The 57,671-nt window shown below is 58.5% G+C and carries 55 protein-coding genes (1 of these 55 running past the window's edge); 50 read left to right on the top strand and 5 right to left on the bottom strand.

Going from position 1 to position 57,671, the window contains the following annotated elements:
- The first annotated feature begins 29 nt into the window (after window positions 1-29).
- Window positions 30-956 carry a site-specific integrase gene (locus AC5RE1_RS03485; RefSeq protein ID WP_493938353.1) on the top strand — a complete coding sequence of 309 codons (927 nt, stop codon included), beginning with the start codon at window positions 30-32 and terminating at the stop codon, window positions 954-956.
- On the opposite strand, the gene AC5RE1_RS03490 is transcribed toward AC5RE1_RS03485, so the two are convergent.
- Window positions 953-1,456, bottom strand: a complete 504-nt coding sequence (locus AC5RE1_RS03490) for a restriction endonuclease subunit S (RefSeq protein WP_493938354.1) — start codon at window positions 1,454-1,456, stop codon at window positions 953-955. The genes AC5RE1_RS03485 and AC5RE1_RS03490 overlap by 4 nt on opposite strands.
- 367 nt (window positions 1,457-1,823) lie before the next feature.
- Between AC5RE1_RS03490 and AC5RE1_RS03495 the strand changes: the two genes are divergently transcribed.
- From AC5RE1_RS03495 to AC5RE1_RS03510, 4 genes are all read left to right on the top strand, one after another.
- Complete coding sequence (locus AC5RE1_RS03495) at window positions 1,824-9,059, top strand: hypothetical protein (protein ID WP_493938355.1); 7,236 nt, start codon at window positions 1,824-1,826, stop codon at window positions 9,057-9,059.
- 217 nt (window positions 9,060-9,276) lie between these two features.
- A complete protein-coding gene (locus AC5RE1_RS03500; RefSeq protein ID WP_006681512.1) occupies window positions 9,277-10,866 on the top strand; it encodes a SpaH/EbpB family LPXTG-anchored major pilin in 1,590 nt (529 codons plus the stop codon).
- A gap of 113 nt (window positions 10,867-10,979) precedes the next feature.
- The gene (locus AC5RE1_RS03505) at window positions 10,980-11,996 is read left to right on the top strand and encodes a class C sortase (RefSeq protein ID WP_006681511.1); all 1,017 of its coding nucleotides are present in this window, start codon (window positions 10,980-10,982) and stop codon (window positions 11,994-11,996) included.
- 729 nt (window positions 11,997-12,725) lie between these two features.
- Complete coding sequence (locus tag AC5RE1_RS03510) at window positions 12,726-13,976, top strand: InlB B-repeat-containing protein (RefSeq protein WP_493938356.1); 1,251 nt, start codon at window positions 12,726-12,728, stop codon at window positions 13,974-13,976.
- Window positions 13,977-14,236: 260 nt separating this feature from the next.
- Here the strand turns inward: AC5RE1_RS03510 and AC5RE1_RS03515 are convergent, their stop codons facing one another.
- Window positions 14,237-14,512: a transposase gene (locus tag AC5RE1_RS03515; RefSeq protein ID WP_006681509.1), complete on the bottom strand. Its 276-nt coding sequence runs from the start codon at window positions 14,510-14,512 to the stop codon at window positions 14,237-14,239.
- 132 nt (window positions 14,513-14,644) lie between these two features.
- Between AC5RE1_RS03515 and rpoB the strand changes: the two genes are divergently transcribed.
- Together rpoB and AC5RE1_RS03525 are read left to right on the top strand one after the other, a co-directional pair.
- On the top strand, window positions 14,645-18,124 hold the full coding sequence (gene rpoB, locus AC5RE1_RS03520; protein ID WP_006681508.1) for a DNA-directed RNA polymerase subunit beta: 3,480 nt from the start codon (window positions 14,645-14,647) through the stop codon (window positions 18,122-18,124).
- A gap of 15 nt (window positions 18,125-18,139) precedes the next feature.
- Window positions 18,140-22,036 (top strand): DNA-directed RNA polymerase subunit beta', encoded by a 3,897-nt coding sequence (locus AC5RE1_RS03525; protein ID WP_493938367.1) that lies wholly within the window; start codon window positions 18,140-18,142, stop codon window positions 22,034-22,036.
- Window positions 22,037-22,408: 372 nt separating this feature from the next.
- Here the strand turns inward: AC5RE1_RS03525 and AC5RE1_RS03530 are convergent, their stop codons facing one another.
- A complete protein-coding gene (locus tag AC5RE1_RS03530; protein WP_493938357.1) occupies window positions 22,409-23,455 on the bottom strand; it encodes a putative endonuclease domain-containing protein in 1,047 nt (348 codons plus the stop codon).
- A gap of 632 nt (window positions 23,456-24,087) precedes the next feature.
- Here AC5RE1_RS03530 and rpsL point away from each other — a divergent pair.
- The 29 genes from rpsL to AC5RE1_RS03675 all read left to right on the top strand — a co-directional run bounded on the left by rpsL (window position 24,088) and on the right by AC5RE1_RS03675 (window position 42,541).
- Window positions 24,088-24,462: a 30S ribosomal protein S12 gene (rpsL, locus tag AC5RE1_RS03535; protein ID WP_006681505.1), complete on the top strand. Its 375-nt coding sequence runs from the start codon at window positions 24,088-24,090 to the stop codon at window positions 24,460-24,462.
- Window positions 24,462-24,932, top strand: a complete 471-nt coding sequence (rpsG, locus tag AC5RE1_RS03540; RefSeq protein WP_006681504.1) for a 30S ribosomal protein S7 — start codon at window positions 24,462-24,464, stop codon at window positions 24,930-24,932. Before rpsL ends, rpsG begins: the two co-directional genes overlap by 1 nt.
- A gap of 89 nt (window positions 24,933-25,021) precedes the next feature.
- On the top strand, window positions 25,022-27,145 hold the full coding sequence (fusA, locus tag AC5RE1_RS03545; RefSeq protein ID WP_006681503.1) for an elongation factor G: 2,124 nt from the start codon (window positions 25,022-25,024) through the stop codon (window positions 27,143-27,145).
- A gap of 162 nt (window positions 27,146-27,307) precedes the next feature.
- Window positions 27,308-28,495: an elongation factor Tu gene (gene tuf / locus AC5RE1_RS03550; RefSeq protein ID WP_006681502.1), complete on the top strand. Its 1,188-nt coding sequence runs from the start codon at window positions 27,308-27,310 to the stop codon at window positions 28,493-28,495.
- A gap of 201 nt (window positions 28,496-28,696) precedes the next feature.
- A complete protein-coding gene (locus tag AC5RE1_RS03555; RefSeq protein WP_040318578.1) occupies window positions 28,697-29,014 on the top strand; it encodes a hypothetical protein in 318 nt (105 codons plus the stop codon).
- Between the two features lie 474 nt (window positions 29,015-29,488).
- The gene (gene rpsJ, locus AC5RE1_RS03560) at window positions 29,489-29,797 is read left to right on the top strand and encodes a 30S ribosomal protein S10 (RefSeq protein ID WP_006681500.1); all 309 of its coding nucleotides are present in this window, start codon (window positions 29,489-29,491) and stop codon (window positions 29,795-29,797) included.
- Between the two features lie 11 nt (window positions 29,798-29,808).
- On the top strand, window positions 29,809-30,477 hold the full coding sequence (rplC, locus tag AC5RE1_RS03565) for a 50S ribosomal protein L3 (RefSeq protein ID WP_006681499.1): 669 nt from the start codon (window positions 29,809-29,811) through the stop codon (window positions 30,475-30,477).
- Between the two features lies 1 nt (window position 30,478).
- On the top strand, window positions 30,479-31,123 hold the full coding sequence (gene rplD, locus AC5RE1_RS03570; RefSeq protein ID WP_006681498.1) for a 50S ribosomal protein L4: 645 nt from the start codon (window positions 30,479-30,481) through the stop codon (window positions 31,121-31,123).
- Window positions 31,120-31,425 (top strand): 50S ribosomal protein L23, encoded by a 306-nt coding sequence (rplW, locus tag AC5RE1_RS03575; protein WP_006681497.1) that lies wholly within the window; start codon window positions 31,120-31,122, stop codon window positions 31,423-31,425. The genes rplD and rplW overlap by 4 nt, the downstream gene beginning before the upstream one ends.
- 24 nt (window positions 31,426-31,449) lie before the next feature.
- Complete coding sequence (gene rplB / locus AC5RE1_RS03580) at window positions 31,450-32,286, top strand: 50S ribosomal protein L2 (RefSeq protein ID WP_006681496.1); 837 nt, start codon at window positions 31,450-31,452, stop codon at window positions 32,284-32,286.
- Window positions 32,287-32,302: 16 nt separating this feature from the next.
- The gene (gene rpsS, locus AC5RE1_RS03585) at window positions 32,303-32,584 is read left to right on the top strand and encodes a 30S ribosomal protein S19 (protein WP_006681495.1); all 282 of its coding nucleotides are present in this window, start codon (window positions 32,303-32,305) and stop codon (window positions 32,582-32,584) included.
- 30 nt (window positions 32,585-32,614) lie between these two features.
- Window positions 32,615-32,986: a 50S ribosomal protein L22 gene (gene rplV, locus AC5RE1_RS03590; RefSeq protein ID WP_493938358.1), complete on the top strand. Its 372-nt coding sequence runs from the start codon at window positions 32,615-32,617 to the stop codon at window positions 32,984-32,986.
- Between the two features lies 1 nt (window position 32,987).
- The gene (rpsC, locus tag AC5RE1_RS03595; protein WP_006681493.1) at window positions 32,988-33,788 is read left to right on the top strand and encodes a 30S ribosomal protein S3; all 801 of its coding nucleotides are present in this window, start codon (window positions 32,988-32,990) and stop codon (window positions 33,786-33,788) included.
- Window positions 33,789-33,793: 5 nt separating this feature from the next.
- Window positions 33,794-34,213 carry a 50S ribosomal protein L16 gene (rplP, locus tag AC5RE1_RS03600; RefSeq protein ID WP_006681492.1) on the top strand — a complete coding sequence of 140 codons (420 nt, stop codon included), beginning with the start codon at window positions 33,794-33,796 and terminating at the stop codon, window positions 34,211-34,213.
- Window positions 34,213-34,446, top strand: a complete 234-nt coding sequence (rpmC, locus tag AC5RE1_RS03605; RefSeq protein WP_006681491.1) for a 50S ribosomal protein L29 — start codon at window positions 34,213-34,215, stop codon at window positions 34,444-34,446. The genes rplP and rpmC overlap by 1 nt, the downstream gene beginning before the upstream one ends.
- A gap of 5 nt (window positions 34,447-34,451) precedes the next feature.
- Window positions 34,452-34,718, top strand: coding sequence for a 30S ribosomal protein S17 (gene rpsQ, locus AC5RE1_RS03610; RefSeq protein WP_006681490.1), 267 nt, complete (start codon window positions 34,452-34,454; stop codon window positions 34,716-34,718).
- A gap of 553 nt (window positions 34,719-35,271) precedes the next feature.
- Window positions 35,272-35,640, top strand: a complete 369-nt coding sequence (gene rplN / locus AC5RE1_RS03615) for a 50S ribosomal protein L14 (RefSeq protein WP_006681489.1) — start codon at window positions 35,272-35,274, stop codon at window positions 35,638-35,640.
- Window positions 35,640-36,074, top strand: a complete 435-nt coding sequence (rplX, locus tag AC5RE1_RS03620) for a 50S ribosomal protein L24 (RefSeq protein WP_006681488.1) — start codon at window positions 35,640-35,642, stop codon at window positions 36,072-36,074. The genes rplN and rplX overlap by 1 nt, the downstream gene beginning before the upstream one ends.
- 2 nt (window positions 36,075-36,076) lie before the next feature.
- Window positions 36,077-36,622, top strand: a complete 546-nt coding sequence (rplE, locus tag AC5RE1_RS03625) for a 50S ribosomal protein L5 (RefSeq protein ID WP_101627638.1) — start codon at window positions 36,077-36,079, stop codon at window positions 36,620-36,622.
- 3 nt (window positions 36,623-36,625) lie between these two features.
- On the top strand, window positions 36,626-36,811 hold the full coding sequence (locus AC5RE1_RS03630) for a type Z 30S ribosomal protein S14 (RefSeq protein WP_006681486.1): 186 nt from the start codon (window positions 36,626-36,628) through the stop codon (window positions 36,809-36,811).
- A 59-nt stretch (window positions 36,812-36,870) separates the two neighbouring features.
- Window positions 36,871-37,269, top strand: coding sequence for a 30S ribosomal protein S8 (rpsH, locus tag AC5RE1_RS03635; protein WP_006681485.1), 399 nt, complete (start codon window positions 36,871-36,873; stop codon window positions 37,267-37,269).
- Window positions 37,270-37,284: 15 nt separating this feature from the next.
- On the top strand, window positions 37,285-37,821 hold the full coding sequence (rplF, locus tag AC5RE1_RS03640; RefSeq protein ID WP_006681484.1) for a 50S ribosomal protein L6: 537 nt from the start codon (window positions 37,285-37,287) through the stop codon (window positions 37,819-37,821).
- On the top strand, window positions 37,821-38,192 hold the full coding sequence (gene rplR / locus AC5RE1_RS03645) for a 50S ribosomal protein L18 (protein ID WP_006681483.1): 372 nt from the start codon (window positions 37,821-37,823) through the stop codon (window positions 38,190-38,192). The genes rplF and rplR overlap by 1 nt, the downstream gene beginning before the upstream one ends.
- 28 nt (window positions 38,193-38,220) lie before the next feature.
- On the top strand, window positions 38,221-38,913 hold the full coding sequence (gene rpsE / locus AC5RE1_RS03650; RefSeq protein ID WP_006681482.1) for a 30S ribosomal protein S5: 693 nt from the start codon (window positions 38,221-38,223) through the stop codon (window positions 38,911-38,913).
- The gene (gene rpmD / locus AC5RE1_RS03655) at window positions 38,910-39,095 is read left to right on the top strand and encodes a 50S ribosomal protein L30 (RefSeq protein WP_179369897.1); all 186 of its coding nucleotides are present in this window, start codon (window positions 38,910-38,912) and stop codon (window positions 39,093-39,095) included. The genes rpsE and rpmD overlap by 4 nt, the downstream gene beginning before the upstream one ends.
- Before the next feature lie 2 nt (window positions 39,096-39,097).
- On the top strand, window positions 39,098-39,574 hold the full coding sequence (rplO, locus tag AC5RE1_RS03660; RefSeq protein WP_006681480.1) for a 50S ribosomal protein L15: 477 nt from the start codon (window positions 39,098-39,100) through the stop codon (window positions 39,572-39,574).
- Window positions 39,575-39,759: 185 nt separating this feature from the next.
- Complete coding sequence (secY, locus tag AC5RE1_RS03665) at window positions 39,760-41,052, top strand: preprotein translocase subunit SecY (RefSeq protein ID WP_006681479.1); 1,293 nt, start codon at window positions 39,760-39,762, stop codon at window positions 41,050-41,052.
- Window positions 41,049-41,627 carry an adenylate kinase gene (locus AC5RE1_RS03670; protein WP_006681478.1) on the top strand — a complete coding sequence of 193 codons (579 nt, stop codon included), beginning with the start codon at window positions 41,049-41,051 and terminating at the stop codon, window positions 41,625-41,627. The genes secY and AC5RE1_RS03670 overlap by 4 nt, the downstream gene beginning before the upstream one ends.
- A gap of 5 nt (window positions 41,628-41,632) precedes the next feature.
- The gene (locus AC5RE1_RS03675; protein ID WP_493938359.1) at window positions 41,633-42,541 is read left to right on the top strand and encodes a type I methionyl aminopeptidase; all 909 of its coding nucleotides are present in this window, start codon (window positions 41,633-41,635) and stop codon (window positions 42,539-42,541) included.
- A gap of 181 nt (window positions 42,542-42,722) precedes the next feature.
- Here the strand turns inward: AC5RE1_RS03675 and AC5RE1_RS03680 are convergent, their stop codons facing one another.
- Complete coding sequence (locus tag AC5RE1_RS03680; RefSeq protein ID WP_219585415.1) at window positions 42,723-42,941, bottom strand: hypothetical protein; 219 nt, start codon at window positions 42,939-42,941, stop codon at window positions 42,723-42,725.
- 532 nt (window positions 42,942-43,473) lie between these two features.
- Here AC5RE1_RS03680 and infA point away from each other — a divergent pair.
- The 11 genes from infA (at window position 43,474) to glmM (ending at window position 51,815) form a co-directional block, all read left to right on the top strand.
- Window positions 43,474-43,695 carry a translation initiation factor IF-1 gene (gene infA, locus AC5RE1_RS03685; protein ID WP_040318576.1) on the top strand — a complete coding sequence of 74 codons (222 nt, stop codon included), beginning with the start codon at window positions 43,474-43,476 and terminating at the stop codon, window positions 43,693-43,695.
- A gap of 39 nt (window positions 43,696-43,734) precedes the next feature.
- Complete coding sequence (gene rpmJ / locus AC5RE1_RS03690) at window positions 43,735-43,848, top strand: 50S ribosomal protein L36 (protein WP_003790577.1); 114 nt, start codon at window positions 43,735-43,737, stop codon at window positions 43,846-43,848.
- Window positions 43,849-43,994: 146 nt separating this feature from the next.
- Window positions 43,995-44,369 (top strand): 30S ribosomal protein S13, encoded by a 375-nt coding sequence (rpsM, locus tag AC5RE1_RS03695; RefSeq protein ID WP_006681474.1) that lies wholly within the window; start codon window positions 43,995-43,997, stop codon window positions 44,367-44,369.
- 69 nt (window positions 44,370-44,438) lie between these two features.
- On the top strand, window positions 44,439-44,849 hold the full coding sequence (rpsK, locus tag AC5RE1_RS03700) for a 30S ribosomal protein S11 (protein ID WP_006681473.1): 411 nt from the start codon (window positions 44,439-44,441) through the stop codon (window positions 44,847-44,849).
- Between the two features lie 146 nt (window positions 44,850-44,995).
- Window positions 44,996-45,994 carry a DNA-directed RNA polymerase subunit alpha gene (locus AC5RE1_RS03705; protein ID WP_006681472.1) on the top strand — a complete coding sequence of 333 codons (999 nt, stop codon included), beginning with the start codon at window positions 44,996-44,998 and terminating at the stop codon, window positions 45,992-45,994.
- A 43-nt stretch (window positions 45,995-46,037) separates the two neighbouring features.
- Window positions 46,038-46,526: a 50S ribosomal protein L17 gene (rplQ, locus tag AC5RE1_RS03710; RefSeq protein WP_006681471.1), complete on the top strand. Its 489-nt coding sequence runs from the start codon at window positions 46,038-46,040 to the stop codon at window positions 46,524-46,526.
- A 294-nt stretch (window positions 46,527-46,820) separates the two neighbouring features.
- A complete protein-coding gene (locus AC5RE1_RS03715) occupies window positions 46,821-47,570 on the top strand; it encodes an ROK family protein (protein WP_006681470.1) in 750 nt (249 codons plus the stop codon).
- Window positions 47,558-48,619 carry a tRNA pseudouridine synthase A gene (locus tag AC5RE1_RS03720; protein WP_493938360.1) on the top strand — a complete coding sequence of 354 codons (1,062 nt, stop codon included), beginning with the start codon at window positions 47,558-47,560 and terminating at the stop codon, window positions 48,617-48,619. Before AC5RE1_RS03715 ends, AC5RE1_RS03720 begins: the two co-directional genes overlap by 13 nt.
- A gap of 344 nt (window positions 48,620-48,963) precedes the next feature.
- Window positions 48,964-49,407, top strand: a complete 444-nt coding sequence (gene rplM, locus AC5RE1_RS03725) for a 50S ribosomal protein L13 (RefSeq protein WP_103631684.1) — start codon at window positions 48,964-48,966, stop codon at window positions 49,405-49,407.
- Window positions 49,408-49,450: 43 nt separating this feature from the next.
- On the top strand, window positions 49,451-49,942 hold the full coding sequence (gene rpsI, locus AC5RE1_RS03730) for a 30S ribosomal protein S9 (RefSeq protein WP_006681467.1): 492 nt from the start codon (window positions 49,451-49,453) through the stop codon (window positions 49,940-49,942).
- Window positions 49,943-50,465: 523 nt separating this feature from the next.
- Complete coding sequence (gene glmM, locus AC5RE1_RS03735; protein WP_493938361.1) at window positions 50,466-51,815, top strand: phosphoglucosamine mutase; 1,350 nt, start codon at window positions 50,466-50,468, stop codon at window positions 51,813-51,815.
- 156 nt (window positions 51,816-51,971) lie between these two features.
- On the opposite strand, the gene coaA is transcribed toward glmM, so the two are convergent.
- Entirely contained in the window at window positions 51,972-52,934 is a 963-nt protein-coding gene (coaA, locus tag AC5RE1_RS03740) for a type I pantothenate kinase (RefSeq protein ID WP_006681465.1), read from the bottom strand.
- Window positions 52,935-53,062: 128 nt separating this feature from the next.
- Here coaA and glmS point away from each other — a divergent pair, with 128 nt between their 5' ends.
- The 3 genes from glmS to AC5RE1_RS03755 form a co-directional block, all read left to right on the top strand.
- Window positions 53,063-54,973 (top strand): glutamine--fructose-6-phosphate transaminase (isomerizing), encoded by a 1,911-nt coding sequence (gene glmS / locus AC5RE1_RS03745; protein WP_493938362.1) that lies wholly within the window; start codon window positions 53,063-53,065, stop codon window positions 54,971-54,973.
- A gap of 175 nt (window positions 54,974-55,148) precedes the next feature.
- Window positions 55,149-56,042, top strand: coding sequence for a GRP family sugar transporter (locus AC5RE1_RS03750; RefSeq protein WP_103631681.1), 894 nt, complete (start codon window positions 55,149-55,151; stop codon window positions 56,040-56,042).
- A gap of 180 nt (window positions 56,043-56,222) precedes the next feature.
- Window positions 56,223-57,671: the 5' portion of a bifunctional ADP-dependent NAD(P)H-hydrate dehydratase/NAD(P)H-hydrate epimerase gene (locus AC5RE1_RS03755; RefSeq protein ID WP_103631679.1), read on the top strand. Its footprint extends 228 nt past the window's final position; the window shows 1,449 of its 1,677 coding nt (coding positions 1-1,449); it begins with the start codon at window positions 56,223-56,225; its stop codon lies off the right edge, out of view.

Raw genomic sequence — 57,671 nt, forward strand, 5'->3', positions numbered from 1 at the left:
GCCACCCCACATGATGAAAGAGGGTAAAAATGCCAATCAGTATCAATGAAGAGTCGCTTTTCTGCGATTACTACTCGCAATGGATTAGCGTCTACAAAGAAGGGGCCATCCGTGAGGTCACCATGGGAAAGTACCGTCTCACGCAGTCTTGGCTAGCCAAACTGATTCCAGACCTGAAGATAAAAGATCTGGACCGGACCTCGTACCAGCAGCTCATTAATGGTTATGCAGAGCACCACGAACGCCAGACAACCATGGACTTCCACCATCAGCTTAAGGGGGCGATCCTTGACGCAGTTGACGAAGGATTCATTCCCCGCGACCCTACGCGCAAGGCTATTATTAAAGGAAAACAGCCGCGTGCGAAAAAGATCAAGTATCTCAATCAGTTTGAGCTTCATGCCATGCTCGGCGACCTTGATTTATCAGGCGGGCCGAGTTGGGATTGGCTTATTCTCGTAGTCGCTAAAACGGGCCTTCGCTTCTCCGAAGCCCTTGGGCTTACCCCCGAAGACTTTGACTTCGCTCATCAAACGCTTTCGGTGAACAAGACCTGGGATTACAAGAACGGCGGTGGATTCGTCCCCACGAAAAACGCCTCCTCGGTGCGGAAGGTTCAACTCGACTGGCAACTCATCATGCAACTTTCTGGGCTACTCAAAGATCTTCCGCCGACTGAGCCCATATTTGCGAAGGGAAAGGTCTATAACTCGACGGCTAACAGCATTTTAGCGCGCCACTGCAAAAATGTTGGCGTGCCTGCCATATCCGTCCACGGGTTGCGGCATACACATGCATCACTTTTGCTGTTCGCTGGCGTATCCATCGCCAGCGTATCCCGAAGGCTCGGGCATGCAAGCATGACCACCACTCAGGAAACCTATCTGCACGTCATCCAAGAGCTCGAGAACAAGGACATTGACATCGTCATGAGGGCTCTTTCGACTCTTATTTAACCTGTATCAGCAAATCGTGGCTCACGCTGATGAAGGGTGATAAGGGAGTCGAGGCGGGAGAAGAACGATCCGATTAACTCCTGTTCACTAGCTGGCGGCACAAGAATCGGCTGTTTGAAGAGGTCCTCCAGCACGAGCTCGTTCATCATGGTGCCGCTTTTCGTCGCCCTGACAAGCGTCTCCCGCATGACCTGCTCGCTGTGGATGTAGTACTTCCACAGCGAGACTGGGTAGCCGTGCTTTGGCCTGAGGCAGGTAAATCGTGGAGACATTATGCCGTCTATCAGGTCGTTTACGACGAACCTGCCGTAAGCGAATTCCTTGTTCGTGTGGCCCTCAAAGGCAACGTCGCCGACGCGAATCACCTTGTAATTTGGTAGCGACTCTTCGGCGGCACCGTTACCCTCATCATTCAGCGTCATGGTGGCGATGGAGAGCGTTCTGTCTGCCCCAAAGCCGACAGCGTTCCGCTCGTCGTTCTTCTCGTAAAGCTCCCCCAACTTACGCTGTTCCCAAGCTGGCGTCGAAGGCGATTGTCGCTGTGTGCTCTCAGCATCTCGAGTTACCGTGAATTCGCGAATTGCTAATAATCCTTCAATAATTTTGCAGGCACTAGCGACCATCGCTAGGGAAGTGAAACATCTTTCACTGAATTTGAAGTTTTGGGTATTAACCCCGGTTTTTTGGGAAGAGCCTCTGTGAAAATTTGATTTTTCACCGGCTCAATAGAGTTATCGGTGTTCGCAAATGGGGTTTGCGAACTTCTCTTTGGAAGAGTACCTTTACTATGGAACCGTTCTAAGCAACAAAGAAGGGGCGTTTGGGATGCGTTTGAGGGCAGCTCGACCTAAGGAGGGGATCTTCCGCATGAGGGGGAGCGGGCTTTTAGCAGCCCTTCTTTGCTGCCTGCTGCTGATAACACTTACACCTGCTGAGGCGATCGCGGCACCGCGATCCCTGGGCAACGATGGCTTAGAGGGCGGGCAACCCGGCACGATTAGGGGCAAGGTTTACGATGACCACCGCCACAACCCCGAGATCTACAACGCTTCCACGCGTCTCGACCCGCAGGACTGGCCGATCGCAGGCGTCAAGATGAAGGCCATGCTGATTAAGTCTGACGGCACGGTGATTATGTCTCGCGACGAGTTCAACAACCCGGTGCCGTTCGAGGCCACCACCAACGCGGATGGTGACTACACTTTCAACTTCCGTCCAGCGCTGCGCGAAGCGTATAACTTGCCTGCCGATGCAGAGAACCCGCGCGTACGTATCGAGCGCTTCGACCGGGTTCGGGTCTGGGTTGATGAGTCCAACTACAACCCTGGTGGCCCGCTTGCAGATTTCACCCCCAAGCGCCTCAACGGCGGCGGCCGCTTCAACGTCGTTGACACGCTAACCCTGTCATGGTTGGGAACCACAAACTACATTCATGGTTCGATCTCGAACTTCAACATGGCTTTCCGCCCCAAAACGAAGACCGCCGCAGACGAGAACGACGCTTGGAACAAGGATGATGTGAACGGCCACCCTGCCAGCCGTCAGTCTCCCGCCGACCCGCTGGGCGACGAGTACGACAAGAAGGGCAAGCACCTGCCGAAGAACCAGTGGGTGCCTTCGTCGCGTCACGTTGCGCCAGGTAAGCGCAACGTTGACACTAACCTTTTCCTGTGCGGCCACGTTTATGCCGACCGCACGTTCAGATTTGACCGCTGGGATAGCGCGCCGGGCAAGAGAGACCGAACTGCAGCTAAAGACCCGGCTGTGCCTGGCGTGCGAGTTGTGGTTTCTTCTTATGCCCAGGACGGCCTCGGCAAGCCGACGGACATTTTGCAGACCCGCTACGACTACACCGATATGGACGGCGCGTTCTGCATCGGCTGGGACGATGTATCCGAAGTTCATAACCGCCCGATTTCGGCGGGTGCTTCGCCTGCCAAGTTCATGGTGACCATCGAGCCGCCAGCGAACTATGAAGAGGCAGAGGCCGATATCAAGGCATTGATTAACAAGGATCGTCGCCCGCAGGCTGAGGATGCTGGCACCGAAAAAGCCAAGTCGGAAGGGCTTTATAACGAGCTGCTGAAGCCTGAAAATAAGAGCCGCATCCTGAAGGCAAGTTCTTCGGGCAGTGGTTTGCCCGAAGGTTTCGCCGCGGTTGGTGCCAATGGCTGGTATGGCACGATCCGCCCAGCTTATGGTAACGCAGGCGCCCCGTTTGGCACTGGTGTTTCTTCAGTCGATGGCGCCTGTGAGTTCCGCACAGGCTACTGTCTGCCCGACCTCCTGGTTTGGGAGGTTGCGCAGGCTGTGGGTCAGAATAACTACCAGTTGGCTGGAACTGGTCTCGATCTGGGTCTGATCCCAACCCTGCCCGAGGTGGATTATTCGCGGCACTCCACCGAGTCGGTGCTGGCAAACGAGAGCACCATTGATGAGCAGGAGAGCAAAGACGCTAAGACTATCTGGGCGAATATCAGGGTGCCGATGCCTGGCTTCAGCTACCGTTTGGTCGCCGTGCCGCGTGGTTCCTCCTGGGATTCCATTGCTTCAGAGCGAGGGTCTTGGTATTTCGCCAACGAAGAGGGTTGGGTCACCTCCGAGGATGTGGCTACCAAAAATAATGGCCTGATGAAGATGCAAGTGCCGGAGGGATTCCCGACCGGCGATTACCAGATGGCGCTGGTCTCCAAGCGCGAGCCGCAGAAGGATGCTTTGGGCAATTCAAAGGGCCAGACTGAGTACGACGTCATCAATATCGCGCCACTGCGGGTCACCGATTCCAAGGTTTTCACCTACACGGGCAATATAACTAAGGGTTCTGACGAGGCCGCCGAGAACGATAAAGCGCGGCAGGCCCGCGACGACGCTTACGGCAAGTCTCAGGAGGGCGAAGCCAGCTACACCGCACTGCCTGGCCAGAAGGTGTACACCAGCTATCTCGATTTGGGCGAGTCGCGTGACGCCGATGAGGGCACGCACCGCGTCGAGCTGTGCGATGCAGATGCCGACGGCAAACTGAAGCTGACTGAAGGCAAGCCAACCTGCCGCGAGGTCGATTCGCAGATTCGCCCCGACACCAAGAAGAATGCCAACGGCGTAGTTGAAGTCATTGAAGACCAGTTCGCCCACAAGTCAATGGGCGAGTGGAATGTGCCGGTCGACCTTGCTGCGGGCAATTATCTGATGCGGTTGGTGCACACTAAAGCTAAGCAGGATTTTGATGTTACTAAGCCGATAGACGTAGGCACTAACTACCCGCTCAAGGGCATGACCATCCCGCGCGATGAGGTCGTCGATCAGCGTCCGTTCACGGTTCTTGAGCCGTTCATCGATGCGGTCAGCAAGCCGTGTGGCGAAGACGGCAAGACCGCCGGCGATGTTTCCGTGACTCTAAAGGGCCTGCACAAGGGCACCAGTTACACGCTCACGTTTAAGCCCAACGGCGACGGCACCGAGATCTCCAAGCAGATCACGGCGTCTTGCGATGGTGACGGCATTTGCTCACAGCAGGTGACTTTCACTGAGGCAGAGCTGGACGGTATCCGCGCTAACGAGGCGAACACCGGGCGCGGCGCGTTGACGCTGGCGCGGGGTGACACGAAGCTAGACACCGACTCGATGAGGGTGCTTTCCCAGAAACAGTGTGAAACCACCGGCGGGTCGGCGCTGGGTGACGGCTGGGAGTGGGATCAGCCGGAGATTGTCCTGCCCTATACCGAGATTCACCTGGGCTACACGCCAAAGCAAAATGCCGATTACGCGACGGAGATAATACCGGATCCCGACACCTACACTCAGTTCAATCGCATTAAATACGGTGGTTTCTATAAGAACGGATACAACAAAAAAGGCACCGATGCCGAAACGGCAGATGCCGGAAAATCGCTTACCGAAGCCGACTTCGAAACAAACTGCGTGGAGAACCCGACCGTCGGCGAACTGAACACTAATGGTGAAGCGAATCGAGATCAAGACAAGAATAACAGCTCGTTTTGCCACATCCCCTGCACGGAGGGCACCGGCGAGGGTTCTTGCCAGCAGCTCTACGGGGCCCCGTATGGTACGCCGGTCTATCTGACCCCGTATCGCCGCAGCCTTAACAGTGGTGCCCTTGCTACGGAAAATGCTGTTGCGGGCACTAAAGAGGCTTACCGTAACGGCCCGATTCGCGTGGAGGTGCGCGACGGCAAAGACTACCAGCCCGGCAGCGTATTAAGTGATCGTACTAAGGGCGGTAGCCAGAGTTCCGGCCAGTTGATCGTGTGGAACAGTGACGGCAAGTTGAAGAACAGCGTCCAAACCAAGGGAGACTTTTCATCGGCTGCCGGTGGTAGCTCGAACATTGACTACGGTGCATGGCAGTTCTACAACAAAGTCACCGGCAAGCCAGTCGATGGTTTTAATGACATAGTTTGGCGCGTGCGTGGCAACGGCAAATACTACGATGCTGTCTCCGGAAACACGGGCGAGCGTTGGCCGACACTTGTCTGGGGAAACCAGCCAGGTGGCGGGTCAGACGACTCCCGCACCTGGTGGAGTAATAAGACTGTCTGGGGAGGCTTACAAGGTGATAAGAAACGTTGGGAAAACGAGGTCGGTACAAACAAGGATCCCGGCTACTTCCTGGTTCGTCCCGGTGGCGAGAAGATGCCGAACAAAGACATCGTCCTGTGCAGCCCCAAGATGCAAAGGAATGATGACGGCAGTATTCCTGTAGACCAGATCACCGGCAAACTCAATACACCTGATGGTTGTGTTACTCCTCCAAACAAGTCCGAGCTGAACGTCGGTGTTCAGGTGCTCACCTTCGACTACCAGACCCAGAAGGCCGGCGACTACCTCAGTCGCGAGTGGATGTCCGAAACGAAGGTGCTGGACAAGAACGGCAACCCCGTGCTGGATTCAAACGGCAACGAGGTGATCCACAAGGGCGTTAACTCTGAGCGTGCTTTACCCAAGGCCCAGACCAAACAGGCTGTGTTGGTTCCCTACAACGCCCGCAGGTTCTACAACGAGAACTGGTCGAACCCGCGTCCGCACCAGTTCCACTGGGGCGAGCCGGTCGGCTTTGACGGGCGTTGGATTGTCGGACAGTACAACACCAAGGACTTCAACACGAAATCCACTGACAAGACCGAAGGTGGCGACTGGGCCTCGAAGCAGTGGGACACCTCCGATTGGACGTGGGACGCCCAAAATAAGGTATTTAAGACGGATAGTCTTGTCGACTGGAATGCAAAAGGCAGCTTCTGCAAGTACATATTCCGTTACCACAACGGAACCAACTATGCTGGCACCATTTCTAATGGCTACAACAACCAGAAGTTAAAGTTCATTCCGAAATACGAGCAGGAAAAGCTCTGGCGTGAGCTTGGCCTCGACATCGTCACGGTTATGTACAACGGCGATAACAATAACCTGCCCAGCGAACGCGTCGGCTGTGTGATCTCCACAGACGCCGAGGACGGCGTGCCGATCTATTCCAAGGGCAGTTTCATGGATAAGTACCGAAACACTCGTGGTAGAGCAGGCTTCGAGGCCCAGAATTACGACAAGAATCTTGAGGAATCGCTACCTGACGAATGGAACGGCAAACCCGCCAACTTCAATCCGCATAGCGCGGCTAATAAGCCCACGGGTCGCCTGCGCTACGGCGCTCCGCTCGGCATCCACGACCTGCAGGTCGACGTCATTGACGAGCCGCAATTCGCCTTTGGCACTCCCAATAGTCGCATAACGCTTCCCGAGCCTTGGCGCATCGAGGTTCTTCCTGACGTCGACCTGAAAGATCCCGTCATTACAGCCTGGACCGGCGAAGGCGCTTTCTCACCGGCTATGGATGGGGAGCAGCCTGCTTCGGGCACCACCGTCTGGAAGCAGGGTGACACCTATCGTGTGCATCGCGGAGATAACTTCGACCTGAAGTTCTTGGCTGGGCCTAAGGCTGGCGAGGCGGCATACCAGATCAAGAAGTTCGAGCCGATGGGCGACAACCGTCCTAAAGGCGTGAACCTCGGTGAAGCTAACAACGGCAAGTGTCTCACCGATGAGGGCGATGCTTTGCTTGCCACTGGCGATCCGGCGACGTGCAATAAGCGCATTATCAAGCTGGACGGCACGGTCGCGGGTGATGCCACGCTGGGCGTCTACCAGTACAAGGTGACGGCGACCAGCACCAACTCGTCCGACCACGGCGAGCACGAAGAGATCTCGTTCATCATGAACATTGAGGTACTGGCCGAGCCCGCTGCAAAGCCGACGCTTAAACCTGCCGATTTCTACGGCACGGTAAACAACCCGGTGACGTGGGGCCCGCTTGAATACACCCTGGGCAAGAACTCCGATGGCACCGACCAGAAGCTCGACTCCATGAGAGTGGTGAACCCTGCTCAGCTACCCGAAGGCGTCAGTTTCGGCACTAGATGCGAGATCCCAGGTGGCGAAGGCGAGCCGTGTAAGAAGTACGGCTACTACTTCATCGGCACGCCGACTAAAGAACAACAAACCTGGGTTGACGTCGAGTTGACCGTCCGCAACAATGACGGCAAGACCGCAACTGTCACCGCCAGGTACAACATGACGGTCGCCAACAACGAGACCGTTCTTACCGCGCAGACAATAACCGGTGAAGCAGGCACCTTGTTGGAGACCGAGACCAACTACGTTGGCAAGCCGATCAACTCGAAAGACGGGCACAAGTCGTACTCCCTGTTTGGCATGAATGGCGTCACGGCCAACATGAAGAAGGGTAGCGGGTTCACGCTGGAATACGAGACGCCACCGGCTGATGCGGCCGAGCTGAATAAATATCCGGTGCTCTCGCTAGAGGAAGTGCGCGACGCCCGCGGCAACCTAACCGATGTCGTGTTCAAGGGTCAGCTGAATAACGTCGGCGAATACAAGATGGTTGCTCGCTGGACCTACCAGGACGGCACCGTGGTGAAGGTCGCCAAGCTACCGATAACGGTGACGGTTGAGGACGCCACGCCTCCGAATATCGACGGGATAAACGATCAAGAGGTTTACCTTGGCGAGAACGGCCAGGTTGCTGCCGACACAGTTATCAACAACGTCTATGTCAAAGACAACGACGGCAAGGGTAGCTACCCGGTTGCGATAACTGGCCATAGCGCGACGGACACTGACCTGACTAGCGCCACATTCTGCGCGCCCGTTGTGGGTGACGGCGGAACTGCCAATAAACCCAGGAAGGTTTTCCACCAAGGCATCGAATACACTGAGGACGTTGGTGGCCAGACGCTGACCTTGACCGGCCAGCAGGGCAGGCTCAACGACAGCGGCGTGTTCGAGCCAGCAACCGACGTGGTTAACGACCCGTGGCAACTGACTGTCGGCACGGAGGGTAAGTCGGCGGGGACATACATGTGCCACGTGAACTTCACCGACGCCACCGGCAACACAGATCGCAACACCACGCAGTTCAGCCCGAACAAGTCGCTGAACAAGACCACTCATGTCGACGAGAACTGGCTTGGCGAGCGCACGTTCCTGCTTAACATCAAGCAGGCGTTGGAGCTGAACGTTATGCCCGACGAGGAGACGATCGTTAAGGGTTCGCCGATGTTCAGGCCGATGAACGTTGAGGCTTTCTCTCACGGGAATCCCTCGAAGATCAACGTTCAGACGCTTTGCGCCCCGTCCCAGGCCTCTGACGGCTCCGTTGACGGCCTACCTTCCGATCAAAACGGCCAGCCTTCGGTGGGGATCAGCGACACCAAGTTCGGCGTCGAAACGCCTAACGCCGACCAGATCGGTCTGGACGGCTACAAGGCGCGTACTGTCGCGAAGATTGACGGCAACGCAAACGACGCCCAGGTTGGCACGTACAAGTGTTACGTCTACGCAGTGGGCGAGGGCTTCACACTGAATGACGACGGCACGGTGAGTGGCGACGGCACGCCCATTGAGGGTGTCAACTGGGTGCGTAAGCCGATCACGGTTCATGTTGTCGAGGCTGTACTGCCCAAGACGGGCGTGTTTAGCCTCAACTACGTCGCGGGTTACGCGGCGCTGTTGATAGTTGCTTTGGCAGGGGGTGGCTACCTGTATCGGACTAGACGTGGAGAGTCCAGGGCTTAAATGGGGTCCGCCGGTAGGACAGCTGAAACTGGCCGATCGCTGGAAAGCCAAATAACTCATCTTGTGCCTGCTGGAGAGATCCGACACGCACAAGTTGGGACGAGATAACCAGCAATTCGAATCCTGGACATAGTAGGGGCATCGGAAGATGCCTGGCCCGAAACTTCGGGCAGCAAGGACATCAACCGATGTCAAAATGACATTGAAAGGAAAGAAAATGGCTAAGAAAAAGTCATTCCGAAAGCTGCTAGCAGCAGCTTTCGCGCTGACGCTAGTCGGCGGACTGGGCGCTGGCGGAGCAGCGAACGCTGCGCCCACTGGCACTGCCCCTTGGGCAGACGGAGCACCGACCACGGGCTCGATCAAGATCATCAAGACAGATGACAAGAACGGTGGCGCCAAGGTTGAAGGCGCTGGCTTCACCGTCACTCAGGTCGCCAAAATCGGCAATGATGACGTGAATACCACTACCTACGCCGGCTGGGAGACCATCGCCAAGAACATCGATGCGATGAATAAGGGCACCGCTACCGTTACTCCCGGCACTGTGCATCCTGAGCAGAAGACTGACACCAATGGTGAGACAACCTTCTCTAACCTCCCGGTAGGCCTCTACCAGGTCGAGGAGACCACGATCCCTGCTGGCCACACCGTGGATGTCAAGAAGTTCTACATGACCATCCCGGAAATCACCGGCACCGATTCGACCAACCTGACCTACAACTACGACGTAACCGTTAACCCGAAGAACGTCAACGAGTCCGGCAACGTCACCAAGAGCAACCCGTCGGGTAGCATTGTTGGCGCGGGAGCTAATACCAGCTACACCGTTACCGCCAAGCTGAACAAGTCCAAGGGCACCGAACAGGGCGCCAAGGATCTGACCAAGGCCGATATTCAGGGCTTCGCCATCTTCGATGACGTCCAGGTTGACGCTTTCGAAACTCCCGCCGCGGCAGTTGTAGGTGATGTGAAGGTCGGTGACACCAAGCTGACTCTCACCGATGATTACACTGTTTCTGTCACACCCGACCCGGCTGGTTACACCGCTGGTACGCGTACCCGTGTCCAGGTGACCTTCACCGACGCCGGCCTCACCAAGATTGCCACTGCCGCTAACGCTGCAGCTGGCACCAACGTTCAGGTAACCGCTGTCTTCAACCTGAAGCTCAAGGACGATCTGTCTGGTGCGAAGAAAGATAATGCCGGTAACGTTGTCGTAATCAACAAGTTCGGTTTCATTCCCGGCAACGGTGAGGGCGAGAACCCCTCCGACCCGGTTGTCCCGAACCCGGGCGATCCCGATCCGAACAACCCTAACCCTACAGACCCGACCATCAAGTTCGGCGATTTCCAGATCAAGAAGACCGACGCCACCGATAATGCTGCACTTTCGGGCGCAGAGTTCATCGCCTTCGCCCAGAAGGCTGACGCCGAAAACTGCGTTAAGACCGACGATCGGTCGAACTGTGCAGGAGTTGCTGCTGAGTACAGCACCAAGACCACCGGCACTGACGGCAAGACTGAGGCTTACAAAGCCAAGGTAGGCCAGGAATTCTATGTGGTTGAGAAGAAGGCTCCGTCGGGCTACATCCTCTCCAACAAGGTGACTGCGGTCACTGTTACTGCTGGTAGCAACATCTTCGAGACCGGTATCACCAACATCCGGACCAAGGACTCTGGCAAGTGGTTCAACCTGCCTCGCACCGGCGCCATCGGTGTTGGCATCTTCGCTCTGCTGGGCGCTGGCCTGGTAGCTGGCGGTACCGCAATGCACCTGCGTTCGCGTCGTCGTGAAGACGCCTAACAACGCAGCGGTAGATAGCCGTTGAACAGTGGGGGGCTGGCCAAACGGTCAGCCCCCCACACTCTCTCAAACCACACGCAGGCTAGGTACTGCGAAAAGACACGGTAGGAAGAATGAACGAAGATCTCCAAGGCCACAACGAGGCAACCGGCAAGGCTGCGCGAACCTCTCTTGCAGACGACGCTTATACTCCCGACCCCGAATACCGAGCCATTCGCGGCTCGGACGACCAGGCCAACGACAAGAAAGATCGCCGAAAGCGCTGGACACCACTAATCTTCATTCTGCTGGGCGTGCTCTGCCTGGCATACCCGATCACCTCCACGGTCTGGAATAATCATCAGCAGAAAATCGTCAGCGAGGCTTACAAAGACCAGGTGAATAAGCAGTCGCAGGAATTGAAAGACTCCTACATCAAGCGTGCCAGGGAATACAATGACACCCACAAGGGCTTCCCGGTGCTCGACCCGTACCTGGGCAACGTGGCCCCCGACTCGCCCGAATACCAGGAATACCTGAATGTGCTCGACCAGCCGAGCGGCATCATCGGCGTCGTCAAGATCCCCAAGATCCAGGTCAAGTTGCCGATACGGCACGGCACCGACCATGACACCTTGAGTGCCGGTGCCGGCCACATGTTCGGCTCCGACCTGCCGGTCGGCGGTGTCGACCGACACACGGTCATTACAGCTCACACCGGCCTGCCGACTTCCACCATGTTCGACCGGCTGACCGACCTGAAGATCGGCGACGAGTTCTTCCTCGAGGTTCAAGACCAATCATTCGGTTATCGCGTCACCAGAATCGACGTTGTGAAACCCAATGACCCGTCCCTGCTCGGCCGCGAAAAGGACAAGGATCTGGCCACCCTGCTCACCTGCACGCCCTACGGCATCAACTCCCATCGGCTGCTGGTGACCGGCGAGCGAATCATGCCGACCCCGCAAATCCCCGCGGTCGACGGCACCCAGTGGTCGTGGTGGATGATCCTGTTCTTGATTGCGATCGTGATTTCGCTGCTGATCGCGACCCAGGTGGCCCGCTACACGGCTGCCAGGCGCAAGAAAGAGAAGGAAGAGGAATCCGCCGAGGGTGCTGAGGCTCCCGATTCACTTGCCGAACTCGCCTAGCCAGACTCGTTTTCCGTCCGGAAAACCTGGCTTATTTGAAGAATGCAGAGGCGTGGCGGCCTGGTGCTTCGCAGATTGTGGGTCAAGACTTGTTAGATGAGTGATGGTCATGCCTCACTTATCCATCATGGATGTCTTGCCTGGCGTAGTGAGCATAAGTGATTATGCAAATCGCACATTTTAGAGTTGTGTGGAGGCTAACGTAAAGCCTGGTGGGTGTTCGAGGAGGGCGCTCTTCTTGCCGCGACGCCCGTGGGGTGTGACGACGAAGTCGTTGGATTTGAGGGCGCGGGCCTTTCCTCTGCTGATCCCCGTTAGGCGGGTGAGTTCAGCGAGGTTCACGGTATCCAAGCTGAACGAATCACCTTGTTCCGCGCGCATCTTGTTGAACGCAGTGTCTAAATCTCTTGTAAGTCATTACATTCATTCATCATTCTCCTTTCCTGACGCACTAGCGCCGTCAGTGTAAGCCTGGAGGGAATGTAATGGCTGTTTTAATTGCCTCGGATTGGCTATTTTGGCCTGACCCTGAATGGCTAGAATAGCCCGACGCTAACATGGGCAAACCCAGTAGGAACTGATGAGGAATTGATATAGTTAAAATGTGTGGTAAGGACTATCCTTTTGAAGGTGGTTTTTGTGGAAACAGTTAGGCGTTCCGGCATTTGGTGCGGTCTTTTGGCTTTTGTAACCGCATTGTGTCTCGTGGTAGGGGGAGCGGGCACGGCTGTGGCCGAGCCGGCTGAAGCGGGCCCCGTTCCAACGAGAAGCGCGGACCCCGTTCCAACGACAATCTCCGCATATACTCCCGGAGGGTTCCTGCCGGGGGCGGATGGCAAGGCACCGATCTACGGTTCGGTGAGCGCAATTTGGCCTGGCGGCACCGAGGCAAAATTGCCTGGGGCTACGGTTAGCCTGTATCCCCATCCCACGTCAAAAGAGGACAGAGAGTCTGGCGCTGTCGCCCCCGTCTATCAAGCAACCACCGATCAGAACGGCATGTACCAGTTCACCGTGGATGCCTCTCCGAGTGGGGACCGGGACTTTGACATAATGATCGAGTATAAAGGCGTCAAAAGGGTGTATGGCAATGTTGATGATGAAGATTCTGACAGTGCCACATACGTCAAACGTCGACTGGTCGTTCGCCCAATTCTCACCACTGAGGCCGATCTTGACGAGGCGGGCACTATACAGGGGAAACTGGCTGAGCCCAAGGAGCTCGAGCTCAAGCGCGACCAGCTAGTTGACTGGGACACGTACCTGTTGGGACGCGGCACAAACCTCGGGGGTAAGAAGGCGCCCGGATTCGACGTAATGCCGATCGAGCGGTTGAAGGCTTATGACAAGCTATCGAGTGCCTTTGCCGCCCACGGGACCAGGATAACTGCCGTCGATGAGAACGGGAATCCGGTCGACCCGAGCCAAATCACCGCAAACCCTGGGACCTACACGGTCACCTACGAGATTGGCTTTGAGCTTCCCACGACAGGCGATGAACCCATAAGGGGTTACCTCACGCCCCGTAGCGGTAAAGAGTACCCCGGAGAGTTTCCTGCAGAGGGCAACCGCATGGTGCTGGGCAGCGCCTCCCTCACGGCAAAGGTGCCCTATAAGCTTTCCTACGATGCCAACGGCGGGGAAGGCGCAACCCCCGACGAGGCATCGTTCATGAAGGGTGCTTCGGTTACTGTTGCGGGCCATGGCGAGCTGAACAAGGGTAAAGCGGAGTTTACCGGCTGGAACACGCAGGCCGACGGGAGCGGCACGTCGTATTCCGCAGGTCAAGAAGTGACCTTCGACGCCGACACCACGCTGTATGCCCAGTGGAAAGAGGTGCCCGCCAAGACGATGAAGGCCCCCAAGCTGGCTGCTACTGGCAGCAATATCCCCTATCTGTTCGAGGCAGCTGCGTTCGCATTGCTCGTAGGCTCTGGCATTGCAGCCTTCAGCAAGCTGGCTCGGCGTCGCCGGGAATAGGCCGACAATCGTGTAGGCGTCAAAGAAACTGCCGACTGAGCGCTGGAGTGGTCGCAGGATTTCTTTCGACTGGCTCTCACCGTATCTGAGCGGCGGCGGCTCCCACAGTGGGGTCGCCGCCGCTTTTGCTTACTGGTGCGCGACTGCATGGTTGATTTAAAGGCACAGCGCCGAAGAGCCTCGTGGATAACGCTCATGAAACTGCTTGAATTCTCAGCTGTCGCGCTCTCGACACTAGGGACGCAGGTATCCCCGCCGCTCTATCGGAGACCTTTCTTCTGCTCGATAAGGTCAAGCAGCTCCTGGCGAGTGTGCGCGCCCAATTTCCCATACATCTGACGTATATGGGTCTTTGGCATGGACTCCACGCCCAGCTCGGTCACCACCTTTTCGACCTCCCGCGTGGACACACCCATGAGGTACATCTCGGCGACCGGCGCGACGAGCGCACGGTCGACGCGCCAACGTGGTAGTTGCGTGAAACTCGGCACAAACGCCAAAAGATATTGAGGTGAGGAGTCGCGAATCCCTATCATTGATACTTGCGCCTTATTATGCCCGAGGTGATCCGTATCCACCCCGCTGTATCAGGCGCTGAGCGGGATGGACGGAGTCAGATAATGGGCGAAGGCGTGTGTGCGCACCGAAAATGCAGGGAAGGATCCCCTTTGGCTGCCAGTAGCACTGCCAACCAGCCCAGGAACCGCATCTCATTCGCTAAGCTCGCCGAACCGCTTCAGGCCCCGAACCTTCTGGGCCTGCAGGTCGAGAGCTTCGATTGGCTGCTGGGCAATGACGCGTGGAAGGCTCGCGTCGAAGCCGCTAAGGCGGAAGGCCGTAACGACGTCCCCGACGTCTCCGGTCTTGAAGAAATCTTCGAAGAAGTTTCGCCGATTGAGGACTTGGGCAAGACCATGTCCCTTACGTTCAGGGAATGCCAGCTCGAACGACCGAAGTACTCGATCGAAGAAGCAAAGACCAAGGACTACACATACTCTGCACCGATGTATGTGACCGCGGAGTTCATGAACAACGAGACCCTTGAGATCAAGCGTCAGACCGTGTTCATGGGCGATTTCCCGCTCATGACCCCGCGTGGCACCTTTATCATCAATGGCACTGAGCGTGTTGTCGTCTCGCAGCTCGTCCGTTCCCCGGGCGTCTACTTCGAGCGCGTTTCCGAACGTTCCACCGACCGTGAAACGTTCAGCGCAAAGGTCATTCCTAGCCGCGGCGCATGGCTCGAATTTGAAATCGACAAGCGCGATTCTGTTGGCGTTCGTATTGACCGCAAGCGCAAGCAACCTGTCACCCACTTCCTCAAGGCAATCGGCATGACCGAATCTGAGATTCGTGAAGAGTTTGCCGAATACCCGGTGCTCCTCGAGACCCTCGAGAAGGACACCGTCAAGACCCAGGAAGAAGCCCTCGTCGACATCTACCGCAAGCTCCGTCCCGGCGAGCCCGCAAACGTCGAATCGGCACGCACCCTGCTGAACAACTTCTACTTCGATTCGAAGCGCTACGACCTGGCAAAGGTCGGTCGCTACAAGATCAACAAGAAGCTCGGCACCGACGCAGATCCGAAGGCTTCGACTCTCTCCATCGATGACGTCGTTGCAACCGTGAAGTACATGCTCGCTCTGCACAAGGGTGAGAAGACCTTCCTCGGCACCCGCAACGGTGGCGAGGTTGTCGAACTCCGTGTTGAAGCGGACGACATCGATCACTTTGGTAACCGCCGCATTCGCGCAGTTGGCGAGCTCATTCAGGCGCAGGTTCGCGCAGGTCTGTCCCGCATGGAGCGTACCGTCCGCGAACGTATGACGACCCAGGAAGCCGACTCGATTACTCCTCAGTCGCTGATCAATATCCGCCCGGTTGTTGCAGCGATCAAGGAATTCTTCGGCACCTCCCAGCTGTCGCAGTTCATGGATCAGAACAACCCGCTTGCAGGTCTGACGCACAAGCGTCGTCTGTCGGCTCTTGGCCCTGGCGGTCTGTCCCGTGAACGCGCAGGCATGGAAGTTCGTGACGTCCACCCGTCGCACTATGGCCGCATGTGCCCGATCGAATCCCCTGAAGGCCCGAACATTGGTCTGATCGGTTCGCTCGCAACCTTCGGTCGCATTAACCCCTTCGGTTTCGTTGAGACCCCGTACCGCGTTGTTCGCAACGGAAAAGTCACCGACGAGGTCGAATACCTGACCGCAGACGACGAAATCGGTCACTACATTGCACAGGCCTCGTCCCGTCTGAACGACGACGGTACTTTCGCAGAAGACCATGTCCTCTGCCGTGTCGCCGGTGAAGACCCGACGCTGATCCTGCGCGACCGAGTTGACTACATGGACGTGTCTGCACGTCAGATGGTGTCTGTTGCAGCAGCGTTCATTCCGTTCCTCGAGCACGACGACGCAAACCGCGCACTCATGGGCGCGAACATGCAGCGTCAGGCAGTGCCGTTGCTGACCACCGAAGCACCGCTGGTCGGTACCGGTATGGAACGTCGTGCAGCACAGGACTCCGGTGAAATGATCATCGCCACCCACGCTGGTGTTGTTTCCGAAGTTTCGGCAGACATGATCATCGTTTCCACGGACGAAGGCGGTCGCGACACCTACCGTCTTGAAAAGTTCGAACGTTCGAATCCGGGCAACTGCACCAACCAGCGTGTCATCGTCGACGAAGGCGACCGCGTTGAGGCCGGCTCCGTCTTGGCTGATGGTCCGGCAACCGACAATGGTGAAGTCGCACTCGGCAAGAACCTGCTCGTCGCCTACATGTCGTGGGAAGGCCTCAACTACGAAGACGCGATCATCCTGTCGCGTCGCGTCGTTGAAGAGGACGTCCTCACCTCGATCCATATCGAGGAATACGAGGTCGACGCCCGCGAAACCAAGCTCGGCGAAGAAGAAATCACCCGCGATATCCCGAACGTCTCCGAAGAGTCACTCGCTGACCTAGACGAACGTGGCATTATCCGCATTGGTGCCGAGGTTACCGCTGGCGACGTTCTCGTTGGCAAGGTCACCCCGAAGGGTGAAACTGAGCTCACCTCCGAAGAACGCCTTCTGCGCGCAATCTTCGGTGAGAAAGCCCGTGAAGTTCGTGATACCTCCCTGCGTGTTCCTCACGGCCAGGAAGGCATCGTCATCGGCGTCCGCGAATTCAACGACGAAGAAGACGAACTCAACCCTGGCGTTCGACAGACCGTTCGCGTCTACGTCGCCCAACGTCGCAAGATCACCATTGGTGACAAGATGGCAGGCCGCCACGGTAACAAGGGCGTTGTCTCCAAGATTCTGCCGGTTGAGGACATGCCGTTCCTCGAAGACGGAACCCCGGTTGACATCATCCTCAACCCGCTTGGTGTCCCCGGCCGTATGAACGTCGGCCAGGTACTCGAATACCACCTCGGCTGGCTCGCTCACCAGGGCTGGGATGCTTCCAAGGCTGTCGAGGCCGGCGAAGCATGGACCCGTCACCTCCCGGCTGACGGCATCACCACCGAACCTGAGACTCTCGTGGCAACCCCCGTGTTCGACGGTCTTGAAGCCGACGAACTCGCAGGCCTGCTGCGTAACGTGAACCCGAACCGCGACGGCAACCGTCTGACGAACGAGCAGGGCAAGGCCCGCCTGTTCGACGGTCGTTCCGGTGAACCGTTCCCGTATCCGATCGCAGTGGGCTACACCTACATGCTCAAGCTCCACCACCTGGTTGACGACAAGATTCACGCCCGTTCAACCGGCCCATACTCGATGATCACGCAGCAGCCACTGGGCGGTAAAGCCCAGTTCGGTGGCCAGCGTTTCGGTGAGATGGAAGTGTGGGCGCTCGAAGCTTACGGTGCAGCCTACGCGCTCCAGGAACTCCTCACAATCAAGTCGGATGACACGACCGGTCGTGTGAAGGTCTACGAAGCGATCGTCAAGGGCGAAGACATTCCTGAGCCCGGAATCCCCGAGTCCTTCCGAGTTCTCATCCAGGAAATGCGCTCGCTGTGCCTGAACGTCGAAGCTCTCGACGCAGCCGGCAACGCCATAGACCTGCGTGACCAGGAAGAAGACTTCAACGCGCGCGAAGACCTCGGCATCACGCTTGATGCCCGTCCGAACGCTGCGGCGACCATCGACGCGATCTGATAGGGAGAGATGACTTTGCTGGACGCCAAAACGTTCGACAGCCTGAAGATCACCCTGGCCACAAGCGATGACATCGCTTCGTGGTCACACGGTGAAGTCAAGAAGCCGGAGACCATCAACTACCGCACGCTCAAGCCCGAGCGCGACGGCCTGTTCGGTGAACAGATCTTCGGCCCCACACGCGACTGGGAATGCGCGTGTGGCAAGTACAAGCGTGTCCGTTACAAGGGCATCGTGTGTGAAAAGTGTGGCGTCGAGGTCACGCGCTCTAAGGTTCGCCGCGAGCGCATGGGCCACATCGACCTCGCCGCACCGGTCACCCACATCTGGTACTTCAAGGGCGTGCCCTCGCGCCTCGGTTACGTGCTGAACCTCGCTCCGAAGGACCTCGAAAAGGTCATTTACTTCGCCGCATACATGGTCACCGAAATCGACGAAAAGGGCCGCGACGAGGACCTCATGGATCTGCGCGCTGAACTCGAAGTTCAGAAGAAGCAGATGGAAGACCGCCGTGACGACGCCATCAACCAGGCGGCCGAGAAGCTCGAAGCTGACCTCGCTGCTCTCGAAGCTGATGGCGCCTCCGCCGCGGAACGCGAAAAGCTCCGCAAGAGCGCCGAGAAGGACATGGCGCGCCTTCGTAAGCGCTTCGACGGTGACATCGACGGTCTTGAGGTCGTGTGGGATAACTTCACGAACCTGAAGGTCGGTGCCCTGATCGGTGACGAGCGCCTCTACCGCGCGATGGTCGCCCGCTACGGCACCTACTTCAAGGGCGACATGGGCGCAGCTGCCATCCAGAAGCGCCTGGAAACCTTCGATCTTGAAGCCGAAGTCGAATCCCTCCGTCAGACCATTGCGTCCGACTCCGGGCCTCGTAAAGCACGTGCCATCAAGCGCCTGAAGGTCATCAACGCCTTCATCGCGACCGGCAACTCGCCGGCATCGATGGTCCTGACCAAGATTCCGGTTATTCCGCCGGACCTGCGCCCGATGGTTCAGCTGGACGGTGGCCGCTTCGCGACCTCCGACCTCAACGACCTGTACCGTCGAGTGATCAACCGCAACACCCGACTCAAGCGACTGCTTGAACTGGGTGCGCCGGACGTCATCGTCGCGAACGAAAAGCGCATGCTGCAGGAATCTGTGGACGCGCTCTTCGACAACGGTCGCCGTGGTCGCCCCGTTGCAGGCCCGGGCAACCGCCCGCTGAAGTCGATCTCTGACATGCTCAAGGGCAAGCAGGGTCGCTTCCGTCAGAACCTGCTCGGTAAGCGCGTCGACTACTCTGGCCGTTCGGTCATCGTCGTCGGCCCGCAGCTGAAGCTCCACCAGTGTGGTCTGCCCAAGCAGATGGCACTCGAGCTCTTCAAGCCCTTCGTCATGAAGCGCCTCGTTGAGAAGAACTACGCGCAGAACGTCAAGGCAGCGAAGCGCAAGGTCGAGCGTCAGCGCCCCGAGGTGTGGGACGTCCTCGACGACGTTATCCGCGAGCACCCCGTGCTACTGAACCGTGCACCTACCCTTCACCGTCTGGGCATCCAGGCGTTCGAGCCTCAGCTCATTGAAGGTAAAGCCATTCAGCTGCACCCGCTCGCCTGTGGCGCGTTCAACGCTGACTTCGACGGTGACCAGATGGCAGTCCACCTGCCACTGGGTGCCGAGGCTCAGGCTGAAGCGCGTATCCTCATGCTGTCGACGAACAACATTCTGAAGCCGTCCGACGGCCGCCCCGTTGCGATGCCGTCACAGGACATGATCATTGGCCTGTTCCACCTGACTTCGGAACCGGATTCGACGATCGAAGTTGCCAAGGATTCTGCCGGCAACCCCATCGTTCCGTCGTTCTCCAGTGCCGCTGAAGCGATTATGGCGTTCGACATGGGTCTGCTTGACCTCAACGCGAAGGCTCTCATTCGCTTCGACGGCATCGTTCCGCCGGCCGATTGGGAAGCACCTGAAGGTTGGGAACCGGGCGACGATGTTCTGCTCGAAACCAGCCTCGGTCGCGCGATCTTCAACGAGCAGCTACCGGTTGACTACCCGTTCGTGAACGAGGTCGTCGGCAAGAAGCAGCTCGGTCAGATCGTCAACACCCTGACCCAGCGTTACCCGAACGTTCTGGTTGCAGAATGCCTCGATGCCCTGAAGTCGGCCGGCTTCCACTGGTCGACGTGGTCGGGTATCACGATCGCGTTCTCCGACATCCAGGCATCGCCGCGCAAGGAAGAAATTCTTGCTGAATACGAGGCTCGCGCAGCCAAGATTCAGGAAGACTTCGACGCAGGCTTCATCCTCGAAGAAAACCGCTACAAGGACCTCGTTGACCTTTGGCTCGAATGCACCCAGAAGGTTGCAGACGACATGCGCGGTAACTTCGACGATCGCAACACCGTGTACCGCATGGTCAACTCGGGCGCGCGTGGTAACTGGTCACAGGTCCAGCAGATCGCAGGTATGCGTGGTCTGGTGTCCGACCCGAAGCAGAAGCTCATTGAGCGTCCGATCAAGGCGAACTACCGCGAAGGCTTGACCGTTCTCGAGTACTTCATCGCAACGCACGGTGCTCGTAAGGGTCTTGCTGATACGGCACTTCGTACCGCAGAGTCTGGCTACCTGACTCGTCGTCTGGTTGACGTCTCGCAGGACGTCATCGTTCGTGAAGAGGATTGTGGCACCCGCCAGGGCGTCAAGATCAAGATCGCGAAGAAGGTCGACGGCGTTTGGGAGGCTCTCGAAACGGTTGAGACCACCGCATATGCGCGTAACCTTGCCCGCGATGCTGTGAACGAAGCCGGCGAGGTCGTCATGCCCGCAGGCACCGATCTTGGTGACGATGAGCTCATCGCACTTGCGCAAGCAGGCGTTGAAGAGATCACCTGCCGTTCCGTCCTCACCTGTGAATCGCAGGTCGGCACCTGTGCTGCCTGCTACGGTCGCTCGTTGGCTACCGGCAAGCAGGTTGATATTGGTGAAGCAGTTGGCATTATCGCCGCTCAGTCGATTGGTGAGCCCGGTACTCAGCTCACGATGCGTACGTTCCACACCGGTGGCGCCGCATCTGCAGCTGATATTACCCAGGGTCTGCCACGAGTTCAGGAACTCTTTGAGGCTCGTAGTCCGAAGATGGAAGCAAAGATGAGCGAGGCCGCTGGTCGCGTTCACATTGATGACGAGGATCCGTCGGTCCGTCGCATCGTCATTACTCGTGATGATGCGAAGGAAGATGACGTTATTGAGGTCTCGCGTCGTCAGGAGCTTCTTGTTGCTGAAGGCGAGCATGTCGAGGCAGGCAAGCCTCTGACTGAGGGTCAGCTTGATCCGAAGGAAATCGTTCGCATCATGGGGCGCTCCGTCGCGCAGAAGCAGCTTGTTGACGAGGTCCAGAAGGTCTACCGCGATCAGGGCGTCGGTATCCACGCGAAGCACATTGAGGTCATCGTTCGCCAGATGTTGCGTCGAATTACCATCCTTGAGCCCGGTGATACGACTTTCATGCCCGGCGAGCTTGTTGACCGTATGGCTTACCTGGCGCAGAACCGCAAGGTCGCTGCCGAGGGCGGGCAACCTGCTTCCGGTCGTCAGATGCTTATGGGTATCACGAAGGCGTCGCTGGCAACCGACTCGTGGCTGTCGGCGGCATCCTTCCAGGAGACGACGAAGGTTCTCACTGAGGCAGCGATGAACGGCAAGTCTGATTCGCTCGTTGGCCTCAAGGAGAACGTCATTCTCGGTAAGCTCATCCCGGCTGGTACCGGCTTGTCGCGTTACAACCGAGTCACCGTTGAGCCCACTGCGGAAGCACTTGCTGCTTCGAACTACACGCAGATGGACTTCCAGGATGGTGGAGTTTCCGAGGACTTCCTCGATGCTCTTGGTGCGATCGACTTCGGTATGTCGTTCCGTGAGTAGTAGTTGCTCTTTAGCCAGGCAATGACCGGCTAAATACGAGGCGTGGCGCTTGATGTGATTTGTTCGCTCGGGCGCCACGCTTTGTATATGTTGTCGTCTGTCTTTCGGCGCTTGTTCACCGTCGGCGAACGGTGAACAAGCGCCTGTTCGCTCAGAGCGAACAGATTGTATTTGGTGCGCCGTCGAACGAGCGCGGGACACAGAAGTTACGAAATGTGACTGTAAATCGTGAACAAGCGCGGGGGTGAGGAAGCGGTATCAGACCCGAGACGACACCGTAGTGCCTAGGCAGTGGCAGGGGTGCCGAGTGGCAAGGGTGGAAATGTCAGTAAAAACGGTGGATTGATTCGGTCAGTAGAGACAGGCGAGGTGTCAGGCGTGGACGCGAGCGCGTCTCATAGTGGCCGGACAAGCGTCAACCTGCAGAAGTAGCATGAACACGGAATTCAATATCTTCGAACAGTCTGACAAGTCTTCCCAACGGAAACGGATGAACTGCCAACCGTCGGCCTCTAATTGTGTCTGTCGTTGAACTTGCTTGGCCGTAGCCTCGTCAATCTCTAAGTCACTGTCCCCGTACTTGAAACGCCCGTCAAACTCGATTGCGACGTGAGCCTCAGGAAAGCAGAGATCGAAGAAGAAACGGTTGCCGTTACTTGTGACTTCGTACTGCGTTTCAATGCCAGCTAGTCCGCTTGAACGCAGAATCCATAGGATGTGGCTTTCTCCAGGACTCTCGCACGCGGCATCGGCGTGAGCGAACAGCCAAGAGCCGTCCGCGCGATGGCGGTGGCCCGATTCGAGCTGTTTGAACTGAGCGATCAACGACTGCCTGAGTGTTCGAAGGCGTTTTTTGAATCCAATGCTTCTGCTTCGTGTGTTCTCAATCAACAGGCGCATCCCCGAGCAAGCCATCGAGAAAGCTAGCGCACCGCACTCCTGCACTGCGAGCGTCAACAGCGCGTCATGTAAGGTCAAACTCCGCACTCCATCAATCCTGCACGTGTGATTGGCGATAGGAAGCATCCGGTGAAACACGATTGTGGCGCGACTGGCTAGTACTTCTTCGCCGAGAGTGACCGCTGGTAACGCCTTTGCAGAACGCGTTGAATTTGACAGGGAAGCCATATGGACGTCGCCGGGGTAATCAAACGCGCGGGCACCGTGCAAGTACGCTGCTGATATCCCCGTTGGAACGCATCGCGGATGAGTGTGCTGAACAGCGATAATACGAGCAAGTTGGACGGCCTGTTCACGTTGCCAATGCTGAGGGAGTGTCGAGAGGTAGGTGACGCTCAGGAAAGCGCCTCTTCGTATTTCGACGTTGTACATGAGTTCGTCGCGCGAAGCTCGGTGCGGGCGGGTGAATGTCATTGCCTTGCGGACGTCGCGGATGCGAGGCGCCTGGAAACGGTGCATGGGGACCTCGATTGTGGGCTGAGGGGGGAGTAGGTGTCTAGCTTCCGCGATGGAGAGGGAATGTGCGAGGCTCCCTAGAGCGAAATGTTGATAAGTCGGGGTGTGTGAAAACTGTGGAAAACTACCGCGCTTGTTCACCGTTGCGGAACTCAATACGGGGAGGGAAGCGCGTAGTTTTGCGACTTTGGCGCGCTTGTTGAAGCAAAGCGCTCCTAGGCGTTCAAGTCCGTCAGGGTTTGGAAAAGGGTTCGCGGTGCCCTAAATGAGGAGTCGTTGGTGGTGAACAAGCGCGGTGGGTGGGGCGGGCGGTGGTGAACAAGCGCGGTGGGGGAAGTGGGGCGCACCTCACGAGTTGCGCCTTTGACCAAGAAACCCCAAGCCTCGTAAACTAGACGAGGTTCCCGTGTATTTACGGGTTCTCTTTCGTCAGCTTTCGCTGACAGCGGGCTCCGTCCGTCGGAGCTCCGGGCGTCATTCTCTGGCCAGCCGAACGGTGGCTATCATGGCGCACCGGCCCCTTGACGGACATGCGTGTGTCCGTAAGGGGATTCGTCAAGCCATGGATGACTAGACAAGGGCCTTTCGCGATTGCTCAATCGAAAGGCCTCCGACGGAAAGAAACTGGAGAACCAGTGCCTACCATTCAGCAGCTCGTCCGCAAGGGTCGTAGCTCGAAGCGCTCGAAGGTGAAGACCCCAGCGCTTAAGGGCTCGCCTCAGCGACGTGGTGTGTGCACCCGCGTGTACACCACCACCCCGAAGAAGCCGAACTCAGCCCTCCGTAAGGTTGCTCGTGTGCGCCTTTCGTCCGGCATTGAGGTTACGGCGTACATCCCCGGTGAAGGCCACAACCTGCAGGAGCACTCGATCGTGCTCGTTCGCGGTGGTCGTGTGAAGGACCTCCCGGGTGTCCGTTACCGTATCGTTCGTGGCTCCCTCGACACCCAGGGTGTTCGTGGTCGCCAGCAGGCTCGTTCCCGCTACGGCGCGAAGAAGGAGAAGAAGTAATGCCTCGTAAGGGCCCAGCTCCTAAGCGTCCCCTCGTCGACGATCCGGTCTACGGCTCGAAGGTCGTGACCCAGCTCGTCAACCGCGTACTCCTCGACGGTAAGAAGACCGTTGCAGAGCGCATCGTTTACGGTGCACTGGAGACCGTGCGTGAGCGCACCGAGCAGGAACCGGTTTCGGTTCTGAAGCGCGCTCTTGACAACATTCGTCCCGCCCTTGAGGTTCGCTCCCGCCGTGTTGGTGGCGCGACCTACCAGGTTCCGGTTGAGGTTCGCCCCGCGCGCGCCACGACCCTTGCCCTGCGTTGGCTGGTTGACTATTCGCGTCAGCGTCGCGAAAAGACGATGACCGAGCGCCTCGCGAACGAGATCCTGGATGCCTCCAACGGTCTCGGCGCCGCCGTGAAGCGTCGTGAGGACATGCACAAGATGGCCGAGTCGAACCGCGCGTTCGCTCACTACCGCTGGTGATTTTGGGTGACGAGGCCGGGATCTTCGGTCTTCGTCAACCTTAATTTTGCCCGCGAATTCACAATCACTTCGAGCGAAGGATCGCACTCGTGGCACTAGACGTGCTTACCGACCTTAACAAGGTTCGAAACATTGGCATCATGGCTCACATTGATGCCGGCAAGACGACCGTGACGGAACGCATCCTGTTCTACACGGGCATTAACTACAAGATCGGCGAGACCCACGACGGCGCCTCGACGACCGACTGGATGGAACAGGAAAAGGAACGCGGCATTACGATTACGTCCGCCGCTGTTACCTCTTTCTGGAACGGCAACCAGATCAACATCATCGACACCCCCGGCCACGTTGACTTCACGGTTGAGGTTGAGCGCTCCCTGCGTGTGCTCGACGGCGCTGTTGCAGTCTTCGACGGTAAGGAAGGCGTTGAGCCACAGTCTGAGACCGTGTGGCGTCAGGCTGACAAGTACGAGGTTCCGCGTATCTGCTTCATCAACAAGATGGACAAGATGGGCGCTGACTTCTACTTCTCCGTTTCGACGATTAAGGATCGCCTCCACGCGACCCCGATCGTCATGCAGCTCCCGATCGGTGCAGAGAATGACTTCGAGGGTCAGGTTGACCTGCTCTCGATGGAGTCCCTGCGCTACCCGGCAAAAGACGACAAGGGCGAGGCAACCCTCGGCTCCCTCGTTGTTCGTGGCCCGATCCCCGAGGATCTGCAGGAACGCGCGGAAGAATACCGTGAACTCATGATCGAGGCTGCTGCGGAAGGCTCCGACGAGCTGACCGAGGCATACCTGGAGAATGGTGAGCTGACCGTCGAGCAGATTAAGGAAGGCATCCGCCTGCTGACGATCTCTGGTCGCGCATTCCCGGTTTACTGCGGTACCGCTCTTCGTAACATGGGTGTTCAGCCCGTGCTCGACGCGGTTGTTGACTTCCTCCCGTCTCCGCTGGACGTTGAGTCCGTCCGTGGCTTCAAGCCCGGTTCGGAAACCGAAGAAGAGACCGAGTCCCGTAAGCCTGACGAGAACGAACCGTTCGCAGCTCTTGCATTCAAGATTGCTGCTCACCCGTTCTACGGCAAGCTCACCTTCGTCCGCGTGTACTCCGGCAAGGTGGACTCTGGCGCACAGGTCTTGAACTCCACCAAGGGCAAGAAGGAACGCATCGGCAAGATCTTCCAGATGCACTCCAACAAGGAAAACCCCGTGGATCAGGCACATGCTGGCCACATCTACGCGGTTATCGGCCTGAAGGACACGACCACTGGTGATACGCTCTGCGCAATCGACAAGCCGATCGTTCTCGAATCGATGACGTTCCCGAAGCCTGTTATCCAGGTTGCGGTTGAGCCGAAGTCGAAGGCTGACCAGGAAAAGATGGGCGTCGCAATTCAGAAGCTCGCCGAAGAGGACCCGACCTTCACGGTCGAGCTCGACGCTGAGACTGGCCAGACGATCATCGGTGGTATGGGTGAGCTTCACCTGGACATCATCGTTGACCGTATGCGTCGCGAATTCAAGGTTGAAGCAAACGTCGGTGCTCCGATGGTTGCCTACCGCGAGACCATCCGCAAGAAGGTCGAGAAGTACGAGTACACGCACAAGAAGCAGACCGGTGGTTCCGGTCAGTTCGCGCGTGTCATCATCGCTCTCGAACCTATCCCCGCAGGCTCCGAGGAAGAGTACGAGTTCGAGGACAAGGTCACTGGTGGCCGCGTTCCGCGCGAGTACATTCCTTCGGTTAACGCTGGTATCCAAGACGCCATGCAGTCCGGTGTTCTCGCCGGCTACCCGATGGTTGACATCAAGGCAACGCTCCTCGATGGTGCGTACCACGAAGTTGACTCTTCGGAAATGGCGTTCAAGGTTGCCGGTTCGATGGCTTTGAAGGAAGCCGCGAAGAAGGCAAGCCCGGTTCTTCTTGAGCCGATCATGGCCGTTGAGGTCCGTACTCCTGAGGAGTACATGGGCGACGTCATCGGCGACCTGAACTCCCGTCGTGGACAGATTTCGTCCATGGATGAGCAGCACGGTATCCGCGTCGTCAAGGCACAGGTTCCGCTCTCTGAAATGTTCGGATACGTTGGCGACCTGCGTTCCAAGACGCAGGGCCGTGCAGTGTACTCGATGGAGTTCGACTCCTACGCGGAAGTTCCGCGTAACGTCGCTGACGAAATCGTCGGCAAGTCCCGGGGCGAGTGAGTCCCGATCCGTCGCGTTTCGCTTGCTCGCGCTAAGAAATTAGCGCGAGCGTAGCGACCCGCCTCACATACCAACAATTTCCATGTAGGTTTCGGCCGGCTGGGTGTTAGAGTTGCACGTAGCCAAAGGCTAGAAAAACTACCCGAGTCCAGGAGGACACAAGTGGCGAAGGCCAAGTTCGAGCGCAGCAAGCCGCACGTCAACATCGGTACCATCGGTCACGTTGACCACGGCAAGACCACGCTTACCGCAGCAATCACCAAGGTTCTGCACGACAAGTACCCGGAACTGAACGAGTTCACCCCGTTCGAAAACGTCGACAACGCTCCTGAAGAGCGTGAGCGTGGCATTACGATTAACGTTTCCCACGTCGAGTACCAGACCGAGGCGCGTCACTACGCACACGTTGACGCCCCCGGCCACGCCGACTACGTCAAGAACATGATCACCGGTGCAGCTCAGATGGATGGCGCAATCCTCGTTGTCGCCGCCACCGACGGCCCGATGGCTCAGACCCGCGAGCACGTTCTGCTTGCTCGCCAGGTGGGCGTTCCGACGATCCTGGTTGCCCTCAACAAGGCCGATATGGTCGACGATGAGGAAATGCTGGAGCTCGTTGAGGAAGAGTGCCGCGACCTGCTCGAGTCCCAGGACTTCGATCGCGACGCCCCGATCATCCAGGTTTCCGCGCTGAAGGCTCTCGAAGGCGATCCGCAGTGGGTTGCTAAGGTCGAGGAGCTCATGGAGGCAGTCGACACCTTCGTGCCGACTCCTGAGCGCGACATGGACAAGCCGTTCCTCATGCCGATCGAAGACGTCTTCACCATCACCGGCCGTGGCACCGTTGTTACCGGTCGTGTTGAGCGTGGCAAGCTCCCGATCAACTCTGAGGTTGAAATCCTCGGTATCCGCGAACCGCAGAAGACCACCGTTACCGGTATCGAGATGTTCCACAAGTCCATGGATGAAGCATGGGCAGGCGAGAACTGTGGTCTCCTCCTGCGTGGCACCAAGCGCGATGAGGTTGAGCGCGGTCAGGTCGTTGCCGTTCCCGGTTCGATCACCCCGCACACCAACTTCACCGGACAGGTCTACATCCTCAAGAAGGAAGAAGGCGGTCGTCACAACCCGTTCTTCTCGAACTACCGTCCGCAGTTCTACTTCCGCACCACGGACGTGACCGGCGTCATCACCCTCCCCGAGGGCACCGACATGGTCATGCCTGGCGACACCACCGAGATCACCGTCGAGCTCATCCAGCCGATCGCTATGGAGCCGGGCCTCGGCTTCGCGATCCGCGAGGGTGGTCGCACGGTTGGTTCCGGTCGTGTGACTGCGATCGAGAAGTGATCGACTCCGGTCGGGCGTTCCGCTGAGGCGGGTCGTCCGGACCGGGTGAGAGCTTCGGTCCAGTGGACCTCGAAGGGCCGCCATCCCCGTCAGGGGGTGGTGGCCTTTTCGCTTTTTGTGCGTGCTTGTTCGTGGTTGTTTGTGTGCTTGTTCGTCGGGGCGGCGTCGACGGCGGATACGGAGTACACGGTTAAAGGGGCGGTGTCGGGGCACTTTGCTGCGTTGGCGTCGAAGTCGGCTGCGACGGGTGGTCGTGATATTCAGTTCAAGTTCACCTGGACTGGTGAGCAGACGCCTGAGGGTGCGGATGCGAAGACTCAGGTGGGTATTACGTACACGGTGAAGTACAAGCCCGCCCCGGCTGGGCCGAACAACCCGACACCGTCTGACCCCCCGAACACCAACAATTCGAGGCCGCGAAAGATCGCGAAGACCGGCTTCAATGGAACGCTCGTTGGCGGACTCGGAATCCTCTGCCTGGTTGCGGATGTGTGTGCAGTTCGTCAGAAATGCGACTGAGACGCCCAGCGTCATTAGCGAATACTAGGGTGACTGTGGAGCACTGAACCTCTGGTCGGTGCCCCGCAGGCGCCTCGTGCTAGTACACCCCCAGGTAGACGACACGCCCGAGTGCGGGTACACTGATTCGCGGTGCTTCAAGCACCTGTGGGCTAAAGGCTCCAAGTCGAAGCGCATGGGGGCTGACAAGTAATTTAATCGTCCGTGTAATGTATGAGGATTCACACTCCAGATGGCGAGTTCAAACTTGCTAGGAAAGGTGTGGCTCTGTCAGACTTGAACGGTTGCCTCGCGACCCGTGGGGCGGTTCCGCAGGGATTCTGCGGACTGGGCTGAAACGCCCGTGATCTTTGGACAAGACAACGGTCCACCTTCACATAAGAAGGAACCGCGCAATATGTGTGTCACTTTTTTAAGCGACACGCCCGAGTGCGGGGACCGGTGACGAATCTGTACGAGAAGAGGTAAGACGGCATGGCGGGACAGAAGATCCGCATCCGGCTGAAGTCGTATGACCACGAGGTCATCGACAGCTCCGCGCGCAAGATCGTGGACACCGTGCAACGAGCAGGTGCCACTGTTGTGGGCCCGGTTCCACTGCCGACCGAAAAGAACGTGTTTGTCGTCATTCGGTCGCCCCACAAATACAAGGACAGCCGCGAGCACTTTGAGATGCGCACACACAAGCGGCTCATCGACATCATCGACCCGACGCCGAAGGCTGTCGATTCGCTCATGCGTATCGACCTGCCCGCAGACGTCAACATCGAGATCAAGCTCTGAGGACATCTGCAATGACTACTGACAACAAGCAGCACGCAGCTGCGCCGATTAAGGCGTTGCTCGGCCGCAAGCTCGGCATGACCCAGGTTTGGGACGCTGACGGCCGCCTCGTGCCCCTCACTGTCGTGCAGGTCGGCACTAACATTGTGACCCAGGTTCGCACCGAAGAGGTCGACGGCTACTCCGCCGTTCAGATCGGTTTCGGCGAAATCGAAGCACGCAAGGTCACCAAGCCTCTCGCAGGCCACTTCGCAAAGGCTGGCGTCGAACCCCGTCGTCACCTGACCGAGGTCCGCACCTCCGCCCATGACTCTTACGAGGTGGGGCAGGAACTCGACGCTTCCACCTTCGAGGCTGGACAGGCTGTTGATGTTTCCGGCAACACCAAGGGCAAGGGCTTTGCAGGCGTTATGAAGCGTCACGGCTTTGCCGGCGTTTCCGCTTCGCACGGTGCACACCGTAACCACCGCAAGCCCGGTTCGATCGGTGCTTGCGCAACCCCCGGACGCATCTTCAAGGGCCTGCGCATGGCCGGCCGCATGGGTGGCGTTCGTCGTACCGTCCAGAACCTCAAGGTCCAGGCAGTCGACACCGAGAAGGGCCTACTGCTCATCAGTGGCGCCATCCCGGGTCCGAAGAACTCCGTGGTCCTGGTTCGCTCGTCCGTGAAGGGTGCGTGAAATGGCTGACGTTCAGACCATCGACGTCTTCGATCTCAAGGGCAAGAAGGCAGCTTCGGTTGACCTCCCCGCAGAGATCTTCGACGTTCCCACGAACATTCCGCTGATGCACCAGGTCGTCGTCGCACAGCTTGCTGCTGCCCGACAGGGTACGCACGCAACCAAGACGCGTGGCATGGTTTCTGGTGGCGGCAAGAAGCCGTTCCGCCAGAAGGGTACCGGTAACGCTCGTCAGGGCTCGATCCGTGCACCGCACTTCACCGGTGGCGGCATCGTCCACGGCCCGCAGCCACGTGACTACGATCAGCGCACCCCCAAGAAGATGAAGCAGGGCGCACTCCGCTCCGCTCTGTCTGACCGTGCACGCGCAGGTCGCATCCACATCGTCACCGCTCTCATCGAAGGTGAGAAGCCGTCGACGAAGTCCGCTCTCGCAGCGCTTCGCGCGATCGTCGAGGACCGTCAGGCTCTCGTCGTCATCGAGCGTAACGATGAGCTCACCGCTCTCAGCCTGCGTAACGCTCCCGAGGTTCACGTCCTTTGGGCAGACCAGCTGAACACCTACGACGTCCTTGACGCCGACGATATCGTGTTCACCCTGGCAGCCATGGAGTCCTTCCTCGGCACCAAGGAGGAGACCAAGTGAGCACCCTCGAAGCGGGCAAGAACCCGCGCGACATCATTCTGAAGCCCGTCGTCACCGAGAAATCCTCCATCCTCATGGATGAAGGCAAGTACACCTTCGAGGTTGACCCGCGCGCCAACAAGACCGAAATCAAGATTGCCATCGAAGAAATCTTCGGTGTCAAGGTCGGTCAGGTGGCCACTCAGAACCGTAAGGGCAAGACCTACCGGACCCGCACGGGTCAGGGCAAGCGCAAGGACGTCAAGCGAGCAATCGTGACCCTGCGTGAAGGCGCCATCGACATCTTCGGCGATCAGGCCTGAAAACCGGAGAGGTAGAGGACAAAAATGGGAATCCGCAAATACAAGCCCACGACCCCGGGTCGTCGTGGCGCGTCGGTCTCTGATTTCGTTGAGATCACCCGCTCCGAGCCCGAGAAGTCGTTGGTTCGTCCGCTGCACAAGACCGGTGGACGTAACTCGAACGGCCGCGTGACCTCGCGTCACCGTGGCGGTGGCCACAAGCGTCAGTACCGCGTCATCGACTTCCGTCGTCATGACAAGGACGGTGTCCCGGCAGTCGTCGCTCACATCGAGTACGACCCGAACCGTACCGCTCGCATCGCCCTCCTGCACTACGCAGATGGCGAAAAGCGCTACATCCTGGCACCGGCCAAGCTGAACCAGGGTGACCGCATCGAAGCAGGCGCCGGCGCCGATATCAAGCCCGGTAACAATCTGCCGTTGCGTAACATCCCGCTCGGTACCGTTATCCACGCTGTCGAACTCAAGCCCGGTGGCGGCGCAAAGATCGCCCGCTCCGCCGGTTCGTCCGTTCAGCTCGTCGCCAAGGAAGGCCGCTTCGCCCAGTTGCGTATGCCGTCCGGCGAAATCCGCAACGTCGAAATCACCTGCCGTGCAACGGTCGGCGAGGTCGGCAACGCTGAACAATCCAACATCAACTGGGGCAAGGCCGGCCGTATGCGCTGGAAGGGCAAGCGCCCGCACGTCCGTGGTGTTGTTATGAACCCGGTTGATCACCCGCACGGCGGTGGTGAAGGTCGTACCTCTGGTGGCCGTCATCCGGTTAGCCCGTGGGGTAAGCCTGAGGGTCGTACCCGCCGTCCGAACAAGGACAGCGATCGTCTGATCGTTCGCCGTCGCAAGACCGGTAAGAACCGCTGAGTAGGAGTCGATAACTATGCCACGCAGTTTGAAGAAGGGCCCGTTCGTCGACGACCACCTGCTCAAGAAGGTCGACGCCGCAATCGAATCCGGCTCAAAGAATGTCATCAAGACTTGGTCGCGTCGCTCGGTCATCACCCCGGATTTCCTGGGTCTGACCTTTGCGGTGCACGATGGCCGCAAGCATGTTCCCGTCTTCATCACCGAGTCGATGGTGGGTCACAAGCTTGGCGAGTTCGCTCCCACGCGTACTTTCCGCAGCCACGACAAGGACGATCGAAAGGGACGCCGGCGCTGAGCCGGCCTCCACGGAAGAAGAGGCAGATAAATGGAAGCTAAGGCGCAGGCGCGTTTTGTCCGCGTCACGCCCCAGAAGGCCCGCCGTGTCGTGAACGAGGTTCGTGGCAAGGCTGCTCTGGAGGTCGCTGACATCCTGCGGTTTGCACCGCAGGCAGTCGCCACCGATGTCCGCAAGGTGCTCATGAGCGCCGTTGCCAACGCGAAGGTCAAGGCCGAACAGGCTGGGGAAACCTTCAACGAGGCAGACCTGCTGGTCATCGAAGCATTCGTCGATGAAGGTCCGACTATGAAGCGGTTCCGCCCGCGTGCACAGGGACGCGCAGGTCGCATCCTGAAGCGCACGAGCCACATCACCCTCGTCGTCGGTACCAAGGAAGACAAGAAGAAGGGAGCCCGCTGAAATGGGCCAGAAGGTTAACCCCACAGGGTTCCGCCTGGGAATCACCACGGATCACCGCTCCCGCTGGTTCTCCGACTCGACCACCAAGGGACAGCGTTACTCTGACTACGTTGCAGAGGACGTTGCAATCCGCAAGAACTTGACCGAGAACCTCGAGCGCGCAGGCATCTCGAAGGTCGATATTGAGCGTACGCGTGATCGCGTTCGCGTTGACCTCCACACCGCTCGCCCGGGCATTGTCATTGGTCGTCGTGGCGCGGAGGCTGATCGCCTCCGCCAGAACCTCGAAAAGCTCACCGGCAAGCAGGTTCAGCTCAACATCCTCGAGGTCAAGAACCCCGACATGGATGCTCAGCTTGTCGCACAGGGCATTGCAGAACAGCTCGCTGCTCGCGTTTCCTTCCGTCGTGCAATGCGCAAGGGCATTCAGTCCGCGCAGCGCGCAGGCGCCAAGGGTATTCGTGTTCAGGTTTCCGGTCGCCTTGGTGGCGCCGAAATGAGCCGTTCCGAGTTCTACCGTGAGGGTCGCGTTCCGCTTCATACCCTCCGCGCGAACATTGACTACGGATTCCACGAGGCACGCACGACCTTCGGTCGTATCGGTGTCAAGGTGTGGATCTACAAGGGCGACATCACCGAGCGCGAGTTCGCACGCCAGCAGGCCGAGCAGGCCAACCGTGGCGGACGTCGCAGTGACCGTCGTGGCCAGCGCCGCGGCGGACGCCAGAACCAGGAGACCGCTCAGCAGCAGGCGCCCGCAACCGAGGCGCCCGCAGCTACTGAAAACGGATCGGAGGCCTGAGCCCAATGCTCATTCCCCGTCGTACAAAGTGGCGCCGTCAGCACCGCCCGCACCGTACCGGTAATGCAACCGGTGGCACCGAACTGGCGTTCGGCGATTACGGTATCCAGGCACTCACCGGCGCATACGTGACCAACCGTCAAATCGAGGCAGCTCGTATCGCTATGACGCGTCACATCAAGCGTGGCGGCAAGGTGTGGATCAACATCTTCCCGGACCGTCCGCTGACCAAGAAGCCGGCTGAAACCCGAATGGGTTCCGGTAAGGGCGCGGTTGAATGGTGGGTTGCCCCCGTCAAGCCGGGTCGTATTCTGTTCGAGCTGGGTGGCGTCGACGAGGCGCTTGCACGCGAAGCTATGCGTCGCGCTCAGCACAAGCTTCCGATGAAGACCCGTTTCGTGGTCCGAGAGGGTGGTGACATCTGATGGCGGAAAAGGCACTTACCCCTTCCGACCTCGATGCCATGGACGACGCCCAGCTGTCCAAGGAACTCGAGAAGGCTAAGGCCGAGCTCTTTAACCTGCGCTTCGCGCAGGCTGTTGGCAACCTCGAGGATCATGGTCGCATGAAGACCGTGCGCCGTGACATCGCCCGTATCTACACGATCGCGCGTGAGCGGGAGCTTGGCTACCGCACCGCCCCGAGCACTGAGGAGTGATTCTGATGGCAGATAGCACCGCGCGTAACGACCGCAAGGTTCGTATTGGCCTGGTTGTCTCTGACAAGATGGATAAGACCGTCGTTGTCCAGATTGAGGATCGTGTGAAGCACGCCCTCTACGGCAAGGTCATGCGTCGTAACAAGAAGGTCAAGGTTCATGATGAGAACAACGAATGTGGCATTGGCGACCGCGTTCGCATCATGGAGACTCGTCCGCTTTCCGCTACCAAGCACTGGCGAGTAGTGGAGATCATCGAAAAGGCCAAGTGATTCGTCACTGAGGTTTGTAAGGAGCCCGGTTCCCCGGTTTGGGGAGCCGGGCTCCCTGCTGTTTTGCGCGCTTTCCCCGCGCTTGTTCACGAAATAGCGCCTCAAGGTGACTGCGCTTGTCCACGCTTGAACCTGCTTGTTCACTGTTGGCCACCCCTTTTTTGGCCGCGCTTGTTCAAGAAATCGAACATCGTTCTTCGCGCCTATTCGCGTGTGTTGGTTAATGAAGCTGCGTGGCCTCGTGAACTCGAAACGGTGAACAAGCGCGGGGTGGAGGGAGGGGATGTTGGCGAACAAGCGCGGTGGATGGGGCACACCTCACGAAACTGGCGGTTTCAAGTCAGTGGGGAAGTGGGGTACTCTTGGAGGGTTGCGTGACGCAAGGTGCACTGTGCCTCGCGTCGGTAGTGAGAGCGAGCAACACCATATTTAATCCTGTGGTGCGTTCTCACTATTGTCGGCATCGATGCGCAATAGTTCATGCACGTTCGGCAAGGCTCGAGGGAAGTAATGCTCCCAACAGAACCAGCTCGACAACAGGAGTCAATAGAAAATGATCCAGCAGGAGTCGCGACTTAAGGTCGCCGACAACACGGGTGCAAAGGAAATCCTGACCATCCGCGTGCTCGGTGGCTCGGCTCGACGCTACGCGGGTATTGGCGACACCATCGTCGCCACCGTCAAGGACGCAATCCCCGGCGGCAACGTCAAGAAGGGCGAAGTCGTCAAGGCAGTCGTAGTCCGCACTCGCAAAGAAACCCGCCGTCCCGACGGTTCGTACATTCGTTTCGATGAGAACGCAGCCGTCATTATCAATTCCAACGGCGAACCGCGTGGCACGCGTATCTTCGGCCCAGTCGGCCGTGAGCTGCGCGACAAGCGCTTCATGCGTATCGTCTCGCTCGCACCGGAGGTGATCTGATGGCAGCCAAGATCCGTAAGGGTGACCTGGTTGAGGTCGTTCGCGGTCGTTCATCCGACGAGAAGAAGCTCGCAGAGCGCAACGCCCGCCGTGCAGCCGAGGGCCTCGAACCCCTCAAGGCTGGCGACAAGGGCAAGCAGGGACGCGTCATCAAGGTTTTCCCGGCTGAGGGCAAGGTTCTCGTCGAAGGCATCAACCTGAAGACCCGTCACGTTCGCCAGGGCCAGACCCAGGGGCAGACCGGCGGCATCGAGACCATCGAAGCCCCGATCTCGATCGCAAAGGTCGCACTGGTCGATCCCGAAACCAAGCAGCGCGTGCGCGTCGGCTTCCGCGAGGATGTCGTCGAGCGCGATGGCCGCACCCGCACCGTCCGCGTTCGCGTGACCCGCGGTGGCGCCAAGCGCGGCATCGAGCAGGGCAAGGAGATCTGAACATGACCCCGCGTCTCAAGGAAAAGTACGTCTCCGAAATTCGTGACGCTCTCCGCACCGAGTTCAAGCATGAGAACATCATGCAGGTTGCCGGTCTGACCAAGATCGTCGTGAACATGGGTGTGGGTGAGGCAGCTCGCGATTCGAAGGCACTCGAGGGCGCAATCCGCGACCTCACCGCTATCACTGGCCAGAAGCCCGTGACCACCAAGGCAAAGAAGTCCATCGCACAGTTCAAGCTACGCGAAGGCCAGGCCATCGGTGCTCACGTCACGCTCCGTGGCGATCGTATGTGGGAATTCCTCGATCGTCTTCTCTCAACTGCTCTTCCGCGTATCCGCGACTTCCGCGGTCTGTCGGCCAAGCAGTTCGACGGTCACGGTAACTACACCTTCGGTCTGACGGAACAGTCCATGTTCCACGAGATCGACCAGGATTCGATTGACCGAGTTCGCGGTATGGATATCACCGTCGTTACCTCGGCCTCCACCGATGATGAGGGCCGTGCGCTCCTGCGTCATCTCGGATTCCCGTTCAAGGAGGACTGACCCATGGCGAAGACATCCCTGAAGGTCAAGGCCGCACGTAAGCCGAAGTTCGGCGTTCGTGCATACACGCGTTGCAACCGTTGTGGTCGCCCCCACTCGGTATACCGCAAGTTCGGCCTGTGCCGCGTTTGCCTCCGAGAGCTCGCCCTTGCTGGCGAACTCCCCGGAGTCACCAAGAGCAGCTGGTAAAACACTGACGTCGTAGGTCTCAAAAGGAGAAACCACGACGAGGAAGGGGAATTTCCCCAATGACAATGACTGATCCCATTGCAGACATGCTGACGCGTCTGCGTAACGCGAATCGTGCGCATCACGATACGGTTTCCATGCCGTACTCCAAGATGAAGAACGCGATCGCAAACATTCTGGTCGAAGAGGGCTACATTGCTTCGACCTCGGTTGAGGATGCCCGCGTGGGCAAGACCCTCACCATCACGTTGAAGTACGGTTCGCACCGCGAAGCGGCTCTCCAGGGTCTGCAGCGCGTTTCCAAGCCGGGTCTGCGCGTGTACGCCAAGTCCACCAACCTGCCTAAGGTTCGCGGCGGCCTGGGCGTGGCAATTCTGTCCACGTCCTCCGGTCTGCTCACCGACCGTCAGGCAGCCGACAAGGGTGTAGGTGGGGAAGTCCTCGCCTACATCTGGTGAACAGGAGGCTGAACAATGTCGCGAATCGGTAAGCAACCCATTGCTATCCCCGCAGGCGTCGACGTCACCGTTAACGGTGCAGACGTTAAGGTGAAGGGCAAGAAGGGCGAACTTTCACACACCGTCGCAGCCCCCATCACGGTGGCTATTGAAGACGGTCAGATTCTGGTTTCCCGTCCGGACGATGAGCGCCTTTCCTGTTCGCTCCACGGTCTGACTCGCACCCTTATTGCGAACATGATCGTTGGCGTGACCGAGGGCTACAAGAAGGAACTCGAAATCACCGGTACCGGTTACCGCGTGGTCGCCAAGGGCAAGAACCTCGAGTTCTCTCTCGGCTTCTCGCACACCGTTCCGGTCGAAGCTCCGGAAGGCATCGAGTTCACCGTTGAGTCGCAGACCAAGTTCACGGTCCACGGCATCGACAAGCAACTCGTTGGCGAAACCGCAGCTCGCATCCGCAAGCTGAAGAAGCCTGAACCCTACAAGGGCAAGGGCATCCACTACGTGGGCGAAACGATCCGTCGCAAGGTCGGAAAGGCTGGTAAGTGATGGCGTACACGGTCAAGGGCAAGGGCAAGTTCGTCGCTCGCAAGCGTCGTCACATTCGCCTTCGCAAGAAGATCAACGGTACCCCGGCGCGTCCGCGCCTGGTCGTCACCCGCTCGAATCGTCACATCGTTGCTCAGGTTATCGACGACACCGTCGGTCACACCCTGGTTTCTGCTTCCGACTTCGAGTCCGGCGTCGAAACCATGACTGGCACGAAGACCGAAAAGGCAACCAAGGTTGGCGCTCTCGTTGCAGAGCGTGCGAAGGCGGCCGGCATCACCGCCGTCGTTTTCGACCGTGGTGGCAACAAGTATTTCGGCCGCGTTGCGGCCGTCGCCGAAGCTGCCCGTCAGGGTGGCCTCGAGCTGTGACCGGATCGAAGGAAAGAGAGATCATCTGATGGCTGCACCGCAGCGAGGCAGGAACGGTCAGGAAGGCTCTGAGCGTTCGGGCGACGGCGAGCGTCGCGACCGCCGTAATGGTCGTGGCGACCGCGATACACGTCGTGGCAACGAAAAGAATGAATACATCGAACGTGTTGTGACCATCAACCGCGTTTCCAAGGTTGTGAAGGGTGGACGTCGTTTCTCCTTCACCGCTCTGGTTGTCGTGGGCGATGGCGAAGGCACCGTCGGTGTTGGCTACGGAAAGGCCAAGGAAGTTCCCCAGGCCATTTCCAAGGGCGTTGAGGAAGCGAAGAAGAATTTCATTCGCGTTCCGATGATCCGCCGCACTATCACGCACCTGGTTCAGGGTCACGATGCCGCCGGCACCGTGCTTCTGCGCCCGGCAGCACCGGGCACCGGCGTTATCGCCGGTGGTCCGGTTCGTGCAGTGCTCGAGGCAGCTGGCGTGCACGACGTGCTCACCAAGTCGCTCGGCTCTGACAACGCAATCAACATCGTTCACGCGACTGTTGATGCCCTCAAGCAACTGGAACAGCCTGAAGCTGTTGCAGCACGTCGCGGTCTTCCGCTGGAGCGCGTTGCTCCGGCTTCGATGCTCCGCGCACGCGCAGAGGGTGAAGCTGAGAAGCGGGCCAAGGCTGAAAAGGCTGAGGCAGAAAAGGCTTCCGCGGGGGTGAATGAGTGATGGCGAACATCAAGATCACGCAGACCAAGTCGTCGATCGGCGCCAAGCAGAACATGAAGGACACTCTGCGCACCCTCGGGTTGCGTAAGATCGGCCAGAGCGTCGTCCGTGAGAACACCGAGACCGTTCTCGGTGCAGTTCACACGGTTCGTCACCTGGTGACCGTTGAGGAGGTCGACTGACCATGGCGGACTCCAAGTCCACAACAGGCGAAAAGGTGCAGATCGTTAAGCTGCACCACCTCCGTCCAGCCCCCGGCGCCAAGACCGCCAAGACCCGCGTTGGTCGTGGTGAAGGCTCCAAGGGCAAGACGGCTGGTCGCGGTACCAAGGGTACGAAGGCTCGCTACCAGGTGGCAGCAGGCTTCGAAGGTGGCCAGATGCCGATTCACATGCGTCTGCCCAAGCTCCGTGGCTTCAAGAACCCCTTCCGCGTTGAGTACCAGGTCGTCAACGTTGCCAAGCTTGAGGAACTGTTCCCCAAGGGTGGCAAGGTGACGGTCGAGGATCTTGTCGCAAAGCACGCGGTTCGTGACGGCGCTCCGGTTAAGGTGCTCGGCACCGGTGAGCTCACCGTCAAGCTTGAGATCGAAGTTGACTCCTGGTCAGCTTCTGCTCAGGAGAAGATCACCGCAGCTGGCGGAACCATTTCCGCACGCTGACAGCTGATTGGGGGTGGTCCGGCATCAACCCGGATCACCCCCTTTTAGTGTCTTAAACTGATAGACGGTTCCTCGCAGAACCTTTGAACCCAAGGCCGATGTCTACACGGAGCCATTTTTCCGGTAGTCTGACACGGTCGCTAGGGCACATGCTCCAGCATTCCCATTACCCGTAGGAGGAAGCCTTGCTTAGTGCATTTGCACAGGCGTTCCGCACCCCTGACCTTCGTCGTAAGCTGCTGTTTACGCTGTTTATCATGGCGATGTTCCGCCTGGGTTCATACATTCCGACCCCCGGCGTTGACTCGACCGCGATCCAACAATGTCTGGCTCAGCAGGAAGAAGCGAATCTTCTTGACCTCGTGAACCTGTTCTCCGGTGGCGCGTTGCTCCAGCTATCGATCTTCGCACTCGGCATCATGCCGTACATCACAGCGTCGATCATCATTCAGCTTTTGCGTGTTGTCATTCCGCGTTTCGATGACCTCCATAAGGAAGGACAAACCGGTCAAGCCAAGCTGACGCAGTACACGCGTTACCTGACGATCTTCCTGGGCGTTCTACAGGCCACGACAACACTGACATTGGCTCGCACCGGACGTATGTTCTCCGGTTGTTCCGCGAACGTTTTGGCAGATGACTCTTGGTGGATGTTCCTTATCATGATCATCATCATGATGGCGGGTACCGGCGTGGTCATGTGGCTCGGCGAATTGATCACCGAGCGTGGCATCGGCAATGGCATGTCGCTCCTTATCTTTACTTCGATCATTGCCCGTCTTCCCTCCCAGATGCTGGCCATCGGTCAGTCTGGCAAGTGGGGTGCCGTGATCGCGATCCTTCTGCTCCTCTTCGCCGTTACGCTCGCCGTGGTGTTCATTGAGCAGGCTCAGCGTCGCATTCCAGTTCAGTACGCGAAGCGCATGATCGGTCGTCGCCAGTACGGTGGCACGACGACGTACATCCCGCTGAAAATCAATATGTCTGGCGTTATCCCGGTTATTTTCGCCTCGTCGATTCTTGCGTTGCCGTTGATGATTGCTCAGTTTGGTACCCAGACCGACGGTTGGGTTCAGTGGATTTCGGCGAACTTACATCAGGGATCGTGGGTCTACCTCACGATTTATGCACTCCTGATTCTCTTCTTCGCCTTCTTCTACACGGTGATTACATTCAACCCCGAAGAGGTTGCTGACAACATGAAGCGCTACGGTGGCTTCATTCCGGGTATTCGCGCAGGTCGTCCGACCGCTGAGTTCCTGTCCTACGTCATCAACCGCATTACGAGTGCCGGCGCACTCTACCTTGTGATCGTTGCCCTGTTGCCGTCACTCCTTATTATCCCCCTGAAGATTTCGCAGTCGCAGATGCCGTTCGGGGGCACGACGCTTCTGATTATTGTGGGCGTCGGTCTGCAGACCGTGAAGGAGATTAATACTCAGCTTCAGCAGCATCACTACGAAGGATTCTTACAATGACCGCCATGGTTCTTCTGGGTCCGCCCGGAGCAGGCAAGGGGACGCAAGCTACTCGCATCGCGGAAAAGCTGAGTATTCCGGCTATTTCTACCGGAGAGATTTTCCGTGCGAATATGTCTGAAGGCACTGAGATTGGCCTGCAGGCCAAGGCATTCATCGACCGTGGTGAGTTCGTTCCTGACTCGGTGACCAATGCGATGGTGAAGGCGCGTCTGTCTGCTCCGGACACTGCGAACGGTTTTCTTCTTGACGGCTACCCGCGCAACGTGGAGCAGGCTCATGTGCTTGCCGACATGTGCGAAGAGGTCGGCATCAAGCTTGACCTGGTTCTTGAAATCCAGGTTGATGAGGACGAAGTTGTGACCCGCATGATGAAGCGTGCCGAGGAACAGCATCGCACCGATGATACTGAGCCTGTCATGCGTCACCGCCTTGAGGTCTATCACCAGCAGACAGAACCGGTTGCGGCGTACTACGCCGACCATGATTTGCTTCAGGTTGTTGATGGTTCGGGTTCGATCGACGAAGTGACCGAGCGTATTTTCACTGTCCTCAATTCTGTCGCGAAGAACTGACCGTTATGCAGCGTATTGAGTTGAAGACTCGAGACCAGATCCGCTGGATGCGTGAAGCTGGCTTGATTGTTGCTGACATTCACGCGAGCCTGCGCCAAGCGGTGCGCGCTGGTGTGACTACGGCTGAACTGGATGAAGTGTCTGCCGACGCGATTAGGCGCGGGGGAGGGACCTCGAACTTCCTCAATTACTACGGCTACCCAGCCACGGTCTGCATCTCGGTAAATGATGTGGTCGTCCACGGTATTCCCGGCAAGCAGAAGCTGAAGGATGGGGACATCGTCTCCTTCGACTGCGGTGCGTGGGTGTCTCACGGTGGCAAGCAGTGGCACGGTGACGCGGCGTTCTCCATCATCGTTGGTGACGAGTGGGTGGACGACGAGTCCTTCATGGCAGGAAAGCGTGGCTCGGGTGCTCACCCTCAGGGAGTTGACGAGGCCACGATGGAGCGTCGCCGTGAACTGGACGTTGTGACGCGCGAGTCTCTGTGGGCAGCTCTCGCTTCCCTCGAAAAGGGGCGTCGCATTTCCAGCGTCGGTCGCGCCGTCGAAGAAGTCGTTGCCAAGTATGACGACGAGTTCGGTTGGGAAGCCGGCATCATCGAGGAATATACAGGCCATGGTATCGGCACCGCGATGCACCAGGATCCCGAGGTCCTGAACTATGACGCTCGTGGAATCTTCCCGCGCGTGAAGCCCGGTATGGTCCTTGCGGTTGAGCCGATGCTGACGTCGGGTTCGATCGAGACCCTCACTGAGTCTGACGAATGGACTGTCCGTACCGTCGATGGTTCGGACGCCGCCCATTGGGAGCACACGGTCGCGATCCTCGACGACGGCATCAGCGTGCTCACCGCCCCCGACTATGGAAAGACCGGGCTCGCGCCTTTCGGGGTCGAACCGATCGAGCTCTGACACAGATGTCGCAACGCTGGCTCTGCTCCTCGAGGCGAAGTCAGCGCCGTAAGCGTGGTGCGACAATGCGCACAGCGACGCGGATACTTATCTTTGTCCGTGCCCCGCGACTCTGCGATTCTCCTGCCGGAGTATCAGGTTGGGCTATCGGTGATCGACTGAGCCCAGGCCGACCGATCCGTTAGCGGGGGGAGTGCTCGTCCGTGGAATGTCCCGATTTCTTCGAGGAGCTGTGGCTCTTCGCGACGATGACCAAGGCGCGGACGATGTAGACGAGGGCGCCCACCCAGAAGATCCAGTTCCAGCGCGGTGCAGTCAACGCGACGCCTACGAGACAGAGGGCGAAGCCGACGTTCCACCAGGCAGCGCTACCGGTTGATGCTCTGCCGTTTATGAACATGACGCCACCGCGCGTCTGAGTCTGTGCGTCATGACAACTCCTTTGTTGATTTGAGGCAGGTGATCCCAGTATCTCCATGTTTTCAAGACGGAGGGGCCACTTTCGTTACAGAAGATGCTGTGTGGGATGCGGGGATGGTGATGCTCTGTGCAGCTCCCAGGTGTCGTAGCTTCCAGGTGTCATTGAAACGGCAAGGCATCACAGTAGGGGAGAAAAGGACTAAGCCTTTTGTCTCGTCCGCTGCACCGCTCCCTCCTTGTCGATGAACTCGGCTCGTGCTCTCGTCCTCGTCAATGAACTCGGCCCGCGCTCGAGTCCTCGTCGATGAACTTGGCCAGCGCTTCCCTCCTTGTCGATGAATCCGGCCGAAGGTGAGGCAGTCGACAGGGCAGTCAACTACCAGAGGGATGTGCTTTTGCTGTACTCTAGATCTTCGGGCGTGTCGCATGTCGGCTGTGTCGTACGTGTTGCATGCGCCCCGTGGCCCTTGGGCCATGACTCATCCGAAGAACGTAGAGGACAGACGGAGGATATGGCAAAGAAAGACGGCGTCATCGAAATGGAAGGCACGGTCGTTGAGGCCCTGCCGAACGCGATGTTCCGTGTGGAACTGGCCAATGGGCACGTTGTGCTCGGCCACATTGCAGGAAAGATGCGACAGCACTACATTCGAATCCTCCCCGAGGATCGAGTTCTCGTCGAACTGAGCCCCTACGACCTCTCCCGAGGCCGTATCGTCTACCGCTACAAGTAAACCCCGACACGACCGTCTACGGACGGTGGAGGAATAACCATGAAGGTCAAGCCGAGTGTCAAGAAGATTTGTGACAAGTGCAAGGTGATTCGTCGCCACGGCAATGTCATGGTCATCTGCGACAACCCCAGGCACAAGCAACGTCAGGGCTGAAATCCTCACGTAGCTGACCCGGGCACAACAGCCCACAGGATCACATCAAGCGCGAATACGCGACCCTCGGTTCGGAGGCCGAGGCCGGATAGCTCATCCGGAAGATGTGATGACGACCTCCGAAGAACAACTGGAGCACCAACAACATGGCACGTATTGCCGGTGTCGACCTCCCCCGTGAAAAGCGACTGGAGATTGCACTTACCTACATTTACGGAGTCGGCCGCACCCGCGCGGCCGAGACCCTCGAAGCAACGGGTGTCAGCCCGGACGTCCGCGTGAAGGACGCCACCGAGGAAGATCTCGTCAAGCTCCGTGAATACATCGAATCGAACTTCAAGGTTGAGGGCGACCTTCGTCGCGAAGTTCAGGCTGACATTCGCCGCAAGATCGAAATTGGCTCTTACCAGGGTCTTCGCCACCGTCGTGGCCTGCCGGTCCATGGTCAGCGCACCAAGACCAACGCTCGCACCCGCAAGGGCCCGAAGCGCACCGTTGCAGGCAAGAAGAAGGCCAAGTAAGGCCTAAGGACTTCCAGCCTTTACGGCGGATAGTTCTTCATACGACTGAAGAAGGAACTGTTAAACACAATGGCAGCTGCAAAAACTTCGCGCTCCGGTGCTGCTCGTAAGCCGCGCCGCAAGCTCAACAAGAACGTCACCCACGGTCACGCGTACATCAAGTCGACGTTTAACAACACCATCGTTTCCCTGACCGACACCACTGGTGCCGTTATCGCCTGGGCCTCGTCTGGCCAGGTCGGCTTCAAGGGTTCGCGTAAGTCCACCCCCTTCGCTGCGCAGCTTGCAGCAGAGGCGGCCGCGCGTCGCGCCCAGGAACACGGCATGAAGAAGGTCGACGTCTTCGTTAAGGGGCCCGGCTCCGGCCGTGAAACCGCGATCCGTTCCCTCCAGGCCGCTGGCCTCGAGGTCGGCTCGATCCAGGACGTTACCCCTCAGGCACACAACGGCGCTCGCCCCCCGAAGCGTCGTCGCGTCTGATTCGTCGCACCGGGATGCTTTGCCGTCCGGCATCGCATCCCCACGTCTGAGTACACCATTCGGTCGTGCTCACACCCTCCGTCCCACTCATGTGGGATCCACTGTCCGGCGTCATATGGCGGGCGCCGGGAAGAAAGGACCAAGACGTGCTCATTGCAGAGCGACCAATCCTCACCGAGGAAAAAGTCAGCGAACACCGTTCACGCTTCACACTCGAACCCCTCGAACCGGGCTTCGGTTACACGCTGGGTAATTCCCTGCGTCGTACCCTGCTCTCTTCGATCCCGGGTGCGGCGGTTACGTCCATCCGTATCGATGGCGTTGCCCACGAATTCCGCACTATCGAAGGTGTGAAGGAGGATGTCGCAGAGATCATCCTCAACATCAAGCAGATCGTCCTCTCCTCTGAGATGGATGAACCCGTCGTGATGTACCTGCGTAAGGCCGGCCCCGGTGTCGTCCTCGCTGGCGACATCACCCCGCCGGCAGGCGTTGAGATCCACAATCCGGATCTTCACCTTGCCACCCTCAATGACAAGGGCAAGCTCGAGATCGAACTGACCGTTGAGCGTGGACGCGGTTACGTTTCCGCGGCGCAGAACAAGGATCCTCAGGCTGAAATCTCGCGGATTCCGATCGATTCGATCTACTCGCCGGTTGTCAAGGTCACCTACAAGGTCGAGGCAACTCGTGTTGAGCAGCGTACCGACTTTGATCGCCTCGTCATCGACGTGGAGACCAAGTCGGCGATCACCCCGCGTGATGCTCTTGCATCGGCTGGTAAGACCCTTGTTGAACTGTTCGGCCTCATGCGCGAACTGAACGAGGAAGCAGAAGGCATCGAAGTGGGTCCGTCGACCACCGACGAAACCCTCGCAGCAGACCTTGCTCTGCCGATCGAAAGCCTGAACCTGCAGTCTCGTTCTTACAACGCGCTGCGTCGTCGTGGGATCCTCACCGTGGGCGAGCTTGTCGCTCACTCCGAGGCTGATCTTCTTGATATTCGTAACTTCGGCACCAAGTCGATCGAAGAGATCAAGGAATCTCTGGCCACTCTCGGCATGACACTCAAGGATTCGGTTATGCCGATCCCGGGTGCCTCTGAGTCTGGTTCGGTCCAGTTCAGCGACGAACAGTCCATCTGACCCTTATGCGTCCGATGGACGCACCTAATCCGTAGGAGACACAATGCCCACCCCCAAGAAGGGTGCTCGTCTGGGCGGAAGCCCGGCACACCAGAAGCTGATCCTGTCGAACCTCGCGACTCAGCTCATCGAACACCGCGCACTCACGACCACCGAAGCTAAGGCTAAGCTTCTGCAGCCTTACTTCGAGAAGCTCGTGACCAAGGCAAAGCGTGGCGACATGCACGCTCGTCGCACGGTTGCTAAGAAGATCACCTCGAAGGAAGCGCTCTACGTGCTCTTCGACGAGATCGCGCCGGCCATCGATTCTGAGCGTCAGGGTGGCTATACCCGCCTCATCCGCGTTGGTAACCGTAAGGGTGACAACGCTCCTCTCATGCGCATCGAAATCGTTCTCGAGAAGCTCGAGAAGAAGGCTGTTGTGAAGAAGGCTGAAGACACTGCCGCCAAGGCAGCTGAAAAGCCTGCTGAAAAGGTTGAGGAAGCCCCCAAGTCTGAAGAGACCGAGGTTGAGGCATCTGAAGCTGAGTGACTAGGTCGCGGGCTTGCCCGTGATTGACTCTCACTTTTGAGGTGGGGTCGGAGACGCTGATGCGTTTCCGGCCCCACCTTTTTGTTTGCGTCCACCGCGCTTGTTCAGGCGTGGCGTGTTTTTGTGGCTCTGCTTGTTCACGTTTGGGGTGTTTTGTGACCACGCTTGTTCATGCTCAGGCCGACTATCGGGCATATGCAGGCGGGCCCATGGCGGTGAACAAGCGCGGTGGGAATCGACGACAATTCGGACTAAATCGGTGAACAAGCGCGGTGGATCGTTAGAGTTGGTGGCATGTCTGAACCCATGACGCTCGCAATTGACTGCGGTGGTGGCGGAATTAAAGGCTCCGTCGTTGACGAACGAGGCACGATGATCGCACCGGCGATTCGCACGCCTACGCCGTACCCGCTACCGCCGGAGCTCTTGATCGAAGTTGCGCAGGATCTGGCGAACAAGCTCCCTCAAGCTGACCGTGTGACTATGGGAATGCCTGGAATGATCCGACACGGAGTGGTTGTGGCTACCCCGCACTACATCACGCGCTCCGGCCCTCGCTCCAAAGTGGTTCCCGAACTTGTTGAACGTTGGGACCATTTCGACATGAGAGGAGGCATCGAAAGGGCGCTTGGCTTGCCCACGAAGGTTTTGAATGACGCCGAGGTTGCTGGAGCCGGTGTCATTACCGGTACGGGGCTCGAAATGATCATCACCCTGGGGACGGGCCTTGGAAATGCAGTCTTTGATTCCGGAGTGCTGGCACCTCACGTTGAAGTGTCGCAGGGCTTCGTCCGTTGGGGCCTGACCTACGACGATTACATCGGGGAACACGAACGGCTACGACTTGGCGATGCACACTGGTCGCGTCGCGTCCGTCGCGTCATCGATGGACTTCGTCCCATGTACATGTGGGACCGTCTCTACCTTGGAGGCGGCAACTCGAAGCTGATTACAAGCGGACATCGCGCCCGCCTAGGTGACGATGTCATCATCGTGCCCAATGATGCAGGCATCATCGGGGGAGTGCGCGCGTGGTCTCTATGAGCAACTCCGACCCCTTAGCTTTTACCGCGCTTGTTCACGAACCTGTCGCGCTTGTTGAAGAATCCGCTGCGCTTGTTCAAGCGCCTCACACTCTTCGCATCCGTCTTGACCTCAGCTACGACGGGACGAATTTCCACGGGTGGGCTTCCCAGCCAGGCCAACGAACCGTGCAAGGTGAAATTGAAGCTGGCTTAGGCCTCGTACTTCGGTGCCCAACTGTGCTGACGGTCGCTGGGCGAACGGATGCCGGAGTGCACGCGCGCCATCAAGTGGTCCACTTCGACGTTGAACAAGCGCGGTGGGAAAAGCTCGCGCCTCGAGGGGCGGAAGCGACTGCGGAGGCCTGTGCGAACGCGCTTGTTCGCCGATTGAACGGTGTGATTGCGCGCGCGTATGGGCAGTGGATGCGCGATCGAGCCCTGAATGCGCCCAAAGGTACGGCCGATGTTGTGATCCGCGAGGCGCATGTTGTTTCGTCGGATTTTGATGCGCGTTTTTCTGCTCTAGGACGTCATTACTGCTACCGGCTGATGAGCGGGGCAGTCGATCCGCTCCGCCGTTTTGATGTTCTGAGTCTTGAACAACCTCTAGATGTTGACTTGATGAATCGGGCAGCAGCCCCATTGCTTGGCGAGCATGATTTTCTGTCGTACTGCCGGCCACGCGAAGGAGCCACAACGATTCGCGCGCTGACGCGCCTGGAATTCAAGCCGTCTTCGACAGCGCTTGTTCACCGTTCGGGGGCGCTTACTCCCCAACAGGGCGTATCAGAGTCCGTGCTTGTTGAGTGTTTTGTCGACGCTGATGCGTTCTGCCACTCGATGGTGCGTTCGCTTGTTGGCGCGCTTGTTGAAGTGGGTTTGGGTCGCCGGAGCGTCGACTGGCCGTATGAGCTGCTTCAAGCCTGCTCTCGAACAAGCGCGGCGCCGATTGCTCCTGCGCACGGACTGACTTTGGAGGGCGTGGACTATCCGGCGCCGGATCAGTGGGCCTCGCGCGCTCAACAAGCGCGGTCGCGTCGCGATTCGTGTTGTGGCGACGGGAGTTAGGCCCAGTCTGCCTTGGTGCGCCAGCGTTCGTGCGTGCTTGTTCACCAATTCACGGGGCCGGGATCATCACCGGAACGGTTTTCTTCGGGTTGCCCGCACGGTGAACAAGCGCGGTGGGGGTAGGGAGTAGCAACTGAGGAATCGGACACAAAGGCCCGGCAACTTTGACCGGCTCAATCCTGCCCGATAGACTTGATGACGCTGTGCGTTAGCTAGCGCCCTCGGTGTATTCCCACTCGCCGTTGAGTTGCAACTGACGCCTCGCGCGAACCGTTACATCGCGAGCGCGATCCTGACATTGGGGATCGACGCTCCATGACTGATAAGAATTGAAGGTTACGCCCGTGCGCACCTATTCACCCAAGCCTGGGGACGCAGACAAGAAGTGGTACGTCATCGACGCCACTGACGTCGTCCTCGGCCGCCTGGCGGCTCAGGTTGCCGCCATTCTTCGTGGGAAGCACAAGCCGACGTTCGCCCCTCACATGGATATGGGTGACAACGTCATCATCATTAATGCGGACAAGGTCGTTCTGACCGGTAAGAAGCTCGAACAGAAGATGGCCTACCGCCACTCTGGTCGTCCCGGTGGTCTGACCTCAACCTCCTACCGTGACCTCATGGCCAAGTCGCCTGAGCGCGCGGTTGAGAAGGCCGTTCGCGGCATGCTTCCTCACACCAGCCTCGGCCGTATGCAGTTCAAGAAGCTGCATGTTTACGCCGGTGCTGAGCACCCCCACGCCGGCCAGTCGCCGGTTCCCTACGAGATCACCCAGGTTGCTCAGTGAGCTTCGTGCCACTGAATAATCGACATAAGCACTGAGGAGAACCGTGGCTGAGACCACCGAAATCGTCGAGCTGGATGAGGAGAACGCCCCTAGCTCGTACACCACTGAGACTGAAACCGCGCCCGCAGGCGCCGGCCAGTCCATCACCGCGCCCGGCGCGGGCCTTGGTCGCCGCAAGGAGGCCGTTGCCCGTGTTCGTCTGGTTCCTGGAACCGGCGAATGGAAGATCAACGGACGCACCCTCGAGGATTACTTCCCGAACAAGCTGCACCAGCAGCTCGTGAAGTCCCCGTTCGTCCTTCTTGACCTTGATGGCCGTTTCGACGTTGTCGCCCGTATCAACGGTGGCGGCATCTCCGGCCAGGCAGGCGCCCTGCGCCTCGGCATTTCGCGCGCTCTCAATGAGATCGACCGCGATGCCAACCGCCCGGCACTCAAGAAGGCTGGCTTCCTGACTCGTGACGCTCGCGTCATCGAACGTAAGAAGGCAGGCCTCAAGAAGGCACGTAAGGCTTCGCAGTTCTCGAAGCGCTGATCCTTCGTTTTCTTGGCTTGTGGCCCTGCTCCTTGTGGAGCGGGGCCACAAGTGTTTTTAGGGCATCGTGCTACTCGGCGACTAGCGCGCTTGTTCACGGCATCCGGCTTTGTCGTGTGCGTGGTCTCTCATTGACGAGGCCGCGTACTTGTTGATGCCTCGCACTGAACGAGCGCGGTCTTTTTGGGTGTTAGTGGTGAACGAGCGTGGTCTTTTTGGGTGTTAGTGGTGAACGAGCGCGGTCTTTTTGGGTGTCAGCGGTGAACAAGCGCGCTGCTTTTGTGGTGTTGGCGGTGAACAAGCGCGCTGTTTTTGCGGTGTTGGCGGTGAACAAGCGCGGTGGGAAGAGCGGAATCCGGGCCTCGTGGTCCTTTGCGATACCGGAAATACGCGAGGGTGGAAATTCTCGCAAAGTGACAGACGGGGCCGCAGAAGAACCGAACTCGCCGGGGCCACGGGTACGCTAGGGGGCAACTGACACAACGCTTTCCGGCGCGATGCCGGCGTGAATGAAGGAACTAAAATGGCACGAATGTTTGGCACCGACGGTGTCCGTGGCCTCGCGAATGTTGATATTACGGCTGACCTGGCGCTGAAGATCGGTGAAGCTGCTGCTCGCTACTTTGGTGCGCTCCGCAGTGACGGGACGAAAGCGCGTGTCGTCATTGGTCGAGATACGCGCATTTCGGGTGAGTTCCTTGAGCACGCTCTGGCTGCCGGGCTTGCAAGCGCAGGCATGGACGTGACTCTTCTTGGCGTTGTGACGACTCCGACCGTTGCCTACCTGACTGCTTCGCAGGACGACATTGACTTGGGTGTCATGATCTCGGCGTCACACAACCCGATGGCTGACAACGGCATTAAGTTCTTCGCGCAGGGTGGCTACAAGCTCCCCGACGCGGTTGAAGATGAGATTGAAGCACTGATCGGAACCGAGTGGGATCGCCCGACCGGCGACGGTGTCGGCGAGGTCGACGAGCAACATGAGAAGGCGAAGCGCCTGTACGTTGACCATGTGGTGAAGTCTGTGAACACGGACTTGAATGGTCTGACAATCGTCGTTGACTGTGCTAATGGTGCCGCCTTCGAGCTTGGTCCGCTAACGCTACGTGAAGCGGGTGCCGAGGTCATCGTGATCAACGCTGAACCCGACGGCCGCAATATCAACCTCAATGCTGGTTCAACCCACCCTGAAGGCCTGCAGAAGGCCGTCGTCGAGCACAAGGCAGACTTCGGTGTCGCCTACGATGGTGACGCAGACCGTTGCTTGGCAGTCGATGCTGAAGGCAACCTGATCGACGGTGACAAGATCATGGGCGCACTCGCGGTGGATGCGCGTGAGCGTGGCAAGCTCAAGGGAGACACCCTTGTCGTGACCGTGATGTCGAACCTCGGTCTGATTCTCGCGATGCGTGACAAAGGTATTAAGACGGTTCAGACCGCAGTCGGTGACCGTTACGTGCTCGAAGAAATGCGCGCCTCCAACTATGTGCTGGGCGGCGAACAGTCCGGCCACATTATTGATCTCGACCATGCAACGACGGGTGATGGCATCCTGTCGTCCCTGCTGGTTGCTCGCATGGTGAAGGAATCCGGTCGCTCCCTGGCGGATCTGACTGCGTTCGTTGAGCGCTTGCCCCAGACACTCATCAATGTGGGCGGGGTTGACCGTAGCGGTGCAGCGACGAACGAAGCTGTTGCGACGGCTGTCAAGGCTGCTGAAGCACAGCTCGGCGATACCGGTCGTGTTCTTCTTCGCCCGTCGGGCACCGAGCCGTTGGTGCGCGTCATGGTTGAGGCCGCCACCCAGGAACAGGCTGATTTAGTCGCAGCCTCACTCGCTGACGTGGTGAAGGAAAACTTGGCGATCTGATACGAGGCATCCGCTGAGGGGCGTGACTGAGACAATCAACGGGCTCGGTAGGGGAATCCTCTACCGAGCCCGTTGAGCTTTGTCTTCACCACCAGAGGCGTTCAGCGTCTCAGAAGGGACCTCGTCGCCCCTGACACGAACTGGGAAAGGTGGTCGCTAGTCCTTACGCAGTAGCAACGAATCGACGCGGTGATCCTGGTCTTTGTGGAAGATCATCGTGGCGCGTTCGCGAGTGGGAGCGATGTTTTCACGCAGGTTTGGCAAGTTAATTGCCGACCAGACCATGCGCGCTGTCGCTTCGGCCTCCGTGTCCGTCAAACTGGCGTAAGTGCGGAAGAAGGAATCTTCACGCGAGAAGGCAGTTTGGCGAAGAGTGAGGAACCGGTCGACATACCACTGCTCGATGTCGGATTCTTCAGCATCGACGTAGATCGAGAAGTCGAAGTAGTCAGACACGGAAACACCGAGCGCCCCAGGGTGGAGGCGCGGGGGTTGCAGAACGTTCACTCCCTCGACGATCAGAATGTCGGGAGCCTCAATGTGGAGGATTTTGCCCGGGACAACGTCGTAGATGACATGCGAGTACACGGGAGCAGTGACGTCGCCCGCCCCCGACTTCACGGCGGCCAAGAAATTCAGCAGAGCCTGACGGTCGTAGGACTCCGGGAAGCCCTTGCGTGCCATGATGCCCTTTTCTTCGAGCACGGCGTTCGGATAGAGGAAGCCGTCGGTTGTCACCAGGTCGACGCGCGGGGTGTGCTCCCAACGCTGGAGCAGAAGTTGTAGAAGGCGGGCGACGGTTGACTTTCCAACGGCAACAGAGCCGGCAATTCCGATGACGAAAGGGGTGGGTGTGGGCGTTTGCTCGCCCAGGAAGGTGGCGCGCTCGCGGGCGGTGCGTCGCCTGCCGTCAACGTACAGCTGAAGGAGCGCAGACAAAGGGCGATAAATCGCGTCGACTTCGCTCATGTCGATGGGGTCGCCCAAGGAAGCGATCCTGGTGATGTCTTCTTGCGTCAACGGCAGGGGAGTGTGGTCGACCAACCTATCCCAATCGGCGCGTTCAATGCGCGTAAAAGGGGAGATCGCAGAGTAGGCGTGTGCGTTGTGGGAAGTCACGATGGCATTGTCTCGCACTCGCTTGTTCGAATGCACCTTTGAGGCAAAAGTGTGAAGAATGGCGGGTATCTGTCGGACATGGGCAAGGCGACGAGCGCAACTCCGCTCGATGTGCTGGAATTGCTTGCATGTGTGGAATTGTTGGACATATTGGTTGCACCCCGTCGGCTCGTTCGCGTGAGGTCGTCATGGGGGGCCTCGCTCGCCTGGAATACCGAGGATACGACTCTGCCGGTTTGGCTCTGTCAACTCCGGACGGCCTGGAGGTGATTCGCGCGGTCGGTAAGCTCGCGAACCTTGCTGACAAGATCGAGGTCCTCAAGCCTGCCGATGCTTTCGCTGCGATCGGTCATACTCGTTGGGCGACGCACGGTCGTCCGACTGTTGCGAATGCTCACCCGCATTCGTCCGCAGACGGTCGTTTCGCTCTGGTACACAATGGCATCATCGAAAATGCTGACGCGTTGCGCGCCGAACTTCGCGCCGATGGCGTCACTTTTGCGTCCGATACGGATACTGAGGTTGTCGTCCACCTGATTGCCAAGATGTACGAGGCCGGGACCGCTGGGCAGTGGGGCGGCTCTCTTGCCGGAGTGCACGCTGGCGAAGATACTGTTCGTCGCCTGATTGCTGCGATGCGCGCTGTTACTGAGCGCCTGCAGGGCACATTCACGCTGCTACTCGTTTCAGCCGATGCGCCGGAGGTTATTCTTGCGGCACGCCGTTCTTCGCCTCTGGTCGTTGGTTTGGGTGACGGCGAAAACTTCCTCGGTTCTGACGTTTTGGCATTCATTGAGCACACGAACCGCGCTGTCGAGATCGATCAGGATCAGATGGCCATTGTCACGGCTCGTGGCGTGACTGTTCTTGGCCATGATGGGAATGTTGTTCCGCTCAAGGAATACGAAGTTGACTTCACTTCGGATCGCGCGACGAAGGACGGCTGGCCGACCTTCATGGAAAAGGAAATTCACGAACAGCCCCGTGGTGTTCGCGAAACCTTGGAAGACCGTATCGATTCCACCGGTCACCTTGCACTCGACGAGGTCCGTATCCCCGAGTACATTCTGCGTGGCGTCGACAAGATCGTCATGATCGGTTGCGGTACCGCGTCCTACGCCGGTCAGGTCGCCAAGTACGCGATCGAACACTGGTGCCGTATCCCCGTCGAGGTCGAGCTTTCCTCTGAGTTCCGCTACCGCGACCCGGTCGTCACCGAAAAAACACTGGTCGTGGCCATCTCGCAGTCCGGTGAAACCATGGACACGATCCAGGCGATCCGTCACGCTCGCGAGCAGGGCGCGAAGGTCGTGGCGATCGTGAATACTCCGGGCTCGACTATTTCGCGTGAGTCCGACGCTGTTCTGCTGACCCACGCGGGCCCGGAAATCGCTGTCGCCTCCACCAAGGCGTTCACGTCTCAGGTCACCGCCTGCTTCATCCTTGGCCTGTACCTTGCCCAAGTTCGTGGCAACAAGTACTCCGACGAGATCATCGACTACATGGAAAAGCTGGCTGAAGCACCGGCGAAGATCCAGAAGATCCTCGATCAGGGCGAGACTGTCCGACAGTTTGCTCGCACCATGAAACACGCGACGTCCGTCATCTACCTCGGTCGCCACGTCGGATACCCGGTTGCCCTTGAAGGCGCCTTGAAGCTCAAGGAAATCTGCTACATCCACGCAGAAGGCTTCGCGGCCGGCGAACTCAAGCACGGCCCGATCGCACTGGTCGACGAAGGCCAGCCAGTCATCATCGTTGTTCCGACCCCGCGTCGTCCCGAACTGCACAACAAGGTTCTGGCAAACATTCAGGAAGTTCGCGCTCGCGGTGCAAAGACCATCGTCATCGCTGAAGAAGGCGACACCTCCGTCGACGAATTCGCTGAAATCGTGTTCAGGATTCCTCCGATTCCGACGCTGTACGCACCCCTGTTGACGGTTGTCCCACTGCAGATCTTCGCCTGCGAACTTGCAACCGTGAAGGGCCTTGACGTCGATCAACCACGCAACCTCGCTAAGTCTGTGACCGTTGAGTAAGCATCCCTGACTGGACTTTTCCTGCGTCTGCCACACGTCGTGGCAGACGCAGGATTCGTTTTGTGCGGACGTTTTCGCTTTCGTGGGACAAATCCCACTACCATCGGGCTGTATCCGCTTGTTGACCGAGTATGCGAGCCCGGCCTCGTACACCAAAAACAGGATTGAGATTATCGTGATCGACATTCTCTGGGCGCTCGTTCCATCGATTTTGTTTGGCCTTCAAACCACCATCACCGGCGCGGTCAAGACAACTGACCAGCAGCGTGTTCTCGGTTTGACGATGGGTGGTTTTATTTTTGCGCTCGCAGTCACGCCCTTCCTTGGGGTTCAGTGGAATGTGCGCGATGTGATCGTCGCTTTTGTTACCGGATTGATTGTCGGCTGGGGTCTGGTGGACCAGGTCGCTGCTTTCAACGTGCTGGGTGTTTCGCGCACGATGCCGGTGTCGACGGGCGGGCAGTTGGCAGCGATCTCGCTGGGTGGTGTTCTTCTGTTCGGCGAATGGCGTCACGGTGGGGCGCTCCCGGTCGGTGCGACTGCGATTATCGTCCTCATTCTGGGTATTTGGTTCGTCTCACGCACCGAGGAAGGCTCCGATACGAAGAACCTGGATTGGGCGCGCGGAACGCGTTTGCTGATGACGTCGACCTTCGCTTTTTCGAGTTACGTGTTGATCGGTCGTGCCTTTGGGCTGGATGGTCCCTCGATCCTGTTGCCGCAGTCGACGGGCTACTTCCTTGTTGCCCTGATCGCGTACGCCGTTGACGCGCGCCGGAAGGGGGACGAGGCTCCGAAGCTAGTGAGTCTCCCAATGGCGCAAATGACGGCACTCGGCCTGATGTGGGGTGCCGCCGTCGTCCTACTCCAGGTCGGCGCTGGACGCGTCGGTGTCGCGACCGGTTTCACTCTGTCGCAGCTGGGCATTCTGATTTCGACTCCTCTCGGTATCCTCTGGCTGGGTGAGCACCGCGCGGGTCGCGAACTGCGTTGGACTGTCATTGGTGTTGCGCTGGTTATCGTCGGCGCGGTGCTTGCGGGGGTCGCTAAGGGGCTCGACGCCGCCTGAGGCCTTTTCGTCCGCGCCTTGGCGCACATCCCCCGGTCTTATACCACCGCGCTTGTTCACCGTTTGGGGTGTATACGACCGCGCTTGTTCACCGTGCGGCACCAACCCCTGAGAGTGAAGAAACCGCGACAATCCGCGCAATAGGTTGATGCGTGCCCAAAGGGGTGACACTATCACTGCATGATCTTCGTGAACGATCGCGCGACTGCGCGTGCCATTGAGGCTGACTTTTTAGCGCGCCACACAGAAGCTGGAGATGGCGATCCGGATTGGTTAATGAAGCGAGCGGCACACGCAGTAGCTGAAGCCGTGACCGCGCTTGTTCACCGCGGCAACACTGCGCTTGTTCACCGTTCACCCGCCTTTTCACCCGGATGCGTTGAAAGCGATGATTATCTGACGCTTCCTCGCGTGTGCGCGCTTGTTGGAGGCGGGGACAACGGAGGCGATGCTCTGTATGCGCTCGCCTACCTAGCTGAACAGGGGTTTTCCTGCTCGGCTCTACTTCTTGCTCCGAAGTCTCATTCACGAGGCCGATCAGTTGCGCTTGAGGCAGGTGTGCAGATTCTTGATGCTTACGCGCTTGTTCAGGAAAAGCTTGCCGATCAGCAGGATCCAGCCGGTGGCGCTGACGGTGAACAAGCGCGGTCGAAGTTGTGGGCGCTCACTGACATTTCAAACATTGCTACGGCTTTGGAAGCTCCTATCTGGATCGATGGAATTCTTGGAATTGGCGCGTCAGGCGAGCTTCGGGAACCGGCGCGCTCGTTCATCGAGGAGCTTGCCCAGCTTCAACAAGCGCGGGGAGTGAAGGTCGTCGCGGTCGACGTGCCTTCCGGGCAGTTCTCAGATGATGGGGAAGTGACGGGGCCAGTAGTGTCTGCGACAACGACCGTCACTATGGGATTGCTGAAGACACCACTCGTCCTTCCTCCCTCCGCCTATTACACGGGGACTCTGCAGTGTGTTCCGCTGGGTTTTAACGCCCAAGAATCAGACGTTCGAGTCGTGACCGACCAAGATGTTGCCCGCACTGTCATTCGCCCCGATTGGGCGGACCACAAGTACACGCGCGGAGTCGCAGGCTTGGTAGTCGGCTCAGAAACCTACCCCGGAGCAGGCGCTCTGAGTTGTCTGGGTGCCAGCTATTCCGGCGTGGGCATGGTGCGTCTGGATGCGCCCGATCAAGTCCTTGACTTGGTGTTGACGCTCGAGCCGGGGATCGTTGGTGTCGGTGGTCGAATCCAGGCGGGTCTGGTTGGTCCGGGAATGGATGATGATACGCGTGTGAACGCGCTCGAGCTGGCAAAGTTCTGCGTTGCCTCGCATCTTCCCCTGATTGTTGATGCTGGTGCCCTGTCCTTTGTCCGAGAAATGGCGACGGTGGGAGGATTGGAGCGGGTGCTCCTCACCCCTCACGCAGGCGAAGCCGAGGCTATGTTCAGCCAATGGGGCCAGAAGCGCCCTCGCTGGTGGGTTGAGCAGTGCCCGGTAGAGGCAACGCGTCTTCTTGCGAAGCTCAGTGGAGCAAATGTGTTGCTGAAAGGGGCCTCGTGCATTCTTTCAACACCGCAAGGCGAAATCGTTGTTGTTCCGCGAGGGAGTGGCTGGGCCGCAGTCGCAGGAAGT

The sequence above is a fragment of the Actinotignum sp. usb-actsch-rep-73 genome (assembly GCF_059082735.1).

Bases quoted from the DNA above. Each gene is read 5' to 3' on its own strand.
- rplR (WP_006681483.1), top strand. From the start codon at position 37,821: ATGGCGTACACGGTCAAGGGCAAGGGCAAGTTCGTCGCTCGCAAGCGT.
- rpmJ (WP_003790577.1), top strand. From the start codon at position 43,735: ATGAAGGTCAAGCCGAGTGTCAAGAAGATTTGTGACAAGTGCAAGGTG.
- rplB (WP_006681496.1), top strand. From the start codon at position 31,450: ATGGGAATCCGCAAATACAAGCCCACGACCCCGGGTCGTCGTGGCGCG.
- rplO (WP_006681480.1), top strand. From the start codon at position 39,098: ATGGCGGACTCCAAGTCCACAACAGGCGAAAAGGTGCAGATCGTTAAG.
- AC5RE1_RS03675 (WP_493938359.1), top strand. From the start codon at position 41,633: ATGCAGCGTATTGAGTTGAAGACTCGAGACCAGATCCGCTGGATGCGT.
- rplQ (WP_006681471.1), top strand. From the start codon at position 46,038: ATGCCCACCCCCAAGAAGGGTGCTCGTCTGGGCGGAAGCCCGGCACAC.
- AC5RE1_RS03680 (WP_219585415.1), bottom strand. From the start codon at position 42,941: ATGTTCATAAACGGCAGAGCATCAACCGGTAGCGCTGCCTGGTGGAAC.
- AC5RE1_RS03530 (WP_493938357.1), bottom strand. From the start codon at position 23,455: ATGCACCGTTTCCAGGCGCCTCGCATCCGCGACGTCCGCAAGGCAATG.
- AC5RE1_RS03715 (WP_006681470.1), top strand. From the start codon at position 46,821: ATGTCTGAACCCATGACGCTCGCAATTGACTGCGGTGGTGGCGGAATT.
- AC5RE1_RS03495 (WP_493938355.1), top strand. From the start codon at position 1,824: ATGAGGGGGAGCGGGCTTTTAGCAGCCCTTCTTTGCTGCCTGCTGCTG.
- rpsG (WP_006681504.1), top strand. From the start codon at position 24,462: ATGCCTCGTAAGGGCCCAGCTCCTAAGCGTCCCCTCGTCGACGATCCG.
- rpsM (WP_006681474.1), top strand. From the start codon at position 43,995: ATGGCACGTATTGCCGGTGTCGACCTCCCCCGTGAAAAGCGACTGGAG.
- rpsK (WP_006681473.1), top strand. From the start codon at position 44,439: ATGGCAGCTGCAAAAACTTCGCGCTCCGGTGCTGCTCGTAAGCCGCGC.
- rpsJ (WP_006681500.1), top strand. From the start codon at position 29,489: ATGGCGGGACAGAAGATCCGCATCCGGCTGAAGTCGTATGACCACGAG.
- AC5RE1_RS03515 (WP_006681509.1), bottom strand. From the start codon at position 14,512: ATGATAGGGATTCGCGACTCCTCACCTCAATATCTTTTGGCGTTTGTG.
- rpsE (WP_006681482.1), top strand. From the start codon at position 38,221: ATGGCTGCACCGCAGCGAGGCAGGAACGGTCAGGAAGGCTCTGAGCGT.
- AC5RE1_RS03670 (WP_006681478.1), top strand. From the start codon at position 41,049: ATGACCGCCATGGTTCTTCTGGGTCCGCCCGGAGCAGGCAAGGGGACG.
- rplE (WP_101627638.1), top strand. From the start codon at position 36,077: ATGACCCCGCGTCTCAAGGAAAAGTACGTCTCCGAAATTCGTGACGCT.
- AC5RE1_RS03500 (WP_006681512.1), top strand. From the start codon at position 9,277: ATGGCTAAGAAAAAGTCATTCCGAAAGCTGCTAGCAGCAGCTTTCGCG.
- rplV (WP_493938358.1), top strand. From the start codon at position 32,615: ATGGAAGCTAAGGCGCAGGCGCGTTTTGTCCGCGTCACGCCCCAGAAG.
- rplD (WP_006681498.1), top strand. From the start codon at position 30,479: ATGGCTGACGTTCAGACCATCGACGTCTTCGATCTCAAGGGCAAGAAG.
- rplC (WP_006681499.1), top strand. From the start codon at position 29,809: ATGACTACTGACAACAAGCAGCACGCAGCTGCGCCGATTAAGGCGTTG.
- rplN (WP_006681489.1), top strand. From the start codon at position 35,272: ATGATCCAGCAGGAGTCGCGACTTAAGGTCGCCGACAACACGGGTGCA.
- AC5RE1_RS03505 (WP_006681511.1), top strand. From the start codon at position 10,980: ATGAACGAAGATCTCCAAGGCCACAACGAGGCAACCGGCAAGGCTGCG.
- rplX (WP_006681488.1), top strand. From the start codon at position 35,640: ATGGCAGCCAAGATCCGTAAGGGTGACCTGGTTGAGGTCGTTCGCGGT.
- rplF (WP_006681484.1), top strand. From the start codon at position 37,285: ATGTCGCGAATCGGTAAGCAACCCATTGCTATCCCCGCAGGCGTCGAC.
- AC5RE1_RS03630 (WP_006681486.1), top strand. From the start codon at position 36,626: ATGGCGAAGACATCCCTGAAGGTCAAGGCCGCACGTAAGCCGAAGTTC.
- AC5RE1_RS03485 (WP_493938353.1), top strand. From the start codon at position 30: ATGCCAATCAGTATCAATGAAGAGTCGCTTTTCTGCGATTACTACTCG.
- rpsC (WP_006681493.1), top strand. From the start codon at position 32,988: ATGGGCCAGAAGGTTAACCCCACAGGGTTCCGCCTGGGAATCACCACG.
- rpmC (WP_006681491.1), top strand. From the start codon at position 34,213: ATGGCGGAAAAGGCACTTACCCCTTCCGACCTCGATGCCATGGACGAC.
- rplP (WP_006681492.1), top strand. From the start codon at position 33,794: ATGCTCATTCCCCGTCGTACAAAGTGGCGCCGTCAGCACCGCCCGCAC.
- rpsQ (WP_006681490.1), top strand. From the start codon at position 34,452: ATGGCAGATAGCACCGCGCGTAACGACCGCAAGGTTCGTATTGGCCTG.
- glmM (WP_493938361.1), top strand. From the start codon at position 50,466: ATGGCACGAATGTTTGGCACCGACGGTGTCCGTGGCCTCGCGAATGTT.
- glmS (WP_493938362.1), top strand. From the start codon at position 53,063: ATGTGTGGAATTGTTGGACATATTGGTTGCACCCCGTCGGCTCGTTCG.
- rpsH (WP_006681485.1), top strand. From the start codon at position 36,871: ATGACAATGACTGATCCCATTGCAGACATGCTGACGCGTCTGCGTAAC.
- rpsS (WP_006681495.1), top strand. From the start codon at position 32,303: ATGCCACGCAGTTTGAAGAAGGGCCCGTTCGTCGACGACCACCTGCTC.
- infA (WP_040318576.1), top strand. From the start codon at position 43,474: ATGGCAAAGAAAGACGGCGTCATCGAAATGGAAGGCACGGTCGTTGAG.